This window comes from Pseudomonas sp. TE12508 (assembly GCF_056279485.1).
This window is the reverse complement of sequence record NZ_JBWCCN010000012.1, coordinates 57,672-115,342: the sequence shown is the minus strand read 5'-3', so window position 1 is coordinate 115,342 and position 57,671 is coordinate 57,672. Positions and strand designations below refer to the sequence as shown.

The following is a 57,671-nucleotide window of genomic DNA, read 5'->3' as shown; positions in this document are numbered from 1 at the left end:
GGGCGCTTCATGCGATGGGCATCGGCCTGGGTTCGTGCTTCACCGAGCATGCTCACGAAGTCGCCGAGGATGGGCGTGAAGACCGGGCCCGGCGCCACGCTGTTCATGCGCACTGAATGTTCGAGAAACCAGGGCTGGGCCTGCAGGTAGTTCCAGACGATCAAGGCTTCCTTGAAATACTGGTAGCAGGTCTCATCCGGTACCGGGTGCTCGGCCAGCCAGGCTTGTGCGGCAGCGAAACCTTCGATGCGCGCCAGCTCCTTGTGCTGTTCCAGCCGTAACGGCCACTCGGCACCGAGGATCGAGGCGATATTGACGATGCTGCCGCCAGCGGTGATGCGCGGCAACAATGACTGACTCAGGTGACGCAACCCCAGGTAGTTGACCTTGGCCAGCAGTTGCGGGTTTGCGGTGCCCGGCACCCCGGCGATATTGCACAGGCTGTCGATCCGTGCCGGTAGCTGCGGCAACAGCCGGTCGATGTTCTCGGCACTGCTCAGATCACCCTGAACAAAACCATCCTGGGTCATGTGCGGGGCCTTCAGATCGAGGCCAATCACATGGGCGCCGTGGGCGCGCAGCAGGCTTGCAGTAGCGGCGCCGATACCCGAGGAGACCCCGGTCACCAGCACAATCTTGTTGTCGAGTTTCATGTTGAGTCCTCTTATTATTTTTGTGTACTCGCCCGACCTCGTCGGTCTGGTCCTGTCCGTCAGAACGGGTAGCGTGGCGCCTTATCCTTGACCGTCACCCATTGCCATTGGGTGTATTCGTCCCAATCGGCCGGACCGCCCACGCTGCCGCCATTTCCTGAGCTGCCGCGCCCACCGAACGGGTTGATGCACTCGTCGGCCACCGTCTGATCGTTGATGTGCAGCAGACCGCAATTGAGTTGCTCGCCAATCGCCATCGCGTGCCCGACCGAAGGCGAAATGATCCCTGCGGACAAGCCATACTCGGTGCGGTTGGCCAGATCGATGGCCTCATCGTCGCTGGCAAAACTCACCACCGTGGCGACCGGGCCGAAGATTTCCTCGTCGAATGCGCGCATGCCCGGGCGCACGCCGGAAAGCACCGTGGGTTGGTAGAACAGCTGTTCAAACTCGCCGCCGGCTTCCAGTGTTGCCCCGGCAGTCACACTCTCCGTGACGATTTCATGCACGCGTTGCAACTGTCGTTTGTTGATCAAAGGCCCCAATACCGCCTCGCCACGAGCGGCATTGCCGACCGTGATCGCCCGGGCTTTTTCTGCCAGCCGGCGGACCAGTTCCTCCGCGATCGATTCATGGGCCAGGATGCGTCCGGTGGCCATGCAGATTTGCCCCTGATGCAGCCAGGCTCCCCAGGCGGCATTGCTCGCCGCCAACTCAAGATCGGCATCTTCGAGCACGATCAACGAGTTCTTGCCGCCCAGTTCCAGGGCGACTTTTTTCAAATGACGGCCAGCCACCTCCGCAACCTTGCGTCCGGCCGCAGTCGAACCGGTGAACGCGATCATCCGAACATGCGGGTCGCGGCACAGGGCCTCACCGGCCACTGCTGCGCCCGGCAAAACCTGCAGCAACCCTTTTGGCAAACCGGCCGCCTCGAACAACCGGGCAATGATGAAACCGCCACTGACCGGGGTCTGCGGATCGGGCTTGAGCACCACCGCATTACCAGCCGCCAGCGCCGGTGCCACTGAACGCAGGGAGAGCACCAGGGGAAAGTTGAACGGCGAGATCACCCCGACCACGCCATGGGGCAACCGCCGTGCATAGGACAAACGCCCCGCTTCACTTGGGAGAACCACACCATGGGGTTGCGACAGCAGACCGGCGGCCTGATGCAGCAAGACGATCGCCTCGCGAACCTCATGTTCACCCTTGAACAGGCTGCCGCCGCTTTCCCGGGCGATGTACAGCGCCAGTTCGGCAAAGTGTTGCTGGGCCAGGGCTGCCGCTTTGCGAAAGATCTCCGCGCGTTCCCGTGGCCCCAATGCCGCCCAGGCCGGTTGAACACGGGCGGCAGTCAGGGTGGCAAACGCGATGTCCGCCGCATCGGCTAAACCGGTGACGGTCAGTACCTCGCCGGTGGCCGGCTCGATGACTCTGTTGACACCGCCCAATGGACGTATCCAGTCGCCATTGAAGATGCGTTCGCACCAGAGTGCGTCCCGCAGAAAATCAGATGGTTCACTTACCGACATTTCGGTCTCCCGGCTCTTGTGTTTGTAATTGCCTGACGCGCCTCGCGAGAACGATGCAGCGTCGTGAAAGCACTAGAGCAAGGGCTGTGCCGACTTCCCCTGTTGCCACGCGTTTTAAGTGGCGACGGCTCTGGCCTGAAGGTTTGAGAGGAGCACTGATGAATAGGGCAAGGCGTTTGGCGCCCGGTCGACACCCGGCCACTTGTCCAAATGATAAAGTTATGTTTAATAACTGTTTTGCTAATTGATCATTTCGATCAGTGGACTCGCTCAGGGGCATATAACAATGAATAATCCCCATTCGCTGCTTCCTCATCTCGCGGTGCAGGAGGAACATTTCTCCCCCCGAGGAGACAGCACTCAACTGACCGAGGGCAACTCACCGACCCTGGCCGAGTTGACCGAATGCCTGTTCTTTTCCCCTGTCGACGGGCGCATCTGGCTCAACGACCAGCGCATGCTGCTATTGCACAGTTCATCCTTCGGCGCGCTGCGGCGGGAGATTATCGAGCGCCAGGGACTGGAGCAGACCCGCGGTCTGTTTACCCGCACCGGGTATTTGTCCGGCGCACGCGATGCGCGATTGATCCGCGAGCGCTGGCCAGACGCCGATGCCGCGGCGGTTTTCTCGGCCGGCACGCGCCTGCACACACTCGAAGGCATGACCAAGGTCGAACCCCTGCACTTCAAATTCGACGCCGACTCAGGCTTTTACGAGGGTGAATTCCTCTGGCACCACTCCTGTGAGGCCGACGAGCATATCGCCGCCTACGGGATCGGCCAGGATCCGGTGTGTTGGACCGAACTGGGCTATGCCATCGGTTATGTCAGCGGACTGTTCGGCCGCCTGGTGATCTTCCGTGAAACCGAGTGCCGGGGCATGGGCCATGAGAGCTGCCGGGTGATCGGCAAGACCGCCGAGCAATGGGGCGATGTCGAACAGGACCTGAGTTATCTCACCGCCACGCCTTCCAGCGTCGCCCCCAAGCAGCGTCCAGCCCCGGCGCCCGCGCCCCAGGACGACGACAGCGAAATGCCCGGCGGGCCAAAACCCATTGGAGCCAGCGCCGCCTTCAACGCCGCGACCCTCGCCTTGCAGCGGGTTGCGCCAACGCCAGCCACGGTGCTGTTCAGCGGCGAGTCCGGAGTCGGCAAGGAATTGTTCGCCCGTCAGTTGCACCAGTTCAGCCCACGCCATCAAGCGCCGTTCGTGGCCCTCAACTGCGCCGCGATCCCGGACAATCTGATTGAGGCAGAACTGTTCGGCGTCGAACGCGGTGCCTATACCGGCGCGACTCATTCGCGCCCTGGACGCTTCGAACGGGCTCACGGGGGCACCCTGTTTCTCGATGAAATCGCCAGCCTCAGCCTGCCCGGGCAGGGCAAGCTGCTGCGTGCATTGCAAGAGCGTGAGATCGAACGCATCGGTGGCAGCCAGCCGATCAAGGTCGATGTCCGGGTGGTGGCGGCAACCAATGTCGACCTGCGCAAAGCCGTGGCGGCCGGAGACTTTCGCGAGGACCTGTTCTACCGCCTGAACGTTTACCCCATCACGTTGCCGCCACTGCGCGAACGTCGTGACGACATCCCATTGCTGGTCAATGCGTTCCTGCGCCGTTTCTGTCAGGCCTACGCCCGCAAGCCCGCCGGGCTGACCATGCGCGCGCTCAAAGTGTTGTTGCGTTATGACTTTCCCGGCAACGTGCGGGAATTGCAAAACCTGGTAGAGCGCGGCCTGATCGCCAGCGAAGACGGTCAAGCCATCGATCTGATCCACCTGTTTCGCAACGAGCCCATGCCGCAGGAGGCGTACTCTCTGGACGGCAATGGCAGCCTCGCAGCCACTGACCCGAGCCCCGCCAGCACGCAACCTCGTCCAGCCTTGCTGGAAACCCTGGCTCGTCTGGAACACGGCTTCTCCATTGAAGGTCTGGAGTCGCGTTTGATCGACGAAGCGCTGCAAAAGAGTGAAGGCAACCTGGCCGCCGCCGCACGACTGCTGGGATTAAGTCGTGCGCAGTTTGCCTACCGATTGAAGAAGTACCGACAGGCATCGGCCTGATGCAGGCCGACCTGGGGATGAAACGAAATTATCTTGCCAATATAGTTATTAACATTAACTATATTGAAGGTTAACTTGTTTGCCTCATAACACGCGCCCCGGAGTCCACATGCCCTACAACAACATCGACGGCCTCATCGAACAACTCAGCCAACTGCCCCCTCTCGGCTCGCTGACTGTCGACCAACAACGTCAACAGGCCGAACTACTCTTTGGTGCCGGCTCCTGTGCCGAGGGCGTGACCTTTGAGGCCGCCAATCTGGCCAGCGTCAGCGGGCTTTGGGCCATTCCCACAGATGCCCGGCCCGACTTCGTGTTGCTGTATCTGCATGGCGGAGGGTACTCGTTCGGCAGTGCCCAGGCCTATCGCCCGCTCACCAGCCAATTGGCAGCCCGCAGCCGGATTCGTACCCTGTGCATCGATTACCGCCTGGCCCCGGAACACCCTTTCCCGGCCGCCGTAGAGGACGCTCTGGATGTGTACCGTGCACTCCTCGAAAACGGTGTGAACGCCGAACACCTGGTGCTGGCCGGCGACAGTGCCGGCGGCGGTCTGTGCATGGCTCTGATGTTGGCTGCCAAGGCCGCGGGTTTGCCGCTGCCCGCGGCTGCGGTAGTGATGTCGCCTTGGGTGGACATGGCTCAGACCGGAGAGTCGTGGAATTTGCAGAAGGCTCGAGATCCATTGCTCGGCCCGCTTGCTGGCAAGACCATTATGGCCGACACCTATCTACAGGGCGCCGAGCCACTGAATCCGCTGGCCTCCCCCCTATACGGCGACCTTCGGAGTCTACCGCCAGTGCTGATCCAGGTGGGCAGCCGGGAATGCCTGCTGGATGATTCAACCCGGCTCGCCAGCCGCCTGGCCAGCGCCGAAGTGGCGGTACACCTGGACGTCTGGCCGGGAATGATTCATGTCTTCCAGACCATGAGCGATCAACTCGAAGAAGCCCGCCGGGCACTGGACCAGATCAGCGCCTTCCTCCTTCGGCACCTGGGGGAAAATGTGACCTGACCTCAAGTTTGCGTAGAATGCGGGGCGATACCGTATCCAATAATAAACAACGACCGGTAGACTCATCCCCCCTGTGATCAACTGGTGACTTGTGGCGCCCTTCTACGCTCAATGCCTGAACTATCAACCATGAGCGCAAGCTCATGGGTATTAAATGCCTACGCAAAAGCACTTTGCAGATTTTTTCTGTCGGGATCGCTGCTGATTGCCTATAACGCGTGTGGCGCCCCCTTGCCGCTCGAACTGTATATCCCTGACGCTCCGCCACTGACGTTTGTCGATGACGCCAAGGGTCACGGAATGGTCGGAGAAGCCGTCCTGACAGCCATTGCCAACGCCGGCTATGTCGCTCATGTCCATGGGCTTCCCTGGGCCAGAGCGCAGAAATACGTCAGCGAGAAGCAGGATCTTCTGATAGCCCCCTTGTCTCGCACGCCTGAACGCGAAGATCACTTCACCTGGATCGCATCGATCATGCCCATGGAGCGCGCTTTTTTCAGCCTCGACCGGCCGGTGAGCAGCTTCGCGCAAGCGAAAAAAACCTACCGGGTGATCGGCGTCGGCCTCGGTAGTGCGCAGGAGGAAATCCTGCGTGCACAAGGCTTCAGCGACGAGCAGATCTACCCCCTGACCATTGGCGACAACCCCGCGCAGATGCTCTTGAAAGGTCGCATTGATGCCTGGTTCAACGGTGTTCCCGAGAGTCGATACATCTGGCCGAAGATGTCTGAACGCAAACTGTTCATGAGCCCGGTCATGAGCAGCGCGGAGCTCTATCTGGCTTGCTCCAGGCTTTGCTCCGCTCAACTGGTGCAAGACCTGCGCGAGGCGGTTGAAAAGCTTCGCGATGACGGCACCTTGGCGCGTATACAACAGAGCTATTTGTCGCAATAACGGAACCGCCAGCGCCGCTCAGTCTGCGTATTGCCGGGGCGGCTAAACCCATTCAAGACAGACATCCCTCCTCCGCTGGCTCCTGCAACCCCATGAACCGTCGCACTCGATGAGCCTCAGGCTCCTCGCGGATCGCCTGTGGCGAGGCATCCAGCTGTATGTGGCCGTTGTCCATGAAGATCACCCGGTCGGAAATCGACAGGGCAAAGTCCATCTCATGGGTGACGATTAGCAGGGTCATGCCTTCCCGGGCCAGATTGCCGATGACCGTGAGCACCTCGCCGACCAGTTCCGGATCCAGCGCCGAGGTGGGTTCGTCGAACAACAGGATATCCGGGTCCATGGCCATGGCCCGGGCAATAGCCACGCGCTGTTGCTGGCCCCCGGACAGTTGATGCGGATATTTGTGGACGTGTGCCAACAGGCCGACCTTGTCGAGTAGCTGGCAGGCGCGTTGTTCGCTCAGTGCGCGGCCGATGCCATGATAACGGGGAGCGAGGCTGATGTTGTCCAGCAGTGTCCGGTGCGGGAACAGGTTGAAGTTCTGGAACACCATGCCGATGCGCTGTACGCCCTGACGAACCCGACGGCCATCCGGTTTGTCCCCGGCATTGATGAAGCTTTCCCCGAACAACAGGATTTCGCCTTGATTGATGTGCTCCAGGCCATTGATCGTACGAATCAACGAGGTCTTGCCGGAGCCCGACGGGCCGATGATAGAAATCACCTGGCCACTTTGCACCTTCAGGTCGATGCCCTTGAGCACATGATGATCACCGTAGCGTTTGTGCACGCCCTGCAGCTGCAAGGCCGGGGCGGCGCCTTTGGCCGGGGGTTTGAACGTGCTCGTTGCGACAGGCGCCAGACTGTCACGCAGCACTTTTGCCGAGGCGCTATCGAGGGTTTGCGGTGTCCGCAGGTTGAGGTCCAGGTAGCGCTCCAGACGCTGCAGGGCGAAGCCGAACACAGTGACGATCAGCACGTAATACACACCCACCGCCGCCAGGGTTTCCATCACCAGGAAGTTCTGGGCATACAGGCGCTGACCCACCGTCAGCAGCTCGGTCAGTGAAATCACCGAGATCAACGAGGTCAGTTTGACCACGGTGATGTATTCGTTGATCAAGGTCGGCAGTGAGATACGAAACGCCTGGGGAATCACAATCAACCGTTGCAGGCCGAACAGGCCGATACCCAGAGCACGGCCGGCTTCCTTCTGCCCCTTGGCGACCGAGATCAGTCCGCCACGATGAATTTCGGCCATGTAGGCGGCCTCAGTGACCACCAGCGCCAACAGGCCGGAATAGAACGGTACTGACAGGATCGGCCCGGCACCGGGTAGCAACTGCGGCAGGTTGTAGATGAAGACCACCAGCACCAGCAGCGGAATGCTGCGAAAGAACCAGATGTAGAGTGACGCCGGCATGCGCAGCCAGGGCAAGCTGGACAACTTGGCTGATGCCAGAACGAAGCCCAGCACCATCCCCAGGAACCAGGCCAGGGCACTCAGTTCGATGACGGTCAGGCTCGCCGCCCAGAAGTCAGTCTTGGAAAACAGCGAAACAAAGTAAGACCAGTCGAATTGCATAGACACCTCGTACGAGCCGCGCCCTCGACCGAGGGCGCGGTTTCAGCCATTACTCGGAGACCGGTTCCAGATCATATTTTTTGAGAATGGCGGTGTACTCACCGCTGGCTTTACTGTCGGCCAGGGCTTTGACCAGCGCCTGATAGGTAGCGTCGGCGTCTTTCTTCACGTAGATGCCCAAGGTCTGCGGATAAACCAGCTTCTGCGAACTGACCACGACCCGCCCGTTGGTGCGCTGGGCGATCATGTGCGCGGCACCGGCGATTTCCACCTGCGCCTGAATGTTCTTCGAGAGCAGCGCCTGCGTCACTTCGGGAGCCGAGGGGTACTCGTTGACGGTGATGGCGCCTTTGTTGTTCGGTACGCAGTAGTCGCTGGACAACTGGGTGAATTTGGCGACCCAGGTGGTGCCCTGCTCCAGGCCGATCTTCAGGCCGCACAAGTCCTCGGGAACCTGCGGGGTCAACTCACTGCCCTTGGGCACCATGATCGCGGCACCGGTGTTGGCATAGGCGATGGTACGGGCCTGGAGCTGGCGTTCGGGAGTGATGTACATGCCGGAAATGATCGCGTCGTAATGCCCGGCGTTGAGGCCGTTGATCAGATTGGGAAACTTGGTATCGACGAAGTTGGCCTTGACGCTCATCGCCTTGGCCAGGGAGTGGGCCAACTCCGGGTCGGAGCCAACCACATTCTTGTCAGCGTCATAGGACTCGAACGGCGGGTAGGTGATTTCCATACCGACCTTCAACACACCGGGGGTCGCGGTGCTGGCGAAGGCGGCGTTGGCGCAGAACAGGCCGGCGGCGAGCAGGCTCAGTTTGCTCAGGGCGTAGTGGCTTTTCATCGTGGGAAGCTCCGTTGGTTGTTTTTTTAGGAATGAGTGATGGTGTTTTTCAGGCGGCCGAAGCTCGATGGCTTTCGAGCCCGGGACGGCAGCTCAAGCTCGCCGTTTTCCACGCGTTTGCGCAGGTACTGGTAGGTCTGCAGCGCTTGGCTCCACATGTGCTCGCCAATCGCCAATGCCTCGTAATCCCCGGCATCCTTGGCGAAAGCCGGCAGCGGTTTGATCAGCGTGTGATAGTCGCAGGCGTAGAACAGCGGGAAGCTGTAGCGCTCCTGAGCGACCTTGCGCACCCGGTGGGCGGTGGCGACAAAGGCACCTGCGGTCATGACTTCCAGCATGTCGCCGATGTTCACCACGAACGCCCCGGGCATTGGCGGTGCATCGATCCATTGATCCTGATCGTTAAGCACCTCCAACCCCGGCTGATCGGCGTGCAGGATGGTGAAGCACTCGTAGTCGGTATGCGCGCCAATACCCGGCGCATCCACGGCTTCGGCGTCGAAGGGGTAATGGATCAGCCGCAGCTTGGAGGGTGGGCGAGTCACCAGCGCATCGAAATAGCCCTCCTTCAGCCCCAGGGCCAACGCGAAGCCATCAAACAGCCGGCGGCCAAGGGCAAACACCGCCTGATAGTAGTTTTGTACCGCGCCCTGGAAGCCCGGCACTTCGGGCCAGTGGTTCGGCCCCAGCAGCGGCGTACGGTTGAGGAACAGCGGGTCATCCACTGACACTTCGAAGCCGATATCGAAGGCCTCTTTATGATCCGGCTTGCCCTTGGAATACACCTCCTCACCTTCGGGCACGAAACCCTTATGGCTTTGCGAGGCGCCGATGTAGTGGCGCATCTTGGCTTCCAGCGGTTGTGCAAAATAATCCCTGGCCGCCTGGCGCAGGCCCTCGATCAGCGCCGGATCGATGCCATGCCCGGTGATGTACAGAAAGCCCACATCGCTGGCGGCGCGGCCCAGTTGCTCGGCCACTGCAAGGCGGTGCTCCAGCTCGATACTGAAGAGTCCCGCGATGTTCACCACCGGGATGCTGTTGAAGTTGGCCTGGGTTGATGAGGTATTACTCATGGCGGGTTCCTTCACGGGTGAAACGGTCGAAGTGTTCGCGCTCGGTCCGGGCCATCCACTGGTTCAAGGTCCAGAGGTCGGCCACCGGCATGTTGGTGAAGGGCAAGTGATGCAGATAACCGTCGGCACCGAACTCCGGCGTCAGGGTGCTGACCGAATAGCCGCGCTGAAGCTGAGAGGCCCAGACGGACTCCCAGTGGCGCTGATGAAACGCCAGTTCACGGGCATATTCCGGGGCGGCGGGATGAGGGACTTGCGGGCCCTGGTCATAGCCGACCCGGGCCTGAAGGTGATGCACACGCTCGACGAAGGTCGAAAGATCGTCGGCCGGGTCGTCCAGCAATCGCTCACAGCAGACCACCCAATGACTGATGTCACTGGTGAAACGCAGTCCCGGCAGTTGGCGGATCAGTTCCAGGGTTACCCAAGGGCTGTATAGGGAACGGGCGCGGTGAGTCTCGAAACTGCAGAACACCCCATGCCTGGCGGCCAATTCCATCGCCTGGCCGAAGAACTCGACCTGCAATGCTTGCGGCCAGCGGTCGTTACCTGCCAGCAGATTGACGAAACGTGGGGTCAGCTCCGTGGCCCAGCCCAGCTTGCGATCAATGTCGGCCAAGTGTTGGGCGGGTGTGGCGTTCTGGTCGGGCAATACATCGTAAGCACTGAACAATGTGCAGATATAGGGAACCTGATTACTGCGCAGGAAAGCGCCGAACTCACCACGTTCATCGGCCTGAAGTGGCAGGCGTGCTTCGATGCCATCGAAGCCGGCGGTGAGCAATTCATCCAGGGCCTGTGCCTTGCTGGCGGTATAGCCCCACAATGTGCGGAAAATCTCTAGCTTCATGCATTCCTCCCGGCTGCGTCGGGCCACTAGCGGATTGGGCTGGTGGCGTTACTGGGCAGTCGAAAGGGTTGCTGCGGGCTGCTGCTCTGATGGCGTCAGTCCCGTGGGGAGGATCCTAAGATCATGTCGGCAAATGATTGAATAGGCTGCAGCAAATAGTTAGTTCAGAAATTCATGAACTAACGCCGGCGGGTTTCCTCGTGGGAACAGTGATCCGCAACACCTCGTCCCTTCACCGTAGATTCGCTACTATGTTTGCCCCCGCTTTCCTTGTCTGCGGTTTTCTTCATTCTGGAGCCCGAATGCCTAGTCAAAAGGACATCGCCGCCGAAAGCGGCGCACCGATGATCCCTGAACAGCGCCGTGAATTGATGCTGCGCCAGTTGCGCAAGCATCAGGTGCTGAGCGTTCATCAGTTGATGGAAATGTTCGACTGTTCGCACATGACCATTCGCCGCGATATCGCGCTGCTGGAACAGGAAGGCCGTGCTTACTCGGTCACCGGTGGCGTGCGAATCGCCAGCCAGCTCCATAGCGAGCCCAGCCATCAGTTCAAAGCGGTGGTCGAATTGCCGCAGAAGCAGGCGATGGCCAAGCTCGCCGCACGGTTACTGCATGCCGATATGACGATTTATCTGGATGCGGGGACGAGTACGCTGGAGATCGTCCCGTATATCAAGGCGCTGTCGGGCATGACTGTGGTAACCAACGACTTCGGGATTGTCCAGGCGTTGATCGATGCGCCCCATGTCACGGTGATTCACACTGGCGGGCAGCTGGATCACTCCAATCAATCGTGCGTGGGCGGTCTGGCGGTGGCCACCTTGCGTCAGATCGTCACCGATATCGCGTTCATCTCCACCAGTTCCTGGGATTTGCGTCGCGGCCTTACCACGCCTTCGGCGCTGAAGGTGGAGGTCAAGCAGGTCGCGATGCAATCGGCCTCGCAAGTGGTGCTGGTGGCCAGCAGTTCGAAGTACGGCACGTTCAGCATGTACAGGATCGCCGGGCTCGAGCAGTTCGACATCATCCTCAGCGACGACGCGCTGACCCCTGCCGCGGCCGATAGCATCCGCAAGCAGGGTGTGGAACTGCTGTTGCCCGGCGATAACAACGTGTAAGGCGTTAGCGCGCCTTCCAGTCACGCAGCCATTGCAAGCCGGCCGATGTGTTACCACGCGGCCGGTATTCGCACCCTACCCAGCCGTCATAACCCAACTGGTCGATCAGCTCGAACAGGTAGGGATAGTTGACTTCGCCCAGGTCCGGCTCATGTCGATCCGGCACACCGGCGATCTGGATATGGCCGATGCCGTCGAAATCCCGACGCAGTTTAGTGGCCAGGTCCCCTTCGACGATCTGGCAGTGGTAGCAGTCGAACTGAACCTTCAGGTTACTGGCGCCCACTTCCTTGCAGATGGCCTGGGCCTGATCCTGGCGATTGAGGAAAAAGCCCGGCATGTCCCGCGTATTGATCGGTTCCAGCAGCACCGTGATGCCAGCCTTGGCGGCCTGCGCGGTGGCGTAAGCCAGGTTCTCCAGGTACACGCCGTGATGCCGTGGGCGATCTGTTTCCGACGGCAGCAAGCCAGCCATCACATGGATGCGTGAGTTGCCCAGCACCGCGGCGTACTCCAGCGCGCGATCGAAGCCGCTACGAAATTCACTCTCTCGCCCGGGCAACGACACCGTGCCGCGCTCGCCCGCCGCCCAATCGCCGGGCGGTGCGTTGAACAGCGCCTGAACCAGGCCGTTATCGTTCAAGCGCTGTTTGAGTTCCTGGGCGCTGTAGTCGTAGGGAAACAGGTATTCCACGGCTTCGAAACCATCGGCGGCAGCGGCGGCGAAGCGGTCCAGAAACTCATGTTCCGGATAGAGCATGCTGAGGTTTGCAGCAAAACGAGGCATGGTAGCTCCTTGGTTAGAAGGTTAGACAAACGGCCAGATCAACAAGGTAATACCGAAACCCAACGTGCCGAGCAAGGTGGTCAACACCGTCCAGGTGCGCAAGCCGTCGGCCACGTTCAGCCCGGACAATTTGGTGAAGATCCAGTAACCGGCATCATTGATGTGGGACATGGCCAACCCGCCACCGCCCATGGCCAGGCACAACAGTGCCATGTGGTTTGCCGTGAGATCGAGGGTAGCGATCAGCGGGCTGATAATGCCGGCGGTGGTCACCAGCGCCACCGTGGTCGACCCCTGAACCGCACGCAACAGCATGGTCAGCAGAAAGCCCAGCGCGAGTACCGGCAGACCGGTGGTGCGCAGCATGTCGGAGACCACGGCGCCGATTCCGGTATCGACCAACACCTTGCCAAACACACCGCCGGCACCGGCAATCAGAATCACCATGGCCACGCCAGGCAAGGCCGAGCCGATCACGTCAGACACCTGAGTACGACTCCAGCCCCGACGTGAACCCAGCAACCAGGCACACAGCAAAGTATCGATCAGCAGCGCCACCAGCGGCGCGCCGAGCACGGTCATGATGCCGCGCAGGACCGAGTCGGCAGGCAGCAACGAGGTGGACAGCGTTCCCAGCAGAATCAGAATGATCGGCAACACAATCAGGCCGACGATCAGACCAAAACCCGGTGGCGGTGCCGGCGGCAGTTTGGAGACGATGCTGCTGGTGGCTTCTTCCAGGCCCATGTGAGACGCGGCCACGGCCGCTCGTTCAGGGCTCTTGTCGTTACCATTGGACCAGGCAGCCAGGTCCTCGTTGGTGACATGCGGGCCGTAGACCTCGGCACGAATATCGTCAGTCATCGGGTACACCCGACGGGTCATGCGCCCGGCCACGCGGTAGCCGACATAGCAAAGGAACGCAGTGATCGGCAGACCGAACATCAGCACGCGGCCGAGGTCGGCACCCAACTGGCTCGCAGCGGCCACCGCACCCGGATGTGGTGGCAGGAAGGCGTGTACGGTCAGCAACGCAGCGCACATCGGTAGCGCGAACACCAACAACGGTTTACGCGCACTACGAGCGACACCATAGGCCAGCGGCATCAGGATGATCACGCCGACCTCGAAAAACACCGGCACCCCGACCATGAACCCGGCAATCGTCAGCGCCAGTGGCGTGCGGCGATTGCCGAATCGGGTAATCAGCGTCTTGGCCAGCGCCTCGGCACCGCCGGAGAGTTCGATGATCCGCCCGATCATCGCGCCCAGGGCAATGATGATCGCGATATGCCCCAGGGTCTTGCCCATGCCGCCTTCGATGGTGGCGACCAGATCGGCCGGCTTCACCCCGGCCACCAGCGCCACCAGAATGCTCACCAGCATCAAGGCCACGAATGGCTGGAACTTGTACTTGAGCACCAGAAACAACAACAGAGCGATCCCTAGCCCCGCAGTAACCATCAGGATTAACGGGCTCATTTCAAAAGCCCTCCACATCGGGTGAACGAAAGGGTTGTTCTGAAAATGTCGCAGTGAAGGTGAGTCATGCCTGGATGTCCTCTTGTTATTGTATTTTTCAGGCAAGCCGGGAGCGTGGGAAGTCGCTGCGCGTCTCCCGAACAGGGCCTGCTTTATCGGTCTATCGTGTTAAAAAATTAGAGCGCTACCAGTGCGCGCCGAAGGTCACTCGCAGCTCATCCAGTGCTGCCTGATCGAGCGGCTCGGGCTTGGGATTGCTCATCAGCCACAGCCGCGCAGTTTCCTCGAGTTCTTCCAGGGCGTAGCTGGCCCTGGACACTGAACTTTCCCAAACCACCGGCCCCAGCCGTTCGAGCATCACGCCGCGAACGCGGTTGGCCCATTGCGCGACCTGTTCGGCCACCTTCGGCGAGCCGGGCCGCTGGTAACCAATCAACGGGACAGGCCCGACTTTCATCACCTGATACGGCGTCAGCGGCGGCAGGATGTTGTCCGGCTGCCAGACACCGGCCAGCGTCAACGCCACCAGATGGGTGGAATGGGTATGCACCACGCCACCGACGCCCGGGTTGCGATCGTAGACCTGGCGATGCAGCGCCAATGTTTTCGAAGGCTTGTCACCAGAGACCCATTCGCCGGCCAGATTGACCTTGGCGATGGTCGCCGGGTCGAGGCGGCCGAGGCAGACATCGGTCGGTGTGATCAACCAGCCGTCATCCAGACGCGCGCTGATGTTGCCAGCGCTGCCGACGGTGTAACCGCGCTCATAAAGGCTGCGGCCGACCTGGCAGATTTCTTCGCGCAGGGCATTTTCATTACTCACTGCACCGTTCATTGCACATCCCCGGCCAGTTGCTTCAAGGCTTTGCTGAAGAAATCCCGGCTACCGAAGTTGCCCGATTTGAGTGCCAGGGCCAGCGGCTCATGAGTACTGCTGACCGTCGCCGGCACACCCGGATCGATCTGCGCGCCGATCTGCAGCAATTGCACACCCAGCGCCTGAACCACAGCGCCCGAGGTTTCACCGCCAGCAATCACGAAGCGGCGTACGCCGCTCTGGCGCAGGCCCTCGGCAATTTCGCCAAACGCGTTTTCCACCAGACTGCCAGCCTGCTCGACGCCCAACTGGTGTTGCACGGCCTTGACCTCATCCGGTGAACTGGTGGCGTAGATCAATACGGTTTGTTCATTGTCCTTGGCGAAAGCCAGGGCCTGGGCGACCACCGGCTCCCCGGCAGCCAGGGCCAACGGATCAATCCGCAACGCTGGCCGACCGGCTTCGAGCCAGGCTGCCACTTGCCCATTGGTAGCGATCGAAGCGCTGCCGGCCAACACCACTTCACCGCCTGATACTGCCGGGAGTTTCGAGGCATCGAGGTCACGCAGTTTGCCGGCGCGACGGAAGTTTTCCGGCAAGCCCAATGCAAGCCCCGAACCACCGGTCAGCAACGGCAAATCGGCGCAAGCGGCCCCGAGGGTGTACAGATCGCGATCCGACAAGGCATCGGCAATCGCCATGCCGACACCTTGAGTCCGCAGTTCTGCGATGCGCTCACGCACCTGCTCGGCCCCTTGGGCAATGGTGTCGTAGCGCAACAGGCCGACGTTCAGGCCGGTCTGCGATTGCAACACCCGAACCAGGTTGGCATCGGTCATCGGCGTCAGCGGGTGATGCTGCATGCCCGACTCGTTGAGCAGTTGATCCTGCACAAACAGGTGGCCGCGAAAGATCGTCCGGCCATTTTCCGGAAACGCCGGGCACGCCAAGGTGAAATCGCTACCCAACGCCGCCAGCAGCGCTTCGCTGACCTGGCCGATGTTGCCGGCTGCGGTGGAATCAAACGTCGAGCAATATTTGAAAAAGATCTGTTCGCAGCCTTGCTCGCGCAGCCAGGCCAGCGCCGCGAGGGACTGTTCAACCGCTTCGGCGACGGGGATGGTGCGCGACTTCAGTGCGATGACAATCGCATCGGCATCAAGCCCGGCAGCCACTTCGCTGCTCGGAATGCCGATGCTTTGCACGGTGCGCATACCGCCGCGTACCAGCATGTTGGCAAGGTCCGTGGCGCCGGTGAAATCGTCGGCGATGCAACCCAGCAATGGGCGTGCGGTGGTGGTGTTCATTGGGCGTTCCTCAAACCGGCTCAGTCTTGGCAGTCGGCAACTCGATGCCGGGGAAAATCTTGATCACCGCCGAGTCGTCTTCACGACCGAAACCGGCGCTGGAAGCCTGCATGAACATCTGGTGGGCGGTGGCCGACAACGGCAGCGGGAATTTGCTGGCCCGTGCGGTATCCAGCACCAGGCCCAGGTCCTTGACGAAAATATCCACCGCGGACAACGGTGTGTAATCGGCCTTGAGAATGTGCGGCACACGGTTTTCGAACATCCAGGAATTGCCGGCGCTGTGGGTGATCACTTCGTACAGCGCATCGGCATCGACACCTTCTCGCAGACCCAGCGCCATGGCTTCGGCAGACGCAGCGATGTGCACCCCGGCGAGCAGTTGGTTGATGATCTTGACCTTCGAGCCCAGACCATGGGTATCGCCCAGGCGATAGACCTTGCCGGCCATGCCTGCAAGGACTGCTTCGGCCTTGGCATAAGCATCGGCCGGGCCAGACGTCATCATGGTCATTTCACCGGCAGCCGCCTTGGCCGCGCCACCGGAAATCGGCGCATCCAGATACAGCAAGCCCTGCGCGGTCAGGCGCTGGCCCAGGTCCACGGCATAGGTCGGCGCCACGGTGGCGCAACCGATCACCAGGCTGCCAGGGCGCAACGCCGCGACAGCACCACCTTCGCCAAACAACACGGTTTCGGTCTGCTCGGCGTTCACCACCACGGTAATGATCACGTCGCACTCAGCAGCCATGTGCGCGGGTGAAGCACACGCCACACCGCCCTCGCCGGCAAACTGTTCCGTCACCGCCGCACGCACATCACAGGCATGCACATTGAAGCCGCTGCGCAACAGTGAGCGGGCAATGCCCAGGCCCATCGCGCCCAGACCGACAACACCGACATTTTTGTTATTCATGGGGTACTCCTTAGTTACCGGCTTATGAGGAAAAACAGCGGCCTATTCCACGCCGGCAAGGCGCAGGCGGCGGGCCGCGTTATAGATATGGGCACGGGCGGCATGCCCGGCGGCGAGCGGATCGCGCAGCCGAATGGCCGCCACGATCGCTTGGTGTTCTTCATGCACCTGGCGGGAGAAATCCGCCCTGCCCGCCTCGTTGGTGCGGGTGATGCGGGTGGCGGCCTCCAGGTACTGACTGACGAATTCCAGGGTCTTGAGAAAGTAGGGATTGCCCGTGGCTTGAGCGATGGCGCGATGAAAAGCTACATCGGCGCGAACACCGTCCTGTCCTTCATCAACCTCTTCATCGATGCGTGCCAGCGCCTCGTCAATCTGCACCAGATCGGCCTCGCTGCGATTGAGCGCCGCCTCGCAGGCGATTTCCGCCTCGATGGCACGTCGCAGCGCCAACAGATGAAAGACACTGCCGGGCAGATTGGCTTCGGCGTAATCGATACGCAGCGGGCGGATATTGGCGTTGGCGGTAACGAAGATGCCGCGCCCTTGCTGAGGCTGCAGCACGCCTTCGTTCTTGAGACGGGAGATGGCTTCGCGGACCACGGTGCGACTGACACCGAAGGCTTCCGAGAGCATGGCTTCGCTGGGCAGTTTGCTGCCGGTGGCGAACACACCGCTGTCAATCTTGTCCAGCAGCTGCTGAGCGACGCTGTCACTCAGCACGTGAGTCGGGACCTTGTCGAACATCGTAGCCATCCTGTTTTTGTCTTGTTATCAGGTTGTCATACAGGTTGAGCAGATAATCCTCCAATGAACGGATTATGTGAAGTATTTTTTTAAAATAACATTTTTTAACATTCAAACTGGAGGAACGGGCAACCACTGCTCAGTGGGATCCAACTGACAGGAGCCTTTGTTATCGAGGAATGAGTCGGTGGGCGTTTTGAGTAATGCCCTGTGGCGAGAGGGCCTGCCCCCGTTGGGCTGCGAAGCAGCCCTGGAATCTTTGGTGTACCAAAGATTTTGTGAGCGCTACGCGCTCAAACGGGGGCAAGCCCCCTCGCCGCAGTTCATTCCCAATCGATCGTCATTGACCGAGGGCTGCGAATGCAGACAGTGGTGAGCCAACGTCGCTGGAAAAGCGGATGATCTGGCCACCCTTTCTCGAAGCTGAAGGCGAACGTTCATGACGTCGCCTCCGACTGATGCAGGTTGTTCGTGTGGCGCTCTAAAAGTGCGCCCTGAAGCGCTCTCTACAAGGTGTATGAAATTCCCATCTGCACGGTTCTCGGCGCGCCCGGATAGGCGTAAACGTTGCCAAAGGCGCCTTCATCATAGTGGCTGTCGAACACATTCTTCAGGTCGAGGTTAAGCCGCAGGTGCTCGTTGACTTTGTAAAAGCTGAGCAGGTCAAACACCTCGTAGCTATCCATGGAGAAGGCATTGGCCGCGGTCTGGCCGGCGCGCTCGTCGACATACTTGGCGCCCAGTCCCAGGCCCAGTCCTTTGAGGCCACCGTCCTGAAACTCGTAGACGTTCAACAGGCTGAAACTGTTGCGCGGAATGTTCACCAGGCGGGTGCCTGACTTCAGCACGTTGTCCTGGGTGACTTCGGCATCCACGTAGGCGTAGCCACCGATCATGCGCCACTGCGGGGTGAGGTTGCCGGCCACGTTCAGATCAAAGCCACGGCTACGAACTTCACCCGCCGCAACGCTGAAGGTCGAGTCCACCGGGTCTGTCGTCAGAACGTTGCGTTTTTCGATCTGATACACCGCGGCATCCACGCTTAACTGACGATCAAGGGCCTGCCACTTGACGCCCACCTCGTAGGATTTGCCTTCTTCAGGTTTGAAACCGCCGCCCGTTCGACTGGCACCGCTGTTGGGCTTGAAGGACCGCGCCGTGTCGGCATAGATCGCCACGGTCGGGGTCAGATCGTAGATCAGCCCCAGGCGCGGAGTGACGGCGTTGTCGCTGTTGGTCCAGCTCACACCGTTGACGAGGTTGTTGTCGTAATCATGTTCGAAGCGTTCGAAACGTACGCCAGCCAAGACTTTCAAGCGCTCGGTCAGCGTTACCTGATCTTGCACGAAAGCGGCATAGGTCTTGAGGTTTTCCTGATCATTGGTGGTGGTGCGGGTCAGCGCTGGACGCGGCTGGCCATAGACCGGATCAAAAATATCGATAGGGTAGGCACTCACCGCCCCACTGGAACGACGGATGATCGACTTGTAATCGTAATCCTCATACTCGATGCCCGTGAGCAACGTGTGGTCGAATCCGGCCGTGGATAAATGCCCGGTCAGGTTCAACTGCACATCCCGGTCACGCCATTCCAGTTTCCGGTAATTGAAGTTGCGTCCCAACGTTCGGCCGTCGGCAGCGACCCCGTTGCCTTCAATGGCATTGCCTTGCAGGCTGCCGTCGAGAAATTGCGTGCCGCCGCCCAAGGTCCAGTTGTCGTTCAGGAAATGTTCGAAACGCAGTTGCGCCATGTTGTTGTCGTTGTGCAGCTTGCCGATATCCTTCTCACCGAAAAAAGTATCCCGCGACGCGACGCCGATCTGATTGCGATAGCGAGTCACGCCCCGATCGAGCGGCGCGTTGTTGCGCATGAAATCGCCTTCGAAGGTGATACGGGTAGTGTCGTTGACCTGCCACCCGAGGACCGGTGCCACACCGTAACGCTCGTTTTCGACGTGATCACGGAAGGTGTCGCCACCCTCGCCTATCACGTTCAGCCGATAGGCCAGTCGCCCTTCATCGTCCAGCGGCCCTGAGGCATCCATCGTTGCGCGACGCATGCCCTGATCATTGAGCTGACTGCCCAGGGTGACGGTGCGCTCGGTCAGGGGTTGTTTGGACACCACGTTGAAGGTGCCGCCCGGGTCGCCACGGCCGTAGAGCGTGGTGGCTGGCCCGCGCAGGACCTCCAGACGCTCGATGGTATTGGCGTCGGGCATGTTCGGATAACCGCGGTTGATCGGGAAACCGTTGCGGTAGAACTCACCGGTGGTAAAGCCACGCACGGTGAAAGTGGTCAGGCCCTGGCCGCCGAAGTTATTCGCACGGCCCACGCCACCAGCGTAATCGAGAGCGTCTTGCAGGCGGGTGGCGCCGAGGTCTTCCACGACATCCCGGGTGACCACGCTGATCGATTGTGGGGTTTCATGAATCGGAGTGTCGGTGCGCGTCGCACTGGCCGAACGAGTCGCCCGATACCCTTGAACCGGGCCCTGGGCCTGCTCTTCGAATGTGCCGTTGATGTCGATCGCTTGTAACTCTATTGACGCAGGATCAGTCGGTGCCTGGTCAGCCCAGGTGGTCTGGGAAATGGCTTGGATCACACACAGAGAAACGAGAGTTCGACGCATCGACAGACGACCTTAAGAAGATGCCGGGCACTTCAGGAACCCGGCGAGAATTGATGACGAATAATATCAATTCCCATTCTCTGCTGATACGTTTTATCTCTGTGAAACAGGGGCAAGTTCAAAATCAATTGCGGCTCATGGCCGGGGCCTCAGTGACGCAATAGTCTACGCAGCGGAACCCCATCTTTGAGGACCGGCGATTTGATGACGATGTAACTGAAGTACTTGGAGATACCAATGTTCTTGTCCAGCAGGCCTTCAATCACTTCCTGATAATGCTGGATACTGCAGGTCATGAAACGCACCAGATAATCGTAACCGCCGCTGATCAAGTGGCACTCGAGTACCTCATCGACCAAACGGATATTGGACTCGAACTTGGCGAAGTCTTCCCGTTTGTGGTCGCTGAGCGTGATCTCGGTGAATACCGTGACCGAGTCGGTGATCTTGGCGAGGTTGAGATGGGCTCGATACCCGGAAATATACCCGGCCGACTCTAGCCGCTTGACCCGTTGCAAACAGGGGCTGGACGATAGACCCACCGCATCGGCCAGACTGACGTTAGTCATTCGGCCGTCTTTTTGAAGCTCAACCAGGATACTGATATCAATTCGGTCTAGTTTGATTAAACCTTCCATCGTGTACCTCTTGATTGCCGTTCAGATAGACAGAGGTTATAGCAAAATCAGCGGCGCAAAGATTGCTGATGCTGAGTGACCAGATCGGCCATGCTATTGATGCAAAAATCCGCAGGACATTGCTGGGTATCGTTCCTATGGCCACGACAAATCAGGCACAAACCAGCCGATTTTGGCGGCTCGGCAGGAGGCCTGGAGATCTGCAGGATATCTTTGGCTTGCAGGTTATTGTCCTGCAACCAGACGCTGTCCTCCAGTGGCTTGCTGACTCGGGAAAGCAAGTCTTCGGACGTAATTCCCAAACGCTCACAGAGCTGTTCGCGATCCTCGGCATCACGATCGCAGCACACCAGCAGCCGATAGAATTTGCGCAAATACAACATAGCGCCGGGCGCATCCTCGAACAGCGACCAGTTGCCCACCGATCGGGCGAAACTCATGCCCTCCTCCCAACTGGCCTTGAGCCCGAAGCGTTCTGCCAATTGACGATGGGCGAAGCACAATAAGCCACTGAAACCCAGCTCGGGAAAACGTGGATAGAGCGTGCGTACCGCCTCGTCAAATGCAGCCAATACCTCTTCCCTGCCCAGCACGCCCAGATGATTTTCGAGCAATGGTTGCAGGGCCGTCCAGATACCGGAATCCCGATCGACCAGAACTTCATCACAATCGATCAGCAGTGCACGATAATCAGTCAGGTACATGGTGTGTTGCCTCCCATGATGCATTTCATCAATCCATGCGTTCCAAATGCCCCGGTTGGCGCAGTGCTACGTTGCGCCAACCGAAGCCTGAGATTAATTCAACACGCGTAACAATGCCGCCTCAAGAATCGTCAGCGCTTCGTCGATCTGTTCCTCTTCGGTGACCAGAGGCGCAAGGAAGCGCAGCACATTACGGTACACGCCGCACTTGATCACCAACAGCCCGCCAACCCTGGCCTGATCGATAAGTTGTTGGGTGAGCTCGGCATCGGGGCTTCGGGCCTCATCGTCTTTGATCAGTTCGATCGCCAACATGAAGCCGGTGCCGCGTACGTCACCAATCCGAGGGTGACGTGCCTGCAGGCGCAGCAGGCCCTGGCGCAAGCGCTCGCCCAATACTTCACCGCGCGCGAGCAACTGCTCTTGTTCGTAGGTTTCGATCACTGCCAACGCTGCGGCGCAAGCCAGGGCATTACCACCGTAAGTACCGCCGAGACCGCCGGGTAATGGCGCGTCCATGATGTGCGCACGACCCACCACGCCCGAGATCGGCAAGCCACCGGCCAGGCTCTTGGCGACGGTGACCAGGTCCGGCTGGATGCCTGCGTGCTGGAAACCGAACCATTTGCCGGTGCGGCCGAAGCCGGTCTGAATTTCATCGAGAATGAGCACGATGCCATGTTGTTCGGTCAGAGCCCGCAGCGCCTGGAGAAACTCCGGCGGCGCGGAGAGGAAGCCTCCATCGCCCTGCACCGGTTCAATGATGATCGCTGCCACTCGGTCCACAGGGACTTGGGTCGCCAGCAATTCATTCAGGGCTTGCAGGGCCATCTCGCTGGTAAAACCGCGATAGGCGTTAGGGTACGGGGTATGAAAGACCTCAGGAGCGAAGGGCCCGAAGTTCTGCTTGTAGGGTTGGCTCATGCCGGTCAAGGTCGTGCCGAGCAACGTGCGTCCATGGAAACCGCCACGAAAGGAGATGACCGCTGGGCGATTGGTATGTGCGCGAGCGATCTTCACCGCGTTCTCCACAGCCTCCGCACCGGAGGTAAACAGCGCCGCTTTGTAGGCTTCACGACCACCGACCAACTCGCACAAACGCTGGACCAGGTCGAGATAAGGTTTGTAGGCCACTACCTGGAAGCAAGCATGGCTGACCTTTTGCAATTGGGCTTGTACCGCCGCGACCACCTTCGGGTGATTGTGACCGATGTTCAACACGCCGATGCCACCGACGAAGTCCAGGTAACGCGCCCCATCCACGTCCCATACCTCGGAACCCTGGGCCCGGTCGATGACCAGCGGGTGTGCCGTAACCAAACCCCGTGGCACGAATTGATCACGTTGACGGAGCAAACTCGGGGTTTCTTCGACTTTACTGTTCATTGGCATCTCTCATAGTGGGCCTGGCAGCCGGGAAGCGGCTGCGATGTGGTTCACAGGTTAAGCTTTCGACGCAATTGTCTAAGCCGAACTTGGCCTCTGAGAAATTCGGATCGACTGTTTTCACCCCCGTAAACAGCAGAATCCTTCAGCTGTAGCCAGCCCCATGGAATCTGCCGACATGCGCGCCATACAAGGCAACGTTATGCGTTTAAGCAGATTCTTTCGACATATCCTGCTCTGCCACTCGGGCATGCTGGATACTCATTATCTAATGCGAGAAGTTACCCATGGCCCTGCTCTATAAAGCTGACCCGGTGCGCGGCGAACAATGGAAGCGTCTATTCGCTGAGCACGCTCCGGATATCGAATGGCGTGCCTGGCCGGACATCGGCGATCCGAAGGATATTCGCTACCTGGCGGCCTGGCAGGCGCCGGACGATCTCGACACCTTGTTGCCAAACTTGCAGGTACTGTTCGCCTTGTCAGCCGGGGTCGATCAGCTTGACCTTGACCGCTTGCCCACGAGCCTGCCGGTGGTCCGGTTACTCGACCCAAGCATCACCCGGGGCATGTGCGAGTACGCCAGTTTTGCGGTGCTCAGCCTGCATCGGGATATGCTCCGTTATCGTCAGCAACAAATGGCTCGGTGCTGGCAGGCTCACTTGCTACAGCCGGCAACTAAACGTCGGGTAGGTGTTATGGGCCTCGGTACGCAGGCTCAACAGATTCTGGCCACCTTGCAGCCTTTTGGCTTTGCCTTGTCGGGCTGGGCACGCAGCGAGCATCACATTGCCGGGGTGGACTGCTTTGCGGGTGCCGAGCAACTTCCAGCCTTCCTCGGCCAGTGCGACATCGTGCTTTGTGTCCTGCCATTGACCGAGCAGACTAAAGGGATTCTCAACCGTCAGTTATTCCAGTACCTGCCCAAAGGCGCTGCCTTGATCAACATGGGCAGGGGTGGGCATCTGGTAGAAGAGGATCTGCTTGAAGCCCTGGCCAGCGGTCAGATCAGCGCGGCGGTGCTAGACGTGCTGGAACAGGAGCCGGCGGCGCCGGACCATCCCTTCTGGCACCATCCGCAGATATTGCTGACACCGCATATCGCTGCGATGACCCAACCGGAAAGTGCGTTTAGCGTGTTGCTGGAGAATATCCGCCGTCATCAACGTGGTGAGGCAATGCTTGGCCAGGTTGACCGCGAGCGAAGTTACTGACCAACGACTACCAACCCAACCGGCGCCAGATTTTTTTACTTCTGCGAGGCAAATCTGGCGTTATACAAAACAGACCTGTTGTTCATCCCGTTTGCTGTTTCTGCGCATCCCCCCCCCAAAAAAAACAAGCCGACATTTGCTGCTGATCTCCCCCCTCGCTTGAGTAGTAATTGCGGCCCGTCAAGCCGCAACTTATGCAATCTACCGAATTGACTGCACCCCATTGTCAGGTCTCGCCGTAACTGCGATACAGCCTCCGCTGCGGAGCCCGGCTGCTGGTCAAGTCCACTGCAAGGCGCTGATCGACAGGGCTCTCCCGAGTTTACTTCGCAGAGGTTTACCTGAGCCGTCGTAAGAGCGTTGCTTGCCGTGCAGGCAACGAACACTAATAAGAACTAATGGAGTAAGCGATGAACATCGCAAAACTAAGCTCTCTCTCCTTGACTGTCATTGCCGCCACCACGCAACTGGCAATAGCTGGTCAGCAACAAGAAGCCGATGGTTTCATTGAAGACAGCAGCCTCGGGTTGCTCAATCGTAATTTCTATATGAATCGCGACTTCCGTAATGGCGGCAGCAATAGCCAAGGTACCAACGGCTCCAAGCCGGCCAGCGAGCGCAATGGCTATCGGGAGGAATGGGCACAAGGGGCCATGCTCAACTTCGCCTCCGGTTTCACCCAGGGCACCATCGGTTTCGGCACCGATGCCTTCGCCTACGGTGGGGTCAAGCTGGACACCGGCCGCGGCCGGGCCGGCAACGGCCTGCTGCCGATCAGCAACAACCGCACCGCCGAAGCTGAAGTGCCGGATAGCTACGGCGAGATCGGCGGTGCAGTGAAGATGCGCATTTCCTCTACAGTGCTGAAGTACGGTGAACAACGCCCCACCGCTCCGGTATTCGCCACCGGCGACAACCGCTTGCTGCCGGAAACAGCTACCGGCTTCCAACTGTCGAGCAAAGAGCTCGACGCGTTTTCCTTTGAGGCTGGCCACTTCACAGCGTTCAACAATCGAGCCTCGACCAACTCCGATGACGGGTTGTTCACCACATACGGGGGGACCGAAGCTGACAGTGTCGACTTCATTGGCGGCACCTATAAAGTCAACAACCTCAGCCTGATGGCGTACACCAGTGAGGCCGTCAATGTCTGGCGTCAGCACTTCGGCAGTGCCTCTTATACGATTCCGCTAGCTGACCAGCAATCGCTGAATTTTGGTTTGACGGTCTATAAGACCGAGGATCAAGGCGATGCGCGTGCCGGCAAGCTGGACACCACGAGCTGGTCGGCGAAGGCGGCCTATTCGTTCGGTGCCCATAAGGTCACCCTGGCTTATCAGAAGATCGATGGCGACGAGTACTTCGACTACATAGGCGTGGACTCGATCTGGCTGGCCAACTCGATTCAGTACTCCGACTTCAACGCCCCCAACGAGCGCTCCATCCAGGCTCGTTATGACCTGAATATGGCTACGTTCGGCATACCGGGGCTGAGCTTCATGGCCCGCTATGTCAAAGGTGATCAAATCGATGGCACCAAGGCCGATCCGAACGGTGCCTATGCCAACAAGGTGGGTGACGACCAGAAGGAGTGGGAGCGTGACCTGGAAGCAAAATACGTGGTCCAGGAAGGGGCCACCAAGGACCTGTCCTTCCGTCTGCGCCAGGCTACACACCGCGCAACCTCGTTCGAGAGCGATATCGACGAGGTCCGCCTGATCATCGAGTATCCGCTGAGCATTCTGTAACGTTTGGCCCTGGCCGGTTTTACCTGTGGACCGGCCGGTTTAATTGAAGGTCTGCTCCTCGCTCCCTTAGCCTTGAGGCGCCCATCCGGGCGCCTTTTTTTTAAGCAATCTCCCCATCAGAAGTGCATTTGCTTTGGCCTGCATCCTGAAAGTCGATCCAGTATTTGCTGCCGATCCTGCTTCTCATTTGAGCAGTAAATGTGGCCTACAGAGCTGTCGCTTTAAGAATCTACCGAATCAATAGGGACCTCTTGTCAGGCTTCGCCGCAGGTGAGATACCAATACTTTCCGCGGAGAAATCCGACCGATTACGCTCCCTGTCACTGGAGACCTGTCATGTCCATTTCGCAACGACCTGCTTATACCTATCGCCCCATGACCTCGGCCGATGTGGAGGCGGCCCACGCCTTGTCCGTACAGTTGAAGTGGCCTCACCGCCTGGAAGAATGGGCCATGTTGCAGCGCATCGCGCAAGGTTTTGTCGTGGAAGACGAAGGCCGCCTGATCGGTACTGCGTTCACCTGTGCGCAGGGACATTACGCCACTATCGGCCTGGTGATCGTCAGCGATGAGTACCAGGGCCAGGGTATAGGTCGCAAGCTGATGGAACTGGCACTTGAGGCTTGCGGATCGCGCACCGCCATACTCAATGCGACGCTGGCCGGTGCCCCGCTTTATGCCAGCCAGGGGTTCGTTGACTTTGGGCATATTCAACAACATCAGGGGCATGCGCTGTCCCCAGTACCAAATGATTTGCCAGCCGGTGAGCGCTGCCGCCCGCTGACCGAAGCCGATCGGAGCGTCCAGATTGAACTGGCCAACGCCGGCAGCGGCCTGGACCGAGACGCCGTGCTCAAGGATCTGTTCGATATTGTCGAACACTCGGTCGGTATCGAGCGTGATGGTCAACTGCGCGCTTTCGCCCTGCTGCGCCCATTCGGCCGTGGTCGCTGTATCGGCCCGGTCATCGCAGAAAATCCAGAGCAGGCCAAGCACTTGATCGCGGTGTTGTTGGCCCAAGTGCCGGACGCCTTCGTACGCATGGATATACCGTCCGACAGCGGTCTGGCCCCTTGGCTGGAAGAGGCCGGGCTGAAGCACGTCGACACCGTCGCACAAATGGCTCGCGGTACCCCACCGCAGGCGATCGGCGCAGTGCACCAGTTTGCCCTGGTGACTCAGGCCATCGGCTGACAAACCCCACCGTTACATCCAACGCTACACGCTGCATTTTCCTGGAGAAACACCTTCATGCTAGAGCCCACTGCAGTGCTGTTGGCACACGCCGACGGCAGTCCTGTTCTAACAAAATTTACTCCCGGTTCGTTGGGCGCTAACGATCCTTTCGACAGGCAGATCGCTCATGTCGGGCCGGATGACATCGCCGCAGGCGTAGTCCTGGCAAGCGGACAATTCAGCGTCGATGACTATCCCTACAGCGAAATGATCGTGGTGCACGCAGGGCAAGTCACGCTGCAGAGCCAGGATCGCTCGCTCCAACTGAATCCCGGTGACAGCGCGGTGATCGCCCGTGGCACATCGCTACAGATCGAGGCGCAACCCGACTCTTTCTGGGCATTCTGCGCCGATACACAGCCCGTTGATGCCTGCAATCCCGGACTAACACCTCTCCCCCCCTTAACCCTGCTCTCTCCCTCGGCAGCACCGGATGCAGAAATTCTGCTAAGCCCGGCACCGCAATGTCGCTCGCACAATGTGTTTGTCGAAGAAGCGACCAACCTGCGCATCGGCGTCTGGGACTCGACACCCTATACCCGCAGGGCGAGACCGCACATGCTGCATGAACTGATGCACCTGCTCGAAGGCAGCGTCACCCTCCAGATTGCGGATGGGACCCATCTGACGGTCAACACTGGCGATACGGTGTTCGTGCCTCGAGGTGCCCCCTGTGCCTGGAATAGCAGCGTGTATGTGCGCAAGTTTTACGTCGTCAAATAATTCGATCCGCATTAACGCCGGCGGATGAATTTTCCTCCGCCGGCCCCACACAAAACCGATCAATCCTTGCGGAGTACAGACAATGGGATTAGGCGGCTTCAGTACCGGAAAACTCCTGATCATCCTGTTGATCGTGGTGATGCTGTTCGGAACCAGGCGCCTGAAAGGCCTGGGGGCGGATATCGGGGACACGATCAGAGGGTTCCGCAAATCCCTGGGCGATGAAAATCCAGTCACTGAGGAGCACAGGGACCCGCCCATTGACGCTCAGTCACGCACGTTCGATGACCCGGTAAAAAAATACTAAACCCTAGTGCCCAAGCTCCAGTCAACAATTCAAACAGAGGTGAGAAACGGGAATGGAAATGCAGCTGATGTCCGACAAGTCCGTCGCTGGGGAAGCATTCTGGGAGCGCGTGTGCGCAGCTTATCCAGAGCAGCGCCCCCTGTTGAACCTGAACAACGCGGCCGTGAGTCCGCCGCCATTGGTAGTAGAGCAGGCTGTGATCGATGCCTATCGGCTGATCAGCCAGAACCCGGACGTCAATATGTGGAGCAAGCTCGATGCAGAGCTTCCTGCGATCAAACAACAGTTGGCTGACATGGCTGATTGCGATCCCGATGAGATTGCCCTGAACCGCAACTCATCCGAAGGCTTGTCGACAGCCATCTTCGGCATTCCATTAAAGGCCGGTGACCAGGTACTGGTCTCACTGTGGGACTATCCGAGCGTAATTTCCGGATGGTTGCAGCGTCAGGAGCGCGAAGGTATCGAAGTGGTGACCGTCGACTTTGACCTGATGGACGATGAGAATGTCATCGTGCAAGCTTATGCGCAGGCAATTACCCAGCGTACCCGGGTGATCCAGCTGACCCACATGCTGCACTGGACCGGGCGGGTCCTACCGGTAAAACGCATCTGTGCGCTAGCCCGGGCGCAAGCGATTATCACGGTGGTGGACGGTGCCCAGACGTTTGCGCAGATGCCGCTCAGCTTCCGCGAACTGGATTGCGACTACTTCGTCACCAGCCTCCACAAATGGCTCGGTGCACCGGTCGGCAATGGCATGCTCATTGTCAGGCGCGAGCGAATCGACAGCACCTGGCCGTTGCTGGGGCCTTTCGATCCTCCGCCGCTCCAGATCGACAAGTTCGACCACTGGAATCTCGGCACCTACAACTCGGCGATACAAGCGGGCATTGCTCCGGCTATCCGTTTCCATGCGCAAATCGGCACGCGAGCCATTCACGCGCGTCTACAGGAGCTGACCCGCTACTGGGTTGACCTCGCCAAAGACATTCCCGGTTTCAGGCTCCACACGCCACTTGATACCGTTGAGCTGGGCGCAGTAAGCCTGTTCTCTATCGATCAATGCGATGCTCGATGGGTTGAGCAGGAACTTCGAAACACCCACAAGGTGCATGTCAAGTTCCGCCAGATCAGGCACATAAGCGGACTTCGGGTGTCGCCGAGCATCTACACGCAGAAGAGCGATCTGTGCCGCTTCGTCGAGGCACTACGGCAAGTGGTTGCAAGCAGCTAGCCCGCCCACCCCATCAACGACATTGCCTTGCGCTCAATGCTTTCATCTCCTTCCAACTCCGCCAGGACCTTGTCGAGACGTTGCATGAAGAGAAAGCCAAAGCATTGAGCCAGGTATAACCCAGCTACCCGCCTCATCGGAGTACCTGGGTACCTGGGTACATCAACTAACCAGTTGAGATCATTCCGGGCAAGACGCCCTCGCGCAACTTCCTCCACATTCCTTTGATTCCTCTTCGCTGATCCTTCGCAACACCGGAAAGAGCCGTTCGCAACGGTTTCACCTGCGCAGACGCCCAGCAGGCCACAATGAGCAGAGACTATCAGAGGGGGTTTTACGCGCGACAAAAAAAAGCCCGCAGTGAGACGGGCTAAAAGGGTGAGACACAAGAATGGATAAAGCTTCCTGCTGAGCAGTTGTTGCCTCGGCTCAAAGCAATGCGGCGATCGCCATACCGACATCCTGGGTCGAGCCCTGTCCTCCCAGATCGGGAGTGATCGGTCCTTGGGCGATGACCTGCTCGATCGCCTGCAGAATTCCGTCGTGGGCTGCGCGATAACGCTCATCGCCATTGCCCAGGAAGTCCAGCATCAGCGCACCGGACCAGATCATCGCAACCGGGTTGGCGATGTTCTGCCCATAGATATCCGGGGCCGAGCCGTGGACCGGTTCGAACAGCGACGGAAAACGGCGCTCTGGATCGAGGTTGGCCGAAGGCGCGATGCCGATGGTACCGGCGCAGGCCGGCCCCAGGTCGGACAGAATGTCGCCGAACAAATTCGACGCCACCACCACATCGAAACGATCCGGCTGCAGCACAAACCGCGCGCACAGAATGTCGATGTGTTGCTTGTCCCAAGTGACGTCCGGGTACTTTGCAGCCATCAATGCCGTGCGCTCGTCCCAGTACGGCATGCTGATGGAAATCCCGTTGGATTTGGTTGCCGCCGTCAGGCGCTTGCGCGGCCGGGTCTGGGCCAGGTCGAAAGCGAACTTGAGAATCCGGTCCACGCCGCGCCGGGTGAACACCGACTCTTGCAGCACGAACTCATGCTCGGTGCCTTCGAACATCTTGCCGCCAACCGAGGAATACTCGCCTTCGGTGTTCTCGCGGATCACCACGAAATCGATGTCCCCCGCTTCGCGTCCGGCCAGCGGACACGGCACGCCGGGAAACAGCCGCACAGGACGGATGTTCACGTATTGGTCGAAGTCACGGCGAAACTTCAGCAGCGAACCCCAAAGGGAAATGTGATCCGGCACTTTATCCGGCCAGCCTACTGCGCCAAAGTAAATCGCGTCGAAGCCCTTGAGTTGTTCGAACCAGTCATCGGGCATCATCTGCCCGTGTTCCAGGTAGTAATCGCAGTGAGCCCAGTCGAGCACCTCGATGCTCAATTCCAGTTGCCACTTCTTCGCGGCCTGCTCCAGTACCCGCAGCCCTTCAGGCAAGACTTCCTTGCCGATACCATCGCCGGCAATCGCGGCGATTCTAAATGTTTTACTCATCAATCGTGGCTCCTCAATGTCCTGTTCAAACGGTGTCCGGATCACAACCCACCGATGTGGAAGGCTTTGACTTCAAGGTATTCATCCAGGCCGTACTTGCTGCCTTCACGACCCAGACCCGATTGTTTGATACCGCCGAAGGGGGCGACCTCCATGGAAATGAGCCCGGTATTGAGACCGATCATGCCGAACTCCAGCGCCTCGCCGAACCGCCATGAACGGCGCAAGTCCTGGGTGAAGAAATAGGCGCCCAAGCCATAAGGTGTGGCATTGGCCAAGGTCAGTGCCTCTTCCTCCGTGGTAAAGCGCATCAGCGGTGCAACCGGGCCGAAGGTTTCTTCGTTGGCCAGCAACATCCCGGCATGGGCGTCACCGAGCACCGTCGGCTGGACGAACTGGCTGTCGCCGTCGGGGATGCCGCCACAGAGCAAACGCGCGCCCAGGCTCAAGGCATCGTCGATGTGCCGGGCGACCTTGCTCACCGCTGCCGCATTGATCAGCGGGCCGATGCTGACGTCGGCGTCCAGGCCGTTGCCGACCTTGAGCTTGCCCACCTCTTCTACCAGGCGCCGGGCGAAGCGTTCGTAAATACCGTCCTGCACCAGAATCCGATTGGCACAGACACAGGTTTGTCCGGCGTTGCGAAACTTGCTGAGCATGATGCCGGCCACTGCCTGCTCAAGGTCAGCGTCGTCGAACACAATGAACGGTGCGTTGCCACCCAACTCCAGGCTCAAGCGCTTGATGTGTTCGGCGCTCTGACGCATCAGCAGCCGACCGACAGCGGTGGATCCGGTGAAGGAGATTTTGCGTACCGTCGGGTTGCCGGTCAGTTCTTCGCCGATGCCGGCGGGCATGCCGGTCACTACGTTGAACACGCCGGACGGAATGCCGACCCGTTCGGCGAGTACGGCCAGCGCCAGGGCCGACAGCGGCGTCAGGTCCGAGGGTTTGACAATGATCGTACACCCGGCGGCCAGAGCCGGCGCGCACTTGCGGGTGATCATCGCATTGGGGAAGTTCCACGGCGTGATGGCGGCGCAGACCCCGACCGGCTGCTTGAGCGTGAGCAAGCGGCGATCGCCGCTGGGTGCCGGTATGGTTTCGCCGTAGACCCGTCGGGCTTCTTCGGCGAACCATTTGACGAAGCCGGCACCGTAGCGAATTTCGCCCTTGGCTTCATTCAGCGGTTTGCCCTGTTCGCAGGTCATGATCAGTGCCAGGTCGTCGAGGTTATCGATCATGGCCTGATACCAGCGCTCAAGCAGCGCTGCCCGTTCCGCCGCCGGGCGTGCGCGCCAAGCCGGCCAGGCGCTTTCGGCGGCTTCGATGGCACGTCGGGTTTCGCTGCCTTGCATCGCGGGTACACGAGCGAGCAACTGGCCGCTGGCCGGGTCGATGACGTCAAGGGTGGCGGCGTTGTCGGCGCTGATCCACTGACCGTCGATGTAAGCGAGTTCTACCAGCAGGCTGGGGTCTTTCAGGCGATTCTTGAGCATGGTCGAGTCCTGTTCCGAGACAGCCTTCAGTCTATTGGGTCGTCACAGACGAGGATGCTGAAAGCGCCGCCCCTGCAGCCTTGAATGCTGAAAATCAGCATTCGACAGCAGGCTCTACCGTTGGTTTGTGATGATCGAACACGACGAGCTCGGTCAGACGATAAAATGCTTGACCATGCTATTCAACTCGCTGGCCAGGCCTGCGAGTTCCCGGCTAGAAGCCTGGCTCTGATTGGCTCCGGCCGAAGCCTGTTGGGAAACATCACGGATATTGAGCAAGTTGCGGTCCACCTCACGGGCAACCTGGGATTGCTCTTCGGTGGCACTTGCAATACACAGATTGCGTTCATTGATCTGCGCGATGTCGTCGACGATGGCATTCAGTACTGCACCTGCCGCACGGGCGACCTCCAGGGCTTCCCGGGTTTTAACGTTACTGCTTTGCATGGCTCGCAAGGTGCCGTGACTGCTTTTTTGCACCGAACCGATGATCGTCTCGATCTGTTTGGTCGATTCCTGGGTTCGTTGCGCCAAGGCCCGGACCTCGTCGGCCACCACGGCGAAGCCCCGACCGCTTTCGCCCGCGCGAGCCGCCTCGATCGCCGCATTCAAGGCCAGCAGGTTCGTTTGCTCGGCAACGCCGCGAATCACATCCAACACCGAGCCAATGTCACCTATCTGGCCTGCCAGGGCCTGCAAGGCCCCCGCGGTATCCTCGATATCCTCGGTCAACGATTCGATGGCACCGACGGTACGGCAGACGCTCTCCTGCCCCTGACGCGAGCGCTGGTCTGCTGCCTGGGAAACCTCTGAGGCCCAGGCGGCGTTGCGCGCCACGTCTTCGATCGCGCCAGTCATTTGGGTCACGGCACTGGCCGCCTGATCGAGTTCGGTGCTCTGGCGTCGCACGCCACGGGTGGCGTCATCGGTCACGGCACTCAACTGAGCGGAGGTCGTGGCCAGTCGCTCGGAAGAACTCAATACCTGCCTGACGGTACTGCGCAGGTTCATCCGCATGCGCTCAAGCGCCTGCAGCAGGCGCGCCGCCTCATCCTTGCCAACGACATCCAGTGATTGGGTCAGGTCACCTTTGGCGATACGCTCGGCTGCCGCCATGGCAGTCGCCAACTGTTCAAGCAGGCGCAGCACGATCAAGGTGGCCAAAGTCCCGCCAGCTAACAGCAGCGCCAGTAAACCTGCAGACATCAGGATAAGTCTCTCCCGATCACGGTCGCGGCGTTTCATCAGCGCTTCATCGAGCGCCGTCAGCGCTGAGTGGCCAAGGGCATACAAGGCATCAACCGGCTTGTTGTAAGCAGTCAGGTAGTCGCCGACCGGGTAATTGAGCTTAAGCGCGTACAAGGCATCGGTAGGCTCGTTATTTCCTGCGGGGCTTGCGCCGGGCGCAAAATCCATGTCCATTTCGACGGCCGACACCAATCTCGCATTGCTGAGTTCAAGCGCCTGCCGGATTTGCGGACCTAGTGCCGTTAGCGGCGCTTCCAGCAGAGCCTTGAGTTCCGGCTCGACGGCACTCGCCTTGGTCAAGGCACGTGCCGCCTTGTCAACGCTGCTCAGCGCCTGGGTGGCCAAGCCACGCAGCGCACCTTGTTGCTCAGGCAGGATCCGACCCTGCGCCAGATACAGGCCGCCGGCACCACGCAACTGACCCAACAACTCGGTGGCTTGCGGTAACTCGATCAAGGCGCCCGCCATCAGAGAGTACGTCCCTAACACTGGATCAAGGGACAGTTTGAAGTGATCGAGCATTGCGTCCTCGATCAGCAGATAGGCTGCGATCAACTGGCTATGCCGGGTCAGACTCTGCGAACCTTTGATTGTGGTCTGGCCCACTTCGCCGGCCAGCTCGCGCCATTGTTGCTGCGCCCGCCCCCAGGCAGCCAGGATGTCGGGGCTGACCTTGGCCTCCTGTAACACGCGCTCGGTTGCCTCGAAGGCTTGATCCACCTCGGCCTGCTTGTTCAAACGAACCTCGTGGAAAGTCCGGTTACCGCCCAGCACGACGGATGACAAATCGCGATGTTGCTGCGTCAAGTGGATCAGCTGGAGCAATGCCTGCACCGGCCGGATGCCGCGAAGCTCCTGGTTTGTCTGGGAGCTATTCTGATAGGCGCCGAGCACGTAGAGGCTGGTTGGAATGGCAATCAGGGTTACGGCTAGCAAGCCGAGCAAGACGAATTTGCCAGAGAATGACAGGCGCTCAAGCACTTTCATGGGGGAACTCCAGAAGGGTTGCGAGTGGCTAGCGGTTTTCTGAATAGGCGCAGCCAGGCCTGGGAAGTCTTTCTCAGCACTTCCCACACTGTCAGCTACATTGAAGGGGTGAACTCAAGCTCGGGCGTCATGCCATAACCGAGACACAAGCGTGGTGTGCAAGTGTTCGGCATAGGCAAACAGAACTCTAAACCCGCATCGAGCCCAACAACCCTTGCAGGAAGTGCTCCCCGGCGTCCATCTGGCTGATCTCGATGAACTCGTCAGGCTTGTGCGCCTGTTCTATCGAGCCTGGGCCACAGACCACCACCGGCACATCCAGCCGTTGTTTGAACAACCCGCCCTCGGTGCCGAAGGAGACCTTGGCGGTGCCGGTATCCGGTGCAGCGAAGTTCTTCAGAAAACGCACCGCCTCGACACTCGGGTGGGTATCGAGACCGGGATAGACGTTCAGCGTTTCAATTTCGATATCCGCCACACTGGACAACTTTTTAGCTTCGCGCACGATCACTTCAGCCCGCTCGCGCATCTGCTCCAGAAACTGATCCAGATCGTCCGCCGGCAAGTTACGCACTTCGAAATCCAGGGTGCACAGGTTCGGCACGATGTTCAGCGCCTTGCCGCCGACAATCTGCCCGACATGCACGGTACTGAAGGGCACGTCGTAATCCACATCCTGGGCGCCCTGCTCTTGCAGTTGCTGCTGGCTCTGACGCAGTGCAGCGATGAAATCGCAAGCCACGTGAATCGCATTGACCGAGCGCGGCGCCAGCGATGAATGAGCCTCCAGACCGCGACAGTAAGTACGGTAAGAACCCTTACCCTTGTGCCCGAGCACGAACTGCATGTTGGTCGGCTCACCGATCACGCACAAAAACGGCCGCACCGGCGCCAGGTGCAACACATCCAGTAAACGCCGCACACCGACGCAACCGATCTCTTCATCATGGGACAGTGCCAGTTGCAATGGCCGGTTCAATGAATGGTCGGCGGCATCGAGCATGGCGTCGATCGCCAGCGCGATAAAGCCCTTCATATCGCAACTGCCACGCCCGTAAATCCGCCCGTCTTGCACCGTCGCCTGAAACGCCGGGAAGGTCCAGGCCTGTCCCGCTGCGGGAACCACGTCGGTGTGCCCGGACAGCAAAATCCCCGGCACTTCCCTTGGACCGGTACTGGCGAACAGGTTGGCTTTTTTACCGGTGCAATCCTTGACGATCAACGACTCGATGCCCTTGCTCAGCAGCAGATCGCGCACGTACTCGATCAAGGCCATGTTCGACTCCGACGACACGGTGTCGAAGGCCATCAGCCGTTTGAGAATATCCAGTACGCGGGCTTTCATGAGGCCTTGCTCCGTTGCTCGGCTGAAGAAGCGAACCGGTTGATGGAGAACGGTAGAATCGAAGTGCTGGTGCTGCCGGTGCTGATCAGTTCGGCCATCACGTCGCCCACGCCCGGACCGAGCTGGAAGCCATGGCCGGAGAAACCGAAGGCATAGAACAAACCATCAACCGTACCGCTTGGCCCCATCACGGGCAGGGAATCGGGCAGGTAGCCCTCGATGCCGCTCCACACGCGGATGATGTTCAGGTTACCGACACCCGGCAGCAGCCGACGCATCTGATCCATTTGATTGAGAATGCTGCGCGGCTCGACATAGGCCCGGCGGTTGAGCATGTCCGGTTCGCTGCGATAGCCGCCACCAATGATGATGTTGCCGCGGGGTATCTGGCGGAAATAGATCACTTCCTCGGGGATTTTGGTGTACACGCCGATCACCGTCGGCAAGGCGTACGGCACCGGTTCGGTCACGGCCATTTGCGGGCCATGGGTTTCCAATGGCACGGGTTCGCCAAACTGCGCAGAAAGCTTTTGCCCCCAGGCGCCGGCAGTAATCAGCAGGCGCTCGGCGCTGAACTGACGGCCGTCGGTGGTGCTGATGCTGAACTCGCCGCCGACCTTCTGCACCTCGGCCACTTCAGTACGCTCTTCAATCCGCGCGCCAAGGCGTCGTGCTGCCCGGGCAAACGCCGGGGCCGCCAGACGCGGGTTCGCATGGCCATCGTGGGGCGCATAAGAACCGCCCTTCACATCAGGGCCGAGGAACGGAAAACGCTTGTGCAACTCGTCGCCACGAAAGATTTTCAAGTCCAGCTGCTCCGCCTCAGGGGCGTCGGCATAGGCTTGCAGCTCGGCGATCTCGTCTTCGCGGTAACACACCCGCATATGGCCGCTGGCGATGAATTCGAGGTCATCGTCGATCAGCTCCGGCAGTCGCTTCCACAGCGCCCAGGAGCGGTTGGCCAATTCCAGCTGCCCGAGGTAACGCCCCTGGCGCCGCACGTTGCCGAAATTCACGCCGCTGGCGTACTGACCGATCTGGTCGCGTTCCAGCAGAATCACCGACTGCCCGCGCTGGCGCAGGAAAAACGCCGCCGCCGAGCCCATCAGGCCGCCGCCGACAATCACGACATCGGCTTTGTGTAGCGTCATGACGACACCTCCTCGGTGAGCATCGAAAGGGGTTTGACCGGTGCCTGACCGCGCTGACGACCGACCTGTTCCACGCAAACGCCGGCGGCCGCGGCAATCACTTCAGCCCCGGCCTGGGAGCAATAACGCCCCTGGCAGCGGCCCATGCCGACCCGGCTGAACGCCTTGGCCCGGTTGACTTCACAAGCGCCTTTTTCCCGGACCACGGCACGCAATTCGCCCGCGCTGATCATTTCGCAGCGGCAGACGATGGCCGTGTCCGGCAACGCTTTGGCTTGCGCCGCCGGCCAGGGAAACGCTTGGGCCAGGCCGAGACGAAACTGATCCATTACCGCCAGCGCGTGCCGTTGTTCGTCGCGCAACCCGATGTTCAACGGTTGCTGAAGATCCTCCAGCAGCGCCATGGCCACTAGTCTTCCGGCGTGCTCGGCGGCATCGGCACCGCGAATTTTCGAACCGTCGCCGGCGGCATATACACCGCTGACCGAGGTCCGACCGTCTTCATCGACGGCCAGCCACCATTGGCTGGAAGCCTCGTCAAAGCGCATACGGCAACCGGCCAGGTCGGCCAGTTGGGTTTCCGGGCGCAAGTGATAACCCAGCGCCACGGCATCGCAATCCACCGTCAAAGTCTCACCGCTCGCCGTGCGCACGCGTACGCCACTGACACCGTTGGCCGCATCACCCAGCACTTGAAGCGGCGAAATGCCCAGGTGCACCGGAATTTTCGCTCGATAGAGCTGCGCCAGCAGTTTCATCCCGGTGAACAGCAATCCGGGGCGTGCCAACAGCTTGGGCAATGCGCCAATTCGCTTGCTCAATGGCGAGGTGTCGAGCACCGCCGCGACCTTGGCCCCGGCTTTCACATATTGACTGGCGACCAAATACAGCAACGGCCCGCTGCCCATGAACACCACGCGGTGGCCGATGGACACGGCCTGGGACTTGAGCGCGATCTGCGCCCCGCCGAGGCTGTAAGTGCCCGCCAATTGCCAGCCTTCGATCGGCATCAAACGGTCGGTGGCGCCGGTGCACAGGATCAGCGCGTCGTAATCCACTGTCGAATGCTTGCCCTGGCTGACACAGCACAATTGCCCCGGCGTCAGGTTCCATACCAGCGTGTCCGGGCGATAGTCGATCTGCCGGCGCAAGCGGTCGAAGCTCTGGTGCAGGTCGTTGGCCTTGGCGGCTTCGGTGCCATACAGGGTGGCGTAATCACGGGTAAAACCTTCGGGCTGGCGACGGTAGATCTGCCCGCCATCCCGGCGATTCTCGTCAATCAGGATGGGCTTGAAACCAGCGGCGACCAGGGTTTCGGCACAACGTATGCCGGCCGGCCCGGCACCGACAATGACTATCCGCGCAGTGGCCATATCGCCTCCGGTTGTGTGGTGACAATATCCAGCCCTTCACGGACCTCATTGGAACAGGCGCGCAGACGCTCGCCGCTGCGGGTCCAGACCCAACAGTCCTGACACGCGCCCATCAGACAGAAGCCGGCGCGCCGGCCCGAATCGAATTCCGATTGGCGCAACGCCGAGCCCTGAGTCAGCAACGCGACCATCAGCGTATCGCCCTGCAGCGCCTCGATAGGCTTGCCGTCTACCTGCAGTTTGATGGTGGGCCGGCCCTGTTCGGCCAGCCTTACGAAACGCCCGTTCATGCATAGGCTCCTGCGTTCATGCTGTTGGAATCCTTCTGGGTTTTCAGCAACTCGGCACTGTCGTGATGACAAAGGACTTCACTGCCGCCAACAATCAACCGACGGTCCGGCGGGACGCAATTGCACAGGCCGTCAACCCGCACCGGGCAACGATTGAGGAAAGTGCACAGCCCAGGCACATTGGCTTTTGCCCCAATGGGCGGCAGCGTGCCGCAGGTCGTTGTTCCACAGCCTTCCAGCCAGCCCTGGCGCAACTCCGGCACCGAATGGATCAACAGGTCGGTGTAGGGATGGAACGGCGCCTCAGCGTACGACTGGCGAGTGCCGGCCTGAATCTTGTGGCCGCTGTACATCACCACAATGTCGTCGCACAGCGCTCGCACGGTGGAGATGTCATGGCTGATGAACAGATAGGACACGCCCAGTTGCTGACGCAGGTCGCGCAACAGTTCGAGAATCGCCGCACCGACCACGGTATCCAGCGCCGAGGTCACTTCATCGCACAGAATCAGATCCGGTTTGGCGGCCAGGGCCCGGGCCAGATTGACCCGTTGCTTTTGCCCGCCGGAGAGTTCGTTCGGGCGGCGTTCAGCCATGGTTCGCGGCAAGCGCACCAGATCCAGTAGCTCGCCGATACGTTCACGCAGCGCGGCCCCCTTAAGGCCGAAGTACATCTTCAGCGGGCGACTCAGAATGGTGCTGACACTGTGCATCGGGTTGAGTGCGGTGTCGGCATTCTGGAAGACCATTTGAATGCGTCGGAACTGCTCGTCGGTGCGCGACGACAGGCTGCCACCCAAGGGTTGGCCATCGAAGGTCAGGCCGCCGAGAGCGGGCTCCAACAATCCGGCCACCACCCGTGCCAGGGTTGACTTGCCAGAGCCCGACTCACCGATCACGCCGATGGCCTGGCCTCTGCGAACCGTCAGGTCGATGTCTTCCAGCACGCGAATGGCCGGCATGCCTTGCGCGTTCTTGTTGCCATAACCGGCGGTCAGGCCCTGGATAGTCAGTAAAGGCGTGTCTTCAGCGATACCGCAGGGTGGACGGATCGTGGTGTCCGGCCGTGCTGCCGCCAGCAAGCTGCGGGTGTATTCGTGGGCCGGGGCTTTGAGCAATGGCGCCGTGGCACTCTGTTCGAAAATTTCGCCACCATTGAGCACCACGATCTGATCAGCCATCTGCGCGACCACAGCGAGGTCGTGGGATACATAGACTGCCGTCGCGCCACGTTCGCGCACCACCCGTTTGAAGGCACGCAGCACGTCGATCTGGGTCGTCACATCGAGTGCCGTGGTCGGTTCGTCGAGCACCACCAGCAGTGGATCGCTGATCAGTGCCATGGCCGCCATCACCCGTTGCAGTTGCCCGCCGGAGACCTGATGCGGGTAGCGCTGGCCAATGCGATCGGGGTCTGGCAGGGCCAGGTCGCGGAACAACTCGATGGCCTTGGCCTCAAGCACAGCCCGGCTGCCCAGACCATGAATCAACGCGCCCTCCACCACTTGGTCGATGAGTTTTTTCGCCGGGTTGAACGCTGCCGCAGCGCTTTGCGCGATGTACGACACCCGATTGCCGCGCAGGCCTTGCAGCTCGCTTTCGCTCAACGCCAGCATGTCGTGTTCGCCGATTTGCACCACGCCACCTGCCAGCCGACAACCACGCCGGGCATAACCGAGCAATGCCAGGGCGATGGTGGTCTTGCCGGAACCAGACTCACCGATCAATGCCAGCACTTCACCCTTTTGCAGGGAGAAGCTGACGCCCTTGACGATCTCCACCTCGCCGAGTTCGCCACAGGCGACTACTCGCAGGTCCTGGACTCGAATCAATTCGCTCATTTCAATGGCCTCCCGAACGTCGACTACGTCGCGACGACAGCCGGTCGATAAACAGATTCACACCGATGGTCAGGGTGCCGATGGCCAAAGCCGGAATCACGATGGCCGGCGCCCCTTGGTTGAGACCGCCGATGTTCTCGCGCACCAGCGACCCGAGGTCGGCATCCGGCGGTTGCACACCCAGGCCCAGGAAGCTCATGCCGCTGAGCAGCAGGACGATGAAACCGAAGCGCAAGCCCAGGTCCGTCAGTACCGGGTTGAGCATGTTCGGCAGGATTTCCACGCAGGCGATGTACAGCCGACGCTCGCCGCGAGTACGGGCCACTTGCACGTATTCCAGCGCTTCGATATTCACCGCCATGCTGCGGGCGATACGGAACGCGCCCGGGGTGAAGCTCAATACCGCCGTGCAGATCAGCAAGGTGACCGAGGAGCCGAAGGCCGAGACCATGATCAGCGCCAGCATCTTGCTGGGGATCGAAATGAAGGCGTCCATCAGGCGACTGATCAGCTCATCCAGCCACTTTGGTGAAACCACCGACAGCAACGCGAAGCTGGTCCCCAGGCCGCTGGCCATTACCGCGGCCACCAATGCCAGGCCAACGGTGAAGCGTGCGCCGACGAGGATCCGGCTGAGCATGTCACGGCCCAGGTAATCGGTGCCGAACGGGTAAGCAGCACTCAGGTTGTCAAAGACATTATCAGAGACCACTTCCCCAACCGGATGTGGCGCCAGCCACGGGCCGAAGATGGCGACCAGCAACCAGATCACACACATCGAGGCGCCGATCAGGCCGAGCCAGGACGATCCGTGGGAAACCTTGCCCAGCGCTAATTTGGTAGTAGCCGGCGATTTCACAATGAGATTGTTCATTGATTTCTCAGCCTCGGATTGGAAAGAATCGCGCACAGGTCGGCAATCAGCACCAACGTCAGATACGCCGTACAAAACAACATGGTGCAGGCTTGAACCAGTGCCATGTCGCGGTTGGTCACTGCATCGACCATGAGGCTGGCGATGCCGGGATAGTTGAAGATCGTCTCGACGATCACCACCCCGCCCAACAGGTAAGAAAGGCTCAGGGCGATGGCATTGGCAATCGGCCCGATGGCATTGGGCAAGGCATGGCGCAGGACGATCCGCATCTTGCTCACGCCTTTGAGCCGGGCCATTTCCACGTAAGGACTGTCGAGCTGATCGATCACCGCCGCCCGGGTCATGCGTGCCATTTGCGCGACGATGACGCAGCACAGCGTCATAACCGGCAACGCGTAAGTGCGCATGAATTGCCAGGGGGAAGTGATGTCACTGGCGTACGACAGCGCCGACAACCAGCCCAGATTCACCGCGAATATCAGCACCGCCAGGGTCGCCACCAGAAACTCCGGCACCGCTACCATGGTCAAGGTCAAAAAGCTGAGGAAACCGTCGATGCGCCCGCCCCGCCCCATCGCCGAACCGATGCCCAGGATCAACGCCACCGGTACTGATACCAGCGCCGTAGCGGCCGCCAGCATCAGGGTGTTCGGCACCCGCCCGGCCATCAACTCGCTGACCGGCATGGCGTTGGAAACGGACAGCCCCATGTCACCGCTGAGCAGGCTCATCAACCAGTGCAGGTAGCGCAACACACCAGGCTGATCCAGCCCCATTTTCAGGCGCAAGGCTGCCACTTGTTCCGGCGTGGCGAACTGCCCCAGAGACTGTTGCGCCGCGTCCCCCGGCAGCACCGCCGTGATGGCGAAAACCACCATGGACACAATCAACAAGGTCACGATCGCCGCGCCCAGGCGCCGGCCGATCAACCACAGTGTGTTGCTATTCATCACCCTATCCTCATGCAATATCGCTGCAGCAAAAACCCGACTTTCATCAAGCGTCCAGCCAGACCTGCTCGGAGAACATGTACCCCATGAAACCGCCCAGGGGGTTGGTGCCATAGCCTTTGACGCGCTGGTCGACGCCATCGATGTTGCTGATGAACACCGGAATGCCGATACCGCTGTGTTCATGCACCAGGGTTTGCAAATCTGCGTACATCTTGCCGCGCTTGGCCTCGTCGGTTTCACCGCGGGCGAGTATCAGCAACTGATCGAACTGATCGTTCTTCCAGCCCGATTCGTTCCAGGGTGCGCTGGACTGGAAGAACTGCGAGAAAAGCATGTCGGCATTGGGCCGCGGGTTGATGTTGCCGAAGCTCAGCGGGTGCTTCGCCCAGTGATTGGACCAGTAGCCATCGGCCGGCAGGCGGTTGACGTCGAGCTTGAGCCCGGCCTCTTTGGCTGACTGCTGCAGCAACACGGCGATGTCCACCGAACCGGTCGCGGCCGGCGAGCACATCAGCGGCATGCTGATATTTTCCATACCTGCCTTTTTGAGCAGGAACTTGGCTTTTTCCGGATCGTAGGTACGTTGTGGGAGATCGGCGTTGTAGAAGCGTGCGCCGGGTGCGATCGGGTGATCGTTGCCGACCCTGGCGAAGCCACGGAATATCGCCGACTTGATCTGTTCCCGGTCCAGAAGCAATTTCATAGCCTGGGTGAACTCCGGGCTTTTGCCCGGCAACTGGTCCTGACGGATGATCAGGTCGGTGTAGTTACCCGACGGCGAGTCCACGACCCGGTGCTTGGTGCTGGCCTTGATGCGGATCGTTGAGCGCGGGTTAACCTCGTTGACGATTTGTACGTCGCCCGATAACAGGGCGTTAATCCGCGACGGCTCGTCGGCAATGGCGATAAATTCGATCTCGTCCAGATACGGCAAGCCGGGTTTCCAGTAATTGGTATTGCGCACACCAATCGAACGCACCCCGGGCTTGAACTCCTTGGCCTTGAACGGACCGGTACCGATGCCCTGGCTGAAATCGCTCGTACCCTCGGGAACGATCAACATGTGAGAGATGGCAAGAACCGATGGCAGCTCAGCATTTGGGCCGCTCAACTGTATCTGCACTTCATGGGTGCCGTTGGCCTTGACTTCGGCGAACTGCGACGCCAGCGGCAGGACCTTGGAACCGGTGATTGGATCCTTGTGCCGCAACAGAGAAAACACCACATCGGCGGCTGTCAGGGCCTTGCCGTTGTGGAAGACCACTTCCTTGCGCAGGGTGATGACCCAGAGCGTGGCATCAGTGGTTTCAATGCGCTCGGCCAACTCCAGCTGCGGGACCATATGGCTGTCGAAACGCGTCAGGCCGTTGTAGAACATGTAATGGCGCACGTAGTCGGTTGACGATGAGCCCTTGGCCGGATCGAGGGTGTCGGCGGTGGAAGAGGTCTGACCGGCAACGCGAATCCGTCCGCCTGGTTTTCCTTTGCCAGGGGTTGCGGCTTCTTCATCGGCAAACAGCTTGCCGGCAGCGCCGAACAGACTACTGGCGCCCGCGACAGCCACCCCGGCCAACCCCAGCATTTGCAATGCATTGCGGCGTGACATGCCGCGATTGAGCCCTTCGAAAATGCGCAGACTTTCTTCCCCTGTGATCAACTGGGAGTCGATACTATTTTTGTTGTCAGTCATGTCAGTTCTACCTTTCGAAAAGTGATAAGGCTCGAGTGCGCGCGATAAATGGTGTGTGGTTGAAACGTAAAGCAAATACCTTGAACTCAGTGTAGGTAGTCCTGCAGGCGGTAATACGCACCGACCAGGGGCAGGAACCAGGGTTTGCCGAAATGCCCGGGGATGGCCGGCCAGTCGAGTTCGCGCCACGGATTGGCTTCGACCTTGCCGGCCATGACCTCGGCCATGACCTGCCCCATGTGCACCGACATCTGTACCCCATGACCGCTGTAACCCATGGAGTAATAAACGCCTCCATGCTGGCCGGCCCGTGGCAAACGATCAGAGGTCATGTCCACCAACCCGCCCCAGCAATAATCGATCTTCACGCCAGCCAACTGCGGGAACATCTGCACCATCGCTGCTTGCAACACTTTGCCGCTCTTGGCGTCGGAAACGCTGTCAGACATGGCAAACCGTGCACGGCCGCCAAACAGCAAGCGGTTGTCCGGCGTCAGGCGGAAGTAGTTACCGATCATGCGGCTGGTGACATAGGAACGCCGTGCCGGCAGCAAGCTGTCGATCAGGGCCTGCGGTAGCACCTCGGTGGCGATCACGAAACTGCCCACCGGCACGATCCTCCGCCGATACCAACCCAATCCGCCCTGCTGGCACGTGCCGGTAGCCAGCAGAACCTGTTTGGCATGCAGCGAGCCCTTGGTGGTGTTGACCTGATAGCCACCAGCACGGGCTTTCCAGTCCGTCACCGACACGCCCTGGAAGATCAACGCACCGTGACGTGCCGCCGCCTCGGCCAGACCGACACCGAAGCGCCCGACATGCATCTGCACGCCGTTGCGCTGCAGCAAGCCTCCATGGAACTGGGCCGAGTTGACTTCAGCACGGGCCTCTTGCGCAGACAGCAACTCGACCTCGGCATCGACCTCCCGCCGAATCAGTTCGCAAGTGCGCGCCAAGCCTTCGTAATGCATCGGTTTGGCGGCCAGTTTGAGCTTGCCATTGCGCTTGAAGTCGCAGGCAATCTGCTCCTGCTCTACCAGCGAGACGACACTCTGCACGGCGCTTTCATAGGCCCGGTAATAGGCTCGCGCTTTATCAGCGCCGAGGCTGGCGCTGAGTGCCGCGTAGTCCTGGGCAACGCCGGTGTTGCACTGACCGCCATTGCGCCCTGACGCCTCGCCAATTACCCGCCCCGCTTCCAGCACCACCACACTGGCCCCCTTCAAGGCCAGGGCGCGGGCCGCCGCCAGACCGGTGAGACCACCACCGACGATGGCCACATCGACCTGCCCAGGCAACGCACCGAGCTGGGCACCGGTGAATACCGGTGCGGTATCGAGCCAATAGGACTCACTGCCCATGTCTAACCCCTTTTACCTTGAAGAGTGCCCTGAGACTCAGAGACCGACCAAACCGGCCAAACCGCCGATATCGGGGATTTGGTGGTAGCCATAGACCGCATTCGCCGGCTGCTCGTGACCACGGGCAACGAAGGCTTTGTTCTTGATCTTCATGTCGTGGGCCGGCATCAAGTCATAGCGGAAGCTTGAAGACACATGCAGAACATCCTCCGGCCCGCAGCCGAGGTTATCGAGCATGAACTCGAAGGCAGCCAGGCGCGGCTTGTAGGCCTGGGCTTGCTGGGCGGTGAAGACCTTGTGGAAGGGCGCGCCGAGCTTGTCGACGTTGGACATGATCTGCTCGTCCATCGCGTTGGAGAAAATCACCAGCGGAATTTTGTCGGCGATTTTCGCCAGGCCGGCCGGCACGTCGGCATGTGGGCCCCACGTTGGTACGGCGTCGTAGTAGAGTTGGCCTTCGCCTTTGTACTCGATGCCCCAACGCTTGCAGACCCGCGCCAGAGAGGTCTTGATAATCTCATCATACGGCCGCCAGTCACCCATCACTTGATCCAGACGATAGGCGGAGAAGTCCTTGACGAACTGATCCATTTGCCCGGCAGGGACACGATCGGCGAACAGCTCGCGGGTCATGTTTCCCATTTGAAAGTTGGTCAACGTGCCGTAGCAGTCGAAGGTAATAAACTTGGGTCGAAGAAAGCTCATGAGTGCAGTCCTGAATGATGGTTGAGGTCATGACGGGGCAAGCAGTTACTCCGTTCGAGAAGCATCGGGGTAACGCTGCATCACGAGTTCATTACAACATCATGAGACCGTGCATAAATCGTTAAAAGTATAGGTTGCTTGGCACAAACCACCGTTTTGCAGGGATTGCTCAGCAGACTTTGCGGGACGCTCCAGACTCGGGCGTTTCACCTCTGTTTCTGTGCCTTCTCGGGCAGTTATGGTGCGCTGGCGAGCCCTGCATAATGCAACGTGCCGCAGAGCCCAGGCTGCGAAACAAGATGAGTGCGTCCCTCGAAGAATGCGTGGATTGCAACCCTGACAAAGCGGTCCAGCATGATTTATCGACAGAGTGCCGCGAATGCTTCGCGCGCAGTTCCAGCGCAATCAACTGACGCAATCAAGCAGTTTGCTCTGCTTACTAAAAGCTATCGACTAGCGATCACCAACAAGAAGCTTTACCAGCCGGTTATTGACGTAAAACGAGTAGTGCACGGTTAGCCTCGCAGATACAGCAGATTGTCCTTTGCAGCCTTAAACAACGGCATATTTTGTCTGGCCTGCTTTGTTAGCTTATTGAGAAGAATCGGCAGCCTTGCAAGGTCGCAAGAAAGCCCACCCTCTGCTGCTCGCAGTGCCTAATTACCGCTCTAAGGAGCTAGTAGGATGACCACACAATCTTCGTATAGCTACAGCGTTGATGCGCAAACGTCTCACAAGTTTTATATCAATGGCTGTTGGTCCTCCCCGGCAATCCCGGCCAGTTTGCCGGTGGTCAATCCCGCAACTGAAGAGGTTGTTGCGCACGTCGCGCAGGGGTCTGCCGAGGATGTTGATCGGGCAGTCGCTGCGGCTCGTGCAGCGTTTCCTGGCTGGTCTGCCACCTCGGCGGCATCACGCGCGCTTTTCCTTGGAAAGATCTATGACCTGATCCTTGAACGAAAAGAAGTGCTTGCCCAGGCGATCTCTCTCGAAATGGGCGCGGCCATCGGTTCCGCACGGGCAATGCAAGTGCCCCTCGCGGCCGAACACGTTCGGGTCGCACGGGATCTGCTGTCCAGTTATCGTTTCCAAACCATTGAAGGCAGTACCGCGATTGAACGCGAACCCATCGGCATCTGCGGTCTCATCACTCCGTGGAACTGGCCGCTTTATCAAATCACCGCAAAAGTCGCCCCGGCTATTGCTGCCGGCTGCACAGTGGTCTTGAAACCAAGCGAACTGTCGCCCTTGAGCGCCCTTCTTTTCGCACAACTGGTGCATGACGCAGGCCTTCCACCGGGCGTTTTCAACCTTGTGAATGGAAGTGGTTCCGAGGTCGGCGCAGCCATGGCGGCGCACCCGGATGTCGATATGATTTCGATTACCGGCTCAAACCGCGCGGGCGCACTGGTCGCCCAGGCGGCCGCCCATACGGTGAAACGCGTCACGCAAGAGTTGGGGGGCAAGTCCCCGAACGTCCTGCTGCCCGACGCCGATTTCGCCAAAGCCGTCCCGCTGGGAGTGATGTCTGCGTTTCGCAACGTCGGACAATCGTGCAGCGCCCCGACAAGAATGATCGTTCCAAAGGACAGGCTGGCGGAGGTCGAATCGCTGGCTGCCGCAACTGCCAATGCAATCATCGTGGGTGACCCGCGTTTGGAAGAGACGGTGCTGGGCCCCATTGCCAACGAGGCACAGTTCAATCGCGTGCAAGCAATGATCGAGGCCGGCCTGAATGACGGCGCAAAACTCGTTTGCGGTGGACCAGGACGTGTGCAGGGCTTTGAAAAAGGCTTCTATACCCGACCGACTGTTTTCTCCGAAGTCGATTCCGCCATGCGGATCGCTCAAGAAGAAATTTTTGGTCCGGTGCTGTGCATCATTCCGTATGAAACGATCGATGAGGCGGTCGCTATCGCAAACGACACGGTATACGGGCTGGGTGCCCATGTTCAGGCCCAGAACCTTGATCTCGCACGTGCCGTTGCCACTCGCATCCGCGCCGGACAAGTGCATCTGAATTACCCTGCCTGGGATCCAATGGCTCCATTCGGCGGCTACAAGCGATCGGGTAACGGTCGTGAGTATGGTGTCTACGGTTTCGAGGAATATCTGGAAACCAAAGCAATCATTGGGTTTGGCGGCGAACGATAGAGATTTCGTCGGGGATTACATGAGGCGCCCCCCGTTCCGCCCGGTACTAACACCAGCGAAAAGGGGCAGCGCCGTCAAGGCAGTACGATCAGAACGTCACACTGGCGCTCAGGCGTGCCGTGCGCGGCTCGCCGACATTGACCGCCAGTTGGGTGCCGGTAGAGGACGGGTAGTACTGTTTGTCGAACAGGTTGTCGACGTTAAATTGCAGCGAAGTCTTGTAGCCAAACATCGGCGCTTCCCAACGCACGAAGGCATCGGCCACGGTGTAGCTGCCAAGCCAGAAATCGTTGGCGTTGTTGGCCGCGCGCTCGCCGACGTAACGTGCGCCAGCGCCGGTATGCCAGGCCCCGAATTCCGTGGGAACGTTCAGGTGATGGGTGAGGTACAGGCTCGCGGTGTGCTTGGGTGCATCGGCAAGGCGATGACCTTCGTCATCCGGATCGTCGAGGATTTCCGTGTGGGTGTAGGCGTAGGTGCCGATAAGGTCCCAGCGCTCGGCCACACGCCCGGTGATGTCCAGTTCCAGGCCCTGTGAACCGACCTTGCCCGCCGCCTCCGAAAGGCTGACGCCACCGATCGACTGGCTGGTCACGACGTTTTTCTTGACGATGTCGAACAGCGCAAGGTTGATGTTCAGCCCCGGCAGCGGGTCGTACTTCGCACCGACCTCGTAGCTGCGGCCCTCCTCCGGATCGAAGGTGTGGCCGGCGTCGTCGACTTCGGTATTGGGCTTGAACGAACGGCTGTAGTTGCCATACAGCGACAAGGTATCGGTGGCTTTGTAGACCAGGCCCAAAAATGGCACGAAGGCATCGCCATTATCGTCGCGGTTGACGGTATAGCTGCTGCCTCGGCCCTGATCGCTGTACTGATCGTAATGCTGCTGACGACCGCCGAGGACCAGGATCCAGCGGTCATCGAGGTGCCAGTTATCCTTGAAGTACACGGAGCTTGAGGTCAGCTGATTGCTCAGATCACTTTGCGTGGCACTGACCAGACTGGGTTCAGCCAAACGCCCATAAATTGGCGCGGTGATGTCGAAGCCTGACCGCGGGGTATTACGGTAGGTTTTGCCACGGAATTGGTCGGACGCTTCAGTATCCGCGCCGATCAGCAGGTCATGGCGTTGGCCGAACAGCTCCTGCTGGCCGATGAAATCCCAACTGGCGTAGCGGGTTTCATCGTCGTAATGAGCGCCGTTGGCAGCACGTCGCAGATTGTTGCCGGTCAACGCATTCGGCTGGGCAATCGAGAGGCTGTAGCGGTCGTTGTTCCAGCCGTAGGTGACGCGGGTTTTCCAATCGTCACTGAGCTGATACTCGAAACGCGCGGTGGCCACTTCACGGATACCGACGCTTTTCGCCCAGCGTTCGTCGAGGCGCTTGTCGTAGTCGATGTCAGCCGGATGACCGTTGGTGAACACGGTGCCGCGGTCGAAGGGGCTGGAATAATCGTTGTATTCGTAGCTCAGGGTCAGGCTGGCGCGGTCACCGGTCCAGCTCAGCGATGGCGCGACCAGGGTGCTCTCGTTCACACCATAGTTGCGCCAATAATCCTCATGGCCGCGTTCGGCAATCAGGCGATAGGCCAGGCCCGTGTCTCCCAAAGGCCCGGTGGTGTCTACGGCCAGGGTGCCGCCGCCTTCGCTATAGGCCGAGCCACTCAGCGTTGTGCTCTGGGTGTATTCAGGTTTCTTGCTGATCACGTTGATCAATCCGCCGGGCTCCAGCGCGCCGTACAGCATTGAAGCAGGCCCTTTGAGCACTTCCACACGATCCGTGGTGGCGCTGAAGTTGTGGCCCATATTGGAACGCACGCCATCGCGCAGGATCGAGCCGTCGTCGTTGGTGCCAAAACCACGCTTGACCAGGGAGTCCCGCGAGTTGCCCAAGGTATTGCCCTGGCTGACACCGCTGACAAACTTCATGGCGTCGTCCAGCGAGCGCACCTGATAGTCAGCCAGGGTCTGTTGGGTGACCACATTGACCGATTGCGCCTCTTCCTTGATCGGCACATTGCTTTTGCTTGCCGTGCTGGCGTGAGAAGTGGTGTAGCTCGTGTCTTGGCTGACGCGGCTCGCCTGAATATCAGTGGTCGGCAGTTCGAGGGGTGCCTGTGCCCACAGAGGACTGGCAAACATAACGCAGGAGAGCGTCGGCAACGCGCGTTTCATGAAGATCTTGCGGCGGGCAAAGGGGTGGGGCTGGCTCAAGACGTCGCACTCGATGAGTTAGTAGTAACGATTCTCATTGTATTGTGCGATCTATTTTCAGTAAATACCCTTGACGGCCATCTGCCCGCTTTTGATTTAGGAGGGTTTTGTGTGTTGTCTGCCGGTCGGTTTCAGCAAGTACTCTGTGTGTGTCAAAAAAAATGGCCCGTTAAAACAACGGCTTGAGGGCTTTTAATAGATTACTGGACAGAAGGCTATATTTTTGACTAGTGACATTTGACAGGCCGTCTGGAGTGGTCGATACCTAACAGGGTCGACGTATAAAAAGATGTAATTCCTTTAATAGATATACGTCAGCCCCCAGCGATTAAGTTCACGATAGACAGTGTTTATTTTTCATAGGACCGAGAGTTCGGACCCTGCGGTAGCTTTGCCCGTCGCAACGATCTGATGACACATCGATATCACTGATAGCGTTAAGTAACCTTTACACTTTCGATCAAGAGTTCTATTTGAGCGCCGTCCGACAAAGCGAACTAGCTGCGCGGCGCTCACGCCAAATTATTGACTTGGGTGTTCTATCGTTACTTGCCCATTACATGTTTCATTATTGACACACCTGTTCCAGTGACTTAACACTTTCGCAATTCCACCTACTCTAAAGCGTTCATTGGAGGGGCAGTGGCATTGCTGATGCGTGAACAGGCATGCTTAACCCATATTCCGGAGCTTGCCAAAATGCTGACGAGTACCCAAGGTTCCAATTGGTATCTTTTGCAGTGCAAGCCGCGTCAGGATGAACGGGCACAAATCAATTTATTGCGACAAAACTACGTTATATTTTGTCCGCAAATTATTAGCGAGCGCCTGATTCATGGCAAACCCCATCAATCGCTTGAACCTCTCTTCCCGGGGTATCTTTTCATTCATCTGAGCCGTGACGACAAATGGGCGCCCCTGCGTTCTACCCGCGGTGTCAGCCGCCTCGTCGACTTCAATCACGGCCCGGCAATCGTCCCGGACGATGTCATCGAGCATCTGCGTACCCGGTGTTTTAAGCCACCCGTAATGCAGGCCTCTCAACCGTTCAAACCTGGGGATACGCTGCAAATAACCCGAGGACCACTGTCGACACTGGAAGGTATTTTCCTGAGCATGTTAGGTGATGAACGAGTCATGATACTTCTTCACTTTTTGAATAGAGAGCATCAGGTTCGCGTGCCATTAACTGACATTGCGCGACCTCGGCCTTGTCTATAAACAAATCATTGTCGCTTCTAACTTGTGCATCTTACAACTGCGCAACTCAAATTACAGCCTGTTACTGCCAGCACTTCCATGAACTATTGAACCCCACCCCGATTCAACTTAAAACTCCTTATTAATTGCTGCCGGCATTACACAGCCCCATTTACCCACTGTTTTTCCGGTCTATAGTCATTGAACTCACCCCTTGGAGCAATGATATGACTCTCAAGACCCGCGGCCCTTTCGCACTGTTCATGATCTATTTGTGTCCCGGAACGGCCTGGAGTCTTGACCCCCAGTCCATTGATATTTATGGGTTCGACTTCACCCCTACCCTGCTGTTTTCAGAAAGTTATGATGACAATTTCCGCGAACTGGAGCGGGCGCAATCTTCGATGGTGACAAAAGTGGCGCCCACTTTCGAACTCAAGGCTGAAGACCGCAACAGTGCTACCCGACTCATCTGGCAACCTACCCGGTACATTTATCATGACGACTCGGATGCCTCGAATACGGCGCAACGCTTGCGCCTCAATAGCATCATGGAGTTCACCGACCGCCATCGACTGAAACTTGATGCGGAAACACGTAAATACGAGCGTACGACGTCGACCGCTGTCGATGGCGTCAATGACAAGATTCGCAGTAACCGCGTCAACGGTCTCTATACCTACGGCGCCAGGAGCGCTGCCAACCAGATTGATCTGGGCGCCAGTTATGCCCAACTTCGCTACGACAACTCAGGCGGCATCAACGATGACAAAGAGCGCGATACCGCTGGCCTGACCACCACGTGGTACCACCGCATCGGTAGCAATACACGTGGATTACTGGAATACGACCACACCGTCTTTGATTACGAGTCCAACAGCCGTCTCAACAGCACATCCGATGCGGTCCTCGCCGGTGCCGAATGGGATTTCACCGCACGCACCACCGGCAAAGTCCGTGTTGGTTATGAGCGCAAAAACTTCGACGACAGCGATGTCGATGACCTCAGCAACCCGACCTGGCAAGTGGATCTGCGCTGGAAACCACGCACCTATTCGACCTTCTCGTTTGTTGCCCGCCAGGCCATGGCCGAGGGCGACGACGGTGCTGATGCCGTCAAGACCACCACGGCGCTGGTCGGCTGGCGTCATGGCTGGACCGAACGCATCACCACAGTGGCCGAAGTCGGTCTTGGCCGTTACGAGTACGAGGGGCAGGACCGAACTGACGACCTTCGTGACTACAACCTCGCCGTGGAATACGCAATGCGCCGCTGGCTGGATATCGAGCTGGGCTATCGCTACCGCAACGATGACTCCGATGTCGACAATCAGAGTTTTGAACGCAACATCTTCTTGCTCAGCTTCAACGTAAGTCTCTAAGAGAAGAGGTTTTCCCATGAACTCGCGAATGCTTGGCTTGTTGTTCGTGCCGTGGCTGTTGCCCGTGACGTTTGCAGCAGACACCGGTGCCCAGTACAAACTGGCAGCCGGCGATGTATTGCGTATCACTGTGTTCGGTGAGCGGGATCTGAGCTTCGAAAAAATCCGTCTCAACGATGCCGGAATGTTTTCCTATCCATTTCTGGGTGACATTGCCGCCAAGGGACTCACGCCCCAGCAGGTAGAAAAGCTCATCGTCGACGGGCTCAAGCAAGGTTATCTGGTCGACCCCAAGGTCAGCCTCAACCTGATCGCCTACCGCTCGTTCTACATCAATGGAGAGGTCCAGAAACCCGGCAGCTATCCGTTCGAACCCGGGCTGACGCTGGAGAAAGCCATCGCCCTGGGCGGCGGCCTGACCGAACGAGCCTCGATCAAGCGGGTGACCATCGTGCGCGGCGATGGCTCCCCACCACTGACCGACAACATCACGCGCAGCACTGCCATCGCCCCCGGTGACACCATCTCCATTGCACAAGGCTTTTTCTGATCATGGACAACAGCCCTAGCCTATATGTCGAACGTCCACTCCAGCCGCGTGTGCCGCAACATCAGCAGTACAGCGAGGAAAAGGACACCATTGACCTGCTCAAGTACTGGAGGGTGATCTGGCGCGCCCATTGGAAAATCTGCTGGTGGGTACTGTTTGGCTGTGTGTTGGCGATGGTTACGCTGTCGTTCATTCCCTCGCAGTACATCGGCAGCACCACGTTGCTGATCAAAGAAAAAACGCCACCGCTGTTGGTCTTCCAGCAAGTCACGGATTCGAGCGCCGGTACCGTCGATTATTTGCAGACACAATTGGCGCTCCTGCAATCGCGCGATCTCGCTGAGCGCGCAGTCAGAAAGCTGAACCTGACCACGCACCCGGTGACTGATCCACGCCAGCAACCGCAGTCATGGTTTGCGCCGCGCAAATGGTTGGCATCGCTTGAACTTGGTCAATGGCTGCCAGTACTGGGCCGTTTGACACCGATGCAGGTGATGCCCACCGAAGCCGAGATTTTCAATCAAGTCACGCAGAACCTCATGCGGCACACCAGCGTCAAATTCGTTGGCAAGAGCCAGCTGATCAAAATAGAAGTGGAACTGCCCGACCCTGGTTTGGCGGCCGCTACCGCCAATGCAATTACCCAAGGCTTCATCGACAGCCAGCTCGATAACAGCCTGAAGTCCTCGCTGACCAATACCAGCTGGATGAACTCACGCCTGATCGAGTTGCGCAATAACCTGCGCAGTGCCGAAGACAAACTTCAGGCTTACCGGGAAGCACAAGGCCTGGTCGACGTCGGTGGTGTCGCCACCATCAGCGCCAATGAACTGGAATTGACCGGCAATCGCATGATCGATGCCCGTCGCAATCTGGCAGAGGCCGAGAGCCAGTTCCGCCAGGTACAGGCCCTGAGCAATGGCAACTTGAGCAACCTTTCCAGTGTGCCGGCCGTCTTGAGTAACCCTTTGGTACAGAAATTCCAGGCTCAACAGGCCAAGGCCCAAGCCAAGGTCGAAGAGTTGTCGGGGCGCTACGGTCCAAAACATCCGACCCTTGCCGCCGCTCGCGCCGAGCTGCGCATGGCCACCGACAGTTTGCGGGTGCAGGTTCAGCAGGTGGTTGCCGGCATTGAACATGAGTACCAGCTATCCCGGGCCAATGAAAGCTCACTGCGCAAATCCTTCAACAGCAACAAAGCGCAGCTACAGGATATTTCGCGCAAGGAGTTTCAACTGCGTGAGTTCCAGCGTGAAGTCGACAGCAGCCGCGCGCTGTATGAGACCTTTATCACCCGTTTGAAAGAAACCGCGGCCACCTCAGACATGGACTCCACCAAGGCGCGCATCGTCGACCCTGCAATTGTTCCTCTGGAACCCAGCAAGCCACGTAAAACACTGATTCTGGCGATTGTCGCCGTCGTGGCTGCGCTGATCGGGGTGGCACTGGCATTGCTGTCCGAAACCCTGAACAAAACCTTCAAGAGCGACGAAGCCATTGAAAGTACGCTTGACGTTCCCCTGCTCAGCGTAGTGCCGCTGGTCATGAGGAAAAGTCGCCGGCAACTCGCGCGACTGTTCGACGACAATGACCATCCGCGTTTTTGCGAGACCATTCGCAACCTGCGCACCTGGTTGATGCTGCACGGCGGCGACATGCCGTCACAGGTGGTACTTGTTGCCTCGACCATGGCCGAAGAAGGCAAAAGCACCATCGCCAACAACCTGGCCTACTCACTTGCCAAGCTGGAGCGTGTCCTGTTGATCGACGCCGATATGCGCAGACCCAGCCTCTCGCTCAACTTCGATTTCCCGGCAGACAGCCCGGGATTGGCCAACGTCCTGGCGGGCACTGCGCGGCTCGATGACTGTATCCGTTCTGTCGGCAACCTCGACATGCTGCCGGCCGGAAAACTGTCGCCGCCACCGCTGGATCTGCTTGGTTCGTCGCGACTGGCCCCTATGCTTGAGGCGCTGAAGTCGCGGTATCAACGCATCATCATCGATTCCCCGCCGGCACAAATGGTCAGCGATGCACTGTTGCTGGCCAAGCATTCGGATGCGGTGATCTACGTAATCAAGGCCGAAAGCACGCCTGTCAGCGAAGTACAAAAGTGCCTTGCGATACTGCAGCAGAGCCATGCGCCGGTGTTTGGTGTGGTGCTTAACCAGGTTGACCTGAGCAAGGCCCGCAAACAAGGCTACAGCCATTCCGATACGTTCCAGAACTATGACTACCTGTCCAGGTAGCACCTTGCGTCTGTCTCACCCGTAGTCCCCTTCAAACATCTACTAAAAACTGCTTCATCCCAGTCGAGCTATACCAGCGTGCGGGAACGAGGGCGTGCAATTTTTGGCGCCGATGTCCAACCCATGCCCGGAGGTTACGCCGATGACATCGCTCTACGCCGCTCAAATGACGCGCCGCCGAGGTCTGACCTTCTGGGGCCAATGGCTGTGCGCGCTCAGTCTGGTCAACCTGCTGCTGATGTTGCTGGTGTATTGGCGCGTCGGCAGCCTGACCAGTGAATACCGTGTGCTGATGATTCTCACCGTGCTCGGTTCGGTGCCGATCTACAGCGTCATGCAGGTTTATCACAAGCGTCATGAATGGTTGTCAGGGCTCGCACGGTTGCTGGCGGCCTGGATGATCTTGCTGGCCGTGCTGATCAGCATTGCCTTCGTCACCCAGACCAGCGTAATTTTCTCGCGTCAGGTGATCATCGTCTGGGCCGTATTGGGTTACCTGATCCAGGCGGCGAGCTTTTTGCCCCTGCATTACCTGGCCCGCCTGCATTCACACAAGCTCTGCAACGAGCGCCGCGCGGTGATCATCGGGACGTGTCCGACCGCACATACGCTGGCGAGAAAACTGTCCAGGCGCAATCGCGTACCGCTGCTGGGTTTTATCGCAACCGCCGACCACACCGGCCCTGCCCCGAGCATTCTGCCGCTGCTGGGACGTATCGACGAGGTTCGCGAAATCATCACCCGCCTGCACGTACGCCGCGTCTATATCGTTTTGCCGATGGCACACGCCGCCATCATCGAGGCGCTGTACATCGATCTTCTGGATGTGAATGTCGACGTGGTCTGGATCCCGGATTTCGGCAGCATGGTGCTACTCAATCATTCGATCTCGGAAATAGAGCGAATGCCCGCCATCTACCTCAATGAAAGCCTGATCAGTTCGCACCCCGGCAGCCTGCTCTGCAAAGAACTGTTCGAACGTAGCCTGGCCGCCGTGTCCATTATCGTGCTCAGCCCCTTGCTGCTGATCGTGGCGGCCGCCGTGAAGCTGTCTTCGCCCGGCCCGGTGCTGTTCAAACAAAATCGCTACGGCTGCAACGCTGAGGTGATCAAGGTCTGGAAGTTCCGGACGATGCGTGTGCACGACGACAACGAAGTGCGTCAGGCCACCCGCGAGGATGACCGCATCACTCCGCTTGGGCGCTTTTTGCGCCGTAGCTCCATTGATGAACTACCACAACTGTTCAACGTGCTCTTCGGCGAAATGGCCCTGGTCGGCCCGCGACCGCACGCCGTCACGCACAACATTTACTACACCGGCAAAGTCCGCGCCTACATGGCCCGTCATCGCCTCAAGCCGGGCATCACCGGATTGGCCCAGATCACCGGGCATCGAGGTGAAACCCAGACGCTGGAAAAAATGCAGCAGCGCGTCGCCCAGGACCTCAACTACATCAACCAATGGTCGCTGTGGCTGGACATCAAGATTCTGGTCAAGACGCCTTTTACGTTGTTCTCAAAAGACATCTATTAATAGGGTCGGTTGACCCTGAGGCCCAGCCCATGATCGAC

47 protein-coding genes and 2 pseudogenes (2 of these 49 cut by a window edge) are annotated in these 57,671 nt (G+C 59.2%); 17 read left to right on the top strand and 32 right to left on the bottom strand.

Annotated elements, in window-relative coordinates:
- A protein-coding gene (locus tag ACZ9IM_RS17695; protein WP_476224578.1) for a coniferyl-alcohol dehydrogenase crosses the window boundary here: on the bottom strand, positions 1–653 show its 5' portion. The gene continues 115 nt to the left of window position 1, outside the view; 653 of the gene's 768 nt are visible here — the first part of the coding sequence; it begins with the start codon at positions 651–653; its stop codon lies off the left edge, out of view.
- A 59-nt stretch (positions 654–712) separates the two neighbouring features.
- Positions 713–2,188: a benzaldehyde dehydrogenase gene (locus ACZ9IM_RS17690; protein ID WP_476224577.1), complete on the bottom strand. Its 1,476-nt coding sequence runs from the start codon at positions 2,186–2,188 to the stop codon at positions 713–715.
- A 286-nt stretch (positions 2,189–2,474) separates the two neighbouring features.
- Here ACZ9IM_RS17690 and ACZ9IM_RS17685 point away from each other — a divergent pair, with 286 nt between their 5' ends.
- The 3 genes from ACZ9IM_RS17685 (at position 2,475) to ACZ9IM_RS17675 (ending at position 6,159) form a co-directional block, all read left to right on the top strand.
- Complete coding sequence (locus ACZ9IM_RS17685; protein ID WP_427625326.1) at positions 2,475–4,250, top strand: sigma 54-interacting transcriptional regulator; 1,776 nt, start codon at positions 2,475–2,477, stop codon at positions 4,248–4,250.
- A 109-nt stretch (positions 4,251–4,359) separates the two neighbouring features.
- Positions 4,360–5,265: an alpha/beta hydrolase gene (locus tag ACZ9IM_RS17680; protein ID WP_476224575.1), complete on the top strand. Its 906-nt coding sequence runs from the start codon at positions 4,360–4,362 to the stop codon at positions 5,263–5,265.
- A 129-nt stretch (positions 5,266–5,394) separates the two neighbouring features.
- Positions 5,395–6,159: a substrate-binding periplasmic protein gene (locus ACZ9IM_RS17675; protein WP_476224649.1), complete on the top strand. Its 765-nt coding sequence runs from the start codon at positions 5,395–5,397 to the stop codon at positions 6,157–6,159.
- Between the two features lie 52 nt (positions 6,160–6,211).
- Here ACZ9IM_RS17675 and ACZ9IM_RS17670 read toward each other — a convergent pair whose 3' ends face one another.
- The 5 genes and pseudogenes from ACZ9IM_RS17670 to ACZ9IM_RS17650 form a co-directional block, all read right to left on the bottom strand.
- Positions 6,212–7,174 carry an amino acid ABC transporter ATP-binding protein gene (locus tag ACZ9IM_RS17670; RefSeq protein ID WP_476224648.1) on the bottom strand — a complete coding sequence of 321 codons (963 nt, stop codon included), beginning with the start codon at positions 7,172–7,174 and terminating at the stop codon, positions 6,212–6,214.
- Positions 7,154–7,642: pseudogene (locus tag ACZ9IM_RS17665) on the bottom strand (amino acid ABC transporter permease); the annotation flags it as partial. The pseudogene ACZ9IM_RS17665 and the gene ACZ9IM_RS17670, both read right to left, overlap by 21 nt.
- Positions 7,643–7,796: 154 nt before the next feature.
- Complete coding sequence (locus ACZ9IM_RS17660) at positions 7,797–8,594, bottom strand: transporter substrate-binding domain-containing protein (RefSeq protein ID WP_427625323.1); 798 nt, start codon at positions 8,592–8,594, stop codon at positions 7,797–7,799.
- 26 nt (positions 8,595–8,620) lie between these two features.
- Complete coding sequence (locus tag ACZ9IM_RS17655) at positions 8,621–9,670, bottom strand: isopenicillin N synthase family dioxygenase (RefSeq protein WP_476224574.1); 1,050 nt, start codon at positions 9,668–9,670, stop codon at positions 8,621–8,623.
- Positions 9,663–10,520, bottom strand: a complete 858-nt coding sequence (locus ACZ9IM_RS17650; RefSeq protein WP_476224572.1) for a sugar phosphate isomerase/epimerase family protein — start codon at positions 10,518–10,520, stop codon at positions 9,663–9,665. The genes ACZ9IM_RS17655 and ACZ9IM_RS17650 overlap by 8 nt, the downstream gene beginning before the upstream one ends.
- A 302-nt stretch (positions 10,521–10,822) precedes the next feature.
- On the opposite strand from ACZ9IM_RS17650, the gene ACZ9IM_RS17645 reads away from it, so the two are divergent.
- The gene (locus tag ACZ9IM_RS17645; RefSeq protein WP_063343788.1) at positions 10,823–11,641 is read left to right on the top strand and encodes a DeoR/GlpR family DNA-binding transcription regulator; all 819 of its coding nucleotides are present in this window, start codon (positions 10,823–10,825) and stop codon (positions 11,639–11,641) included.
- Positions 11,642–11,645: 4 nt separating this feature from the next.
- Here the strand turns inward: ACZ9IM_RS17645 and otnI are convergent, their stop codons facing one another.
- The 10 genes from otnI to gabT all read right to left on the bottom strand — a co-directional run bounded on the left by otnI (position 11,646) and on the right by gabT (position 23,055).
- Complete coding sequence (otnI, locus tag ACZ9IM_RS17640) at positions 11,646–12,428, bottom strand: 2-oxo-tetronate isomerase (protein ID WP_427625320.1); 783 nt, start codon at positions 12,426–12,428, stop codon at positions 11,646–11,648.
- A gap of 21 nt (positions 12,429–12,449) precedes the next feature.
- A complete protein-coding gene (locus tag ACZ9IM_RS17635; protein WP_476224571.1) occupies positions 12,450–13,910 on the bottom strand; it encodes a GntT/GntP/DsdX family permease in 1,461 nt (486 codons plus the stop codon).
- A gap of 184 nt (positions 13,911–14,094) precedes the next feature.
- A complete protein-coding gene (gene otnC, locus ACZ9IM_RS17630; RefSeq protein WP_177319504.1) occupies positions 14,095–14,733 on the bottom strand; it encodes a 3-oxo-tetronate 4-phosphate decarboxylase in 639 nt (212 codons plus the stop codon).
- An 8-nt stretch (positions 14,734–14,741) separates the two neighbouring features.
- On the bottom strand, positions 14,742–16,034 hold the full coding sequence (otnK, locus tag ACZ9IM_RS17625; RefSeq protein WP_427625318.1) for a 3-oxo-tetronate kinase: 1,293 nt from the start codon (positions 16,032–16,034) through the stop codon (positions 14,742–14,744).
- Positions 16,035–16,044: 10 nt separating this feature from the next.
- A complete protein-coding gene (ltnD, locus tag ACZ9IM_RS17620) occupies positions 16,045–16,950 on the bottom strand; it encodes an L-threonate dehydrogenase (protein WP_007906163.1) in 906 nt (301 codons plus the stop codon).
- 42 nt (positions 16,951–16,992) lie between these two features.
- Positions 16,993–17,697 carry a FadR/GntR family transcriptional regulator gene (locus tag ACZ9IM_RS17615; protein ID WP_008074812.1) on the bottom strand — a complete coding sequence of 235 codons (705 nt, stop codon included), beginning with the start codon at positions 17,695–17,697 and terminating at the stop codon, positions 16,993–16,995.
- A gap of 506 nt (positions 17,698–18,203) precedes the next feature.
- A complete protein-coding gene (locus ACZ9IM_RS17610) occupies positions 18,204–20,327 on the bottom strand; it encodes a TonB-dependent siderophore receptor (RefSeq protein ID WP_476224570.1) in 2,124 nt (707 codons plus the stop codon).
- A gap of 149 nt (positions 20,328–20,476) precedes the next feature.
- Complete coding sequence (locus ACZ9IM_RS17605; protein ID WP_008146530.1) at positions 20,477–20,965, bottom strand: Lrp/AsnC family transcriptional regulator; 489 nt, start codon at positions 20,963–20,965, stop codon at positions 20,477–20,479.
- 47 nt (positions 20,966–21,012) lie between these two features.
- Complete coding sequence (locus ACZ9IM_RS17600; RefSeq protein WP_427625313.1) at positions 21,013–21,669, bottom strand: HAD family hydrolase; 657 nt, start codon at positions 21,667–21,669, stop codon at positions 21,013–21,015.
- Between the two features lie 93 nt (positions 21,670–21,762).
- On the bottom strand, positions 21,763–23,055 hold the full coding sequence (gene gabT / locus ACZ9IM_RS17595; RefSeq protein ID WP_476224569.1) for a 4-aminobutyrate--2-oxoglutarate transaminase: 1,293 nt from the start codon (positions 23,053–23,055) through the stop codon (positions 21,763–21,765).
- Between the two features lie 287 nt (positions 23,056–23,342).
- Between gabT and ACZ9IM_RS17590 the strand changes: the two genes are divergently transcribed.
- The 6 genes from ACZ9IM_RS17590 (at position 23,343) to ACZ9IM_RS17565 (ending at position 29,520) form a co-directional block, all read left to right on the top strand.
- Positions 23,343–24,269, top strand: a complete 927-nt coding sequence (locus tag ACZ9IM_RS17590) for a 2-hydroxyacid dehydrogenase (RefSeq protein WP_427625311.1) — start codon at positions 23,343–23,345, stop codon at positions 24,267–24,269.
- A 410-nt stretch (positions 24,270–24,679) separates the two neighbouring features.
- Positions 24,680–26,017: an OprD family porin gene (locus tag ACZ9IM_RS17585; RefSeq protein ID WP_476224568.1), complete on the top strand. Its 1,338-nt coding sequence runs from the start codon at positions 24,680–24,682 to the stop codon at positions 26,015–26,017.
- 336 nt (positions 26,018–26,353) lie between these two features.
- Positions 26,354–27,211, top strand: coding sequence for a GNAT family N-acetyltransferase (locus tag ACZ9IM_RS17580; RefSeq protein ID WP_476224567.1), 858 nt, complete (start codon positions 26,354–26,356; stop codon positions 27,209–27,211).
- A 57-nt stretch (positions 27,212–27,268) separates the two neighbouring features.
- Positions 27,269–27,976 carry a cupin domain-containing protein gene (locus ACZ9IM_RS17575; protein ID WP_427625307.1) on the top strand — a complete coding sequence of 236 codons (708 nt, stop codon included), beginning with the start codon at positions 27,269–27,271 and terminating at the stop codon, positions 27,974–27,976.
- A gap of 82 nt (positions 27,977–28,058) precedes the next feature.
- Positions 28,059–28,283, top strand: coding sequence for a twin-arginine translocase TatA/TatE family subunit (locus tag ACZ9IM_RS17570; protein WP_476224566.1), 225 nt, complete (start codon positions 28,059–28,061; stop codon positions 28,281–28,283).
- 67 nt (positions 28,284–28,350) lie between these two features.
- Complete coding sequence (locus tag ACZ9IM_RS17565; protein ID WP_476224565.1) at positions 28,351–29,520, top strand: aminotransferase class V-fold PLP-dependent enzyme; 1,170 nt, start codon at positions 28,351–28,353, stop codon at positions 29,518–29,520.
- Positions 29,521–29,949: 429 nt separating this feature from the next.
- On the opposite strand, the gene ACZ9IM_RS17560 is transcribed toward ACZ9IM_RS17565, so the two are convergent.
- The 14 genes and pseudogenes from ACZ9IM_RS17560 to ACZ9IM_RS17495 all read right to left on the bottom strand — a co-directional run bounded on the left by ACZ9IM_RS17560 (position 29,950) and on the right by ACZ9IM_RS17495 (position 46,349).
- Positions 29,950–31,029, bottom strand: coding sequence for a tartrate dehydrogenase (locus ACZ9IM_RS17560; protein WP_476224564.1), 1,080 nt, complete (start codon positions 31,027–31,029; stop codon positions 29,950–29,952).
- A gap of 41 nt (positions 31,030–31,070) precedes the next feature.
- Positions 31,071–32,528 (bottom strand): NAD-dependent succinate-semialdehyde dehydrogenase, encoded by a 1,458-nt coding sequence (locus tag ACZ9IM_RS17555; protein ID WP_476224563.1) that lies wholly within the window; start codon positions 32,526–32,528, stop codon positions 31,071–31,073.
- Positions 32,529–32,681: 153 nt separating this feature from the next.
- A complete protein-coding gene (locus ACZ9IM_RS17550) occupies positions 32,682–33,539 on the bottom strand; it encodes a methyl-accepting chemotaxis protein (RefSeq protein ID WP_476224647.1) in 858 nt (285 codons plus the stop codon).
- Positions 33,540–34,763 (bottom strand): annotated as a pseudogene (locus ACZ9IM_RS17545) (nitrate- and nitrite sensing domain-containing protein); the annotation flags it as partial. It lies immediately after the preceding gene.
- A gap of 187 nt (positions 34,764–34,950) precedes the next feature.
- Entirely contained in the window at positions 34,951–36,108 is a 1,158-nt protein-coding gene (gene argE / locus ACZ9IM_RS17540; RefSeq protein WP_427625300.1) for an acetylornithine deacetylase, read from the bottom strand.
- A complete protein-coding gene (locus ACZ9IM_RS17535) occupies positions 36,105–37,259 on the bottom strand; it encodes an NAD(P)/FAD-dependent oxidoreductase (RefSeq protein ID WP_476224562.1) in 1,155 nt (384 codons plus the stop codon). Before ACZ9IM_RS17535 ends, argE begins: the two co-directional genes overlap by 4 nt.
- Positions 37,256–38,632 carry an FAD/NAD(P)-dependent oxidoreductase gene (locus tag ACZ9IM_RS17530; protein WP_476224561.1) on the bottom strand — a complete coding sequence of 459 codons (1,377 nt, stop codon included), beginning with the start codon at positions 38,630–38,632 and terminating at the stop codon, positions 37,256–37,258. Before ACZ9IM_RS17530 ends, ACZ9IM_RS17535 begins: the two co-directional genes overlap by 4 nt.
- Positions 38,614–38,922, bottom strand: a complete 309-nt coding sequence (locus ACZ9IM_RS17525; protein WP_007904408.1) for a (2Fe-2S)-binding protein — start codon at positions 38,920–38,922, stop codon at positions 38,614–38,616. Before ACZ9IM_RS17525 ends, ACZ9IM_RS17530 begins: the two co-directional genes overlap by 19 nt.
- Positions 38,919–40,763, bottom strand: coding sequence for an ABC transporter ATP-binding protein (locus tag ACZ9IM_RS17520; RefSeq protein ID WP_427625295.1), 1,845 nt, complete (start codon positions 40,761–40,763; stop codon positions 38,919–38,921). The genes ACZ9IM_RS17525 and ACZ9IM_RS17520 overlap by 4 nt, the downstream gene beginning before the upstream one ends.
- A gap of 1 nt (position 40,764) precedes the next feature.
- Positions 40,765–41,637: an ABC transporter permease gene (locus ACZ9IM_RS17515; protein ID WP_427625293.1), complete on the bottom strand. Its 873-nt coding sequence runs from the start codon at positions 41,635–41,637 to the stop codon at positions 40,765–40,767.
- Positions 41,634–42,590, bottom strand: coding sequence for an ABC transporter permease (locus tag ACZ9IM_RS17510; RefSeq protein WP_007904412.1), 957 nt, complete (start codon positions 42,588–42,590; stop codon positions 41,634–41,636). Before ACZ9IM_RS17510 ends, ACZ9IM_RS17515 begins: the two co-directional genes overlap by 4 nt.
- Positions 42,591–42,636: 46 nt before the next feature.
- On the bottom strand, positions 42,637–44,283 hold the full coding sequence (locus ACZ9IM_RS17505; protein WP_476224560.1) for an ABC transporter substrate-binding protein: 1,647 nt from the start codon (positions 44,281–44,283) through the stop codon (positions 42,637–42,639).
- 86 nt (positions 44,284–44,369) lie between these two features.
- Positions 44,370–45,644 (bottom strand): NAD(P)/FAD-dependent oxidoreductase, encoded by a 1,275-nt coding sequence (locus tag ACZ9IM_RS17500; protein WP_427625291.1) that lies wholly within the window; start codon positions 45,642–45,644, stop codon positions 44,370–44,372.
- Between the two features lie 36 nt (positions 45,645–45,680).
- Positions 45,681–46,349, bottom strand: coding sequence for a haloacid dehalogenase type II (locus ACZ9IM_RS17495; protein ID WP_007904415.1), 669 nt, complete (start codon positions 46,347–46,349; stop codon positions 45,681–45,683).
- A gap of 684 nt (positions 46,350–47,033) precedes the next feature.
- Here ACZ9IM_RS17495 and ACZ9IM_RS17490 point away from each other — a divergent pair.
- Complete coding sequence (locus tag ACZ9IM_RS17490) at positions 47,034–48,503, top strand: aldehyde dehydrogenase family protein (protein WP_476224559.1); 1,470 nt, start codon at positions 47,034–47,036, stop codon at positions 48,501–48,503.
- Positions 48,504–48,591: 88 nt separating this feature from the next.
- Here ACZ9IM_RS17490 and ACZ9IM_RS17485 read toward each other — a convergent pair whose 3' ends face one another.
- Positions 48,592–50,718, bottom strand: a complete 2,127-nt coding sequence (locus tag ACZ9IM_RS17485; RefSeq protein ID WP_476224558.1) for a TonB-dependent siderophore receptor — start codon at positions 50,716–50,718, stop codon at positions 48,592–48,594.
- A gap of 699 nt (positions 50,719–51,417) precedes the next feature.
- On the opposite strand from ACZ9IM_RS17485, the gene rfaH reads away from it, so the two are divergent.
- The 6 genes from rfaH to ACZ9IM_RS17455 form a co-directional block, all read left to right on the top strand.
- Positions 51,418–51,939 (top strand): transcription/translation regulatory transformer protein RfaH, encoded by a 522-nt coding sequence (gene rfaH / locus ACZ9IM_RS17480; protein ID WP_427625361.1) that lies wholly within the window; start codon positions 51,418–51,420, stop codon positions 51,937–51,939.
- 206 nt (positions 51,940–52,145) lie between these two features.
- Entirely contained in the window at positions 52,146–53,300 is a 1,155-nt protein-coding gene (locus ACZ9IM_RS17475; protein WP_427625287.1) for an outer membrane beta-barrel protein, read from the top strand.
- 16 nt (positions 53,301–53,316) lie between these two features.
- Complete coding sequence (locus ACZ9IM_RS17470; protein WP_476224557.1) at positions 53,317–53,850, top strand: polysaccharide biosynthesis/export family protein; 534 nt, start codon at positions 53,317–53,319, stop codon at positions 53,848–53,850.
- Positions 53,851–53,852: 2 nt separating this feature from the next.
- Positions 53,853–56,099, top strand: a complete 2,247-nt coding sequence (locus ACZ9IM_RS17465; protein ID WP_476224556.1) for a GumC family protein — start codon at positions 53,853–53,855, stop codon at positions 56,097–56,099.
- Between the two features lie 142 nt (positions 56,100–56,241).
- Entirely contained in the window at positions 56,242–57,633 is a 1,392-nt protein-coding gene (locus tag ACZ9IM_RS17460; RefSeq protein WP_476224555.1) for an undecaprenyl-phosphate glucose phosphotransferase, read from the top strand.
- 29 nt (positions 57,634–57,662) lie between these two features.
- Positions 57,663–57,671, top strand: partial view of a WecB/TagA/CpsF family glycosyltransferase gene (locus ACZ9IM_RS17455; protein ID WP_476224554.1) — the beginning only. 699 nt of this gene lie beyond the right edge of the window; 9 of the gene's 708 nt are visible here — the first part of the coding sequence; its start codon is at positions 57,663–57,665; the stop codon falls past the right edge of the window.

Coding starts and splice junctions, on each gene's coding strand:
- ACZ9IM_RS17585 (WP_476224568.1), top strand. CDS start 24,680: ATGAACATCGCAAAACTAAGCTCTCTCTCCTTGACTGTCATTGCCGCC.
- ACZ9IM_RS17635 (WP_476224571.1), bottom strand. CDS start 13,910: ATGAGCCCGTTAATCCTGATGGTTACTGCGGGGCTAGGGATCGCTCTG.
- ACZ9IM_RS17650 (WP_476224572.1), bottom strand. CDS start 10,520: ATGAAGCTAGAGATTTTCCGCACATTGTGGGGCTATACCGCCAGCAAG.
- ACZ9IM_RS17575 (WP_427625307.1), top strand. CDS start 27,269: ATGCTAGAGCCCACTGCAGTGCTGTTGGCACACGCCGACGGCAGTCCT.
- ACZ9IM_RS17460 (WP_476224555.1), top strand. CDS start 56,242: ATGACATCGCTCTACGCCGCTCAAATGACGCGCCGCCGAGGTCTGACC.
- ACZ9IM_RS17535 (WP_476224562.1), bottom strand. CDS start 37,259: ATGACGCTACACAAAGCCGATGTCGTGATTGTCGGCGGCGGCCTGATG.
- ACZ9IM_RS17675 (WP_476224649.1), top strand. CDS start 5,395: ATGAGCGCAAGCTCATGGGTATTAAATGCCTACGCAAAAGCACTTTGC.
- ACZ9IM_RS17655 (WP_476224574.1), bottom strand. CDS start 9,670: ATGAGTAATACCTCATCAACCCAGGCCAACTTCAACAGCATCCCGGTG.
- ACZ9IM_RS17580 (WP_476224567.1), top strand. CDS start 26,354: ATGTCCATTTCGCAACGACCTGCTTATACCTATCGCCCCATGACCTCG.
- ACZ9IM_RS17680 (WP_476224575.1), top strand. CDS start 4,360: ATGCCCTACAACAACATCGACGGCCTCATCGAACAACTCAGCCAACTG.
- ACZ9IM_RS17600 (WP_427625313.1), bottom strand. CDS start 21,669: ATGTACCTGACTGATTATCGTGCACTGCTGATCGATTGTGATGAAGTT.
- ACZ9IM_RS17615 (WP_008074812.1), bottom strand. CDS start 17,697: ATGTTCGACAAGGTCCCGACTCACGTGCTGAGTGACAGCGTCGCTCAG.
- ACZ9IM_RS17645 (WP_063343788.1), top strand. CDS start 10,823: ATGCCTAGTCAAAAGGACATCGCCGCCGAAAGCGGCGCACCGATGATC.
- ACZ9IM_RS17510 (WP_007904412.1), bottom strand. CDS start 42,590: ATGAATAGCAACACACTGTGGTTGATCGGCCGGCGCCTGGGCGCGGCG.
- ACZ9IM_RS17670 (WP_476224648.1), bottom strand. CDS start 7,174: ATGGAAACCCTGGCGGCGGTGGGTGTGTATTACGTGCTGATCGTCACT.
- ACZ9IM_RS17660 (WP_427625323.1), bottom strand. CDS start 8,594: ATGAAAAGCCACTACGCCCTGAGCAAACTGAGCCTGCTCGCCGCCGGC.
- ACZ9IM_RS17470 (WP_476224557.1), top strand. CDS start 53,317: ATGAACTCGCGAATGCTTGGCTTGTTGTTCGTGCCGTGGCTGTTGCCC.
- ACZ9IM_RS17525 (WP_007904408.1), bottom strand. CDS start 38,922: ATGAACGGGCGTTTCGTAAGGCTGGCCGAACAGGGCCGGCCCACCATC.
- gabT (WP_476224569.1), bottom strand. CDS start 23,055: ATGAACAGTAAAGTCGAAGAAACCCCGAGTTTGCTCCGTCAACGTGAT.
- otnK (WP_427625318.1), bottom strand. CDS start 16,034: ATGAACACCACCACCGCACGCCCATTGCTGGGTTGCATCGCCGACGAT.
- ACZ9IM_RS17570 (WP_476224566.1), top strand. CDS start 28,059: ATGGGATTAGGCGGCTTCAGTACCGGAAAACTCCTGATCATCCTGTTG.
- ACZ9IM_RS17560 (WP_476224564.1), bottom strand. CDS start 31,029: ATGAGTAAAACATTTAGAATCGCCGCGATTGCCGGCGATGGTATCGGC.
- ltnD (WP_007906163.1), bottom strand. CDS start 16,950: ATGAATAACAAAAATGTCGGTGTTGTCGGTCTGGGCGCGATGGGCCTG.
- ACZ9IM_RS17490 (WP_476224559.1), top strand. CDS start 47,034: ATGACCACACAATCTTCGTATAGCTACAGCGTTGATGCGCAAACGTCT.
- argE (WP_427625300.1), bottom strand. CDS start 36,108: ATGAAAGCCCGCGTACTGGATATTCTCAAACGGCTGATGGCCTTCGAC.
- otnI (WP_427625320.1), bottom strand. CDS start 12,428: ATGCCTCGTTTTGCTGCAAACCTCAGCATGCTCTATCCGGAACATGAG.
- ACZ9IM_RS17530 (WP_476224561.1), bottom strand. CDS start 38,632: ATGGCCACTGCGCGGATAGTCATTGTCGGTGCCGGGCCGGCCGGCATA.
- ACZ9IM_RS17690 (WP_476224577.1), bottom strand. CDS start 2,188: ATGTCGGTAAGTGAACCATCTGATTTTCTGCGGGACGCACTCTGGTGC.
- ACZ9IM_RS17505 (WP_476224560.1), bottom strand. CDS start 44,283: ATGACTGACAACAAAAATAGTATCGACTCCCAGTTGATCACAGGGGAA.
- ACZ9IM_RS17590 (WP_427625311.1), top strand. CDS start 23,343: ATGGCCCTGCTCTATAAAGCTGACCCGGTGCGCGGCGAACAATGGAAG.
- ACZ9IM_RS17550 (WP_476224647.1), bottom strand. CDS start 33,539: ATGAACCTGCGCAGTACCGTCAGGCAGGTATTGAGTTCTTCCGAGCGA.
- ACZ9IM_RS17565 (WP_476224565.1), top strand. CDS start 28,351: ATGTCCGACAAGTCCGTCGCTGGGGAAGCATTCTGGGAGCGCGTGTGC.
- ACZ9IM_RS17465 (WP_476224556.1), top strand. CDS start 53,853: ATGGACAACAGCCCTAGCCTATATGTCGAACGTCCACTCCAGCCGCGT.
- ACZ9IM_RS17500 (WP_427625291.1), bottom strand. CDS start 45,644: ATGGGCAGTGAGTCCTATTGGCTCGATACCGCACCGGTATTCACCGGT.
- ACZ9IM_RS17520 (WP_427625295.1), bottom strand. CDS start 40,763: ATGAGCGAATTGATTCGAGTCCAGGACCTGCGAGTAGTCGCCTGTGGC.
- ACZ9IM_RS17610 (WP_476224570.1), bottom strand. CDS start 20,327: ATGCGTCGAACTCTCGTTTCTCTGTGTGTGATCCAAGCCATTTCCCAG.
- ACZ9IM_RS17495 (WP_007904415.1), bottom strand. CDS start 46,349: ATGAGCTTTCTTCGACCCAAGTTTATTACCTTCGACTGCTACGGCACG.
- ACZ9IM_RS17685 (WP_427625326.1), top strand. CDS start 2,475: ATGAATAATCCCCATTCGCTGCTTCCTCATCTCGCGGTGCAGGAGGAA.
- ACZ9IM_RS17475 (WP_427625287.1), top strand. CDS start 52,146: ATGACTCTCAAGACCCGCGGCCCTTTCGCACTGTTCATGATCTATTTG.
- rfaH (WP_427625361.1), top strand. CDS start 51,418: ATGCTGACGAGTACCCAAGGTTCCAATTGGTATCTTTTGCAGTGCAAG.
- ACZ9IM_RS17605 (WP_008146530.1), bottom strand. CDS start 20,965: ATGGAAGGTTTAATCAAACTAGACCGAATTGATATCAGTATCCTGGTT.
- ACZ9IM_RS17515 (WP_427625293.1), bottom strand. CDS start 41,637: ATGAACAATCTCATTGTGAAATCGCCGGCTACTACCAAATTAGCGCTG.
- ACZ9IM_RS17555 (WP_476224563.1), bottom strand. CDS start 32,528: ATGCTCAAGAATCGCCTGAAAGACCCCAGCCTGCTGGTAGAACTCGCT.